The sequence below is a fragment of the Anaerotruncus sp. 1XD42-93 genome (genome assembly GCF_009917605.1).
Classification (GTDB): Bacteria; Bacillota; Clostridia; order Oscillospirales; family Ruminococcaceae; genus Anaerotruncus.
This window is the reverse complement of the sequence record NZ_QZEG01000008.1, coordinates 57,672-98,208: the sequence shown is the minus strand read 5'-3', so window position 1 is coordinate 98,208 and position 40,537 is coordinate 57,672. Positions and strand designations below refer to the sequence as shown.

The window sequence follows — 40,537 nt, the reverse complement described above, 5'->3', positions numbered from 1 at the left end:
GAACCCAAACTTCCGTTGCCTCACTGCCCTTGGAAACCGCAATTTTTTGAAAAAATTGAGTAAAACTTTAGTTTTGGGAAAAAGCGGCACCCGGCTCGGAAGGGAGGGGCCTACGGGGAGGGGGCACCGACCCCTCGCCCGTAAGGCAAACTGAGGGGGCGTCGCGCGAAGCGCGCTTCGGGCTGAAAGCCCGAGAAGTCCCCCGAAGAAGGGCGCTTGCGCCCCGGAAGTTTGGTCTGGAACCCAAACTTCCGTTGCCTCTCGCCCTCTGGCGGCGGAGAAAACCGGACAAAATTCCAATGCGAGATGGGGCTTACAGGAGGTCCTCTTTTTTAATCAGGTACCAGACCGCACCGCTTGCTGCCGCAACCAGCGCAATTATGACTGTCGCGATCACCCCATATTTGATGGTGGAGGAGCCCACCAACGGCAGGGGTTCCGGCTCGGGTTCCTCCCGCGGCTCCATGAGGGTCACTGCCGCGGGCTGTGCATCCGGTGGGGTGTTATCCCCTGCCGCCGCAGAAGCAGAGGCCTGGTTCGGGTCACCTTCTGCGCCGGATGCACCATCTGTTGGTTCCGGTTCCTCCGGGGCGGACGCAATCGGGTCCACCGGCTCGACCGCCGTCGGTGCAATAACCTCCCAGATATCCCCGCTTTCGGGGCTGAACGAGATCTTTTCTCCGTTCTCCTTCATCAGCCGGGCAAGCATACTGAACGGCCAGCTCACCCGCCCGGGCTCATAATCGGGCGCCCGACCCGCCGGAATGCTGATTGGATCTCCACCATCCCAGTTGATGACCAGCGCCACATCCCCGCGGTCGCGCAGCTCTGCCATCACTGTCTCGGGCATGTCGGTGTACGCTTTTGCGTTGATCCGGACAATATCCCCTGCGTTCGCACGCTTGATCTGGTTTCTGACCTTCTCCCAGAATGCCGCGCGGACATCCCCCTCATCCTCGAAATCCTCATTGGAACGATTTTTGCTCGTATTACTCGAAGAGGAACTGTTCTCTTTTTCCTTATCTTTGTCCTTTGCGTTGTCTTTTGCAGCGGTGCCCTTGGTATAGACCACTGCATAGGTCGAAAAACGGTCGGTTCCAAACTCGATCCGGCCGGAAACCGCATCCGCATCCAGCCGCTCGGCTTTTCCGTCGTGCACCCGGATCACATCGATCTCTTTGCCGTTGTCCGCCTCGGTCGGGATTTTGATGCTCAAAGTCAGTTCGGCAGGGGTCCGGGTGATCTCCTGTGTCTCGCCGTTGCTCATGCTCAGGTCATAATAAGCCGCGATCTTCTGACCATCTGCCTCCTGCTCGATCAGCTGCTTGTCGTTTGCGGTGATTGCCCCGCCATCCCGAATCAGCATCATGCTGACCGTATTGGCCTTTTTGCCCTCCCGGATCGCTTTGGGGCTTGCAAGCAGCCCTTTATAGGTTTCGGACAGGACCCGAACAAATCCATCCGAGCTGGAGTTGGTCCAGAAGTTGACCTGGATTACCCCCTGCACCAGGCCATCCAAGCGTTTCAGGCGGCTTGTGCTCACCTTCCCCATCTCCTGCTCGGAGAGACTCTGATACCGCTTGAGCGCATCCGCAATCTGCTCGCGGGTCGCGTCATCGGTCAGGGCATCAATCATCGCGCCCACTGTCTGTGCCGTATCCGAATCCGCCGGGTCTTCCGGTTCTGTCGGGTTGTTGGGGTTATCCGGATTGTCTGGGTTATCCGGGTTATCCGGATTGTCTGGGTCATCTGGGTGATTCGGATCATCCGGATCGCTGCCCTGCTCCACAAGGACGATCGCATCCCCGGTTTCGTTCAGTCCCAGCGAGAACCGTATATCCCGGCAGGTGAATTTCCCCAGGTCGCTTTCCGAAAGGGGAGCACCCTCCACTGCACCTGCCACCTCTCTGCCGGGTTCTGCATTTTCAACCGAAAGCGGGATCGGTATGCCCGGCTCGAGCCCGCCGTCGAACAGGACGATGCATCCGTCGCCCAGCCAGATCCCGTCGATCAGAGGGGAGCCGGTCAGGAACAGCCTGCCATCCTCCATCCGGACCGCATAACCGTCGTCGCCCGCCTCAAACGAGCCACCGCTGAGGACGGCTCGTGTATCCGGACCGGAAATTTCCAGTGCGGGCCGCTCTCCGCCGGCGAAGCGTCCCGCTTCGACCAGCAGGCTGCCGCCTTTGGCCTCGAGAGAACCACTGACCGGTCCGGAATGATCCCCACTGTCCTTGATGGCCAGGCTGCCGCCTTTTACCGTGACCGCAGGAAGCGCTTCGTCCGAAGCCGCAACCGAACGGCCCCCCAGCTCGAACCGATAATCGCCCGAGGTGACCGTAAGCCGCCGCTCGAACGATACATTCTGTGCGAGGCCGACTGCGGTTTCGCTGCCCACACGAATGACATCTGCATTCCGTGGTCCAAACGCCTCCCGCACCTCATCAAGGGTGGAATCTGCATTCAGCTCCCCGCCCTTGGCCGTGTAGCTGGCTTCCTCACCCGACTCGAAAAACAGAAGCAATGCCTGTAGCCGGCTCGCGTCCACCTCGTCCTTCTGGTCGCCCAGTGCGTCATAAAGCATCGCTGCGGCGGTGCATCTGCTGAAAATCTCCTTGTAGTTGCCCGCGTTGACTTCGGAGGGCGCAGGCAGTTCCGCAATCAGCATCCTGACCGCCTCGATCCGGTTGAGCAGAGGTCCGGTATCCCGTGTCCCATCCGCATAAGCCAGCGGAGCAGCGCCGAAAACCAGCCCCGCCGACAGGATAAATGCCATCAGCCGGCGGTAAGCACTGTTTTTGATCCCTTGCATTCTCATCGCAATCCTCCCGGAAATCCCTGTATATTCCAAATAAAACCGTTCGGCAGTTACAGCCGACACCAACCCATTCTTATTCTCTTCCATTATACGATCTTCCGCCGGATTTCACAAGCCCCTTTCCGCACCCCCGGCTGCATTTTTGGTCAGTTTTCATAGAATCCAGCCTGAAAGCGTGCTGTGCGTCTAACAGTTTATCCGGTTTTTCTTCAGCCGAAAAAGTTCCGCTTTACAGTGGCGTGTATGGCAGGGCGTATATCTGTCGGTTCTGTATGGGGAAGCAGGGCTGCCTTTGGCGGCTCCATGAGGCCCAAAAGGCCACAGGTTTTAAAAGGATGCGCGAAGGGTTCCGATGATACCAAAAAGCCCGCCTTTGGAGCAGGCGGGCTTTCTATGAAGATCGTTCGAGAAGGGCGGCAGGTTTTGTCACCCAAGGGAAGGATCCTCTAAAGCTTCCTCCGGCACTTGGGGAATCACCTCGGACTCCTCCGGAATTGCCTCGATTTCCAGATGCATCCCCTCGGTACTCTCTTCAAAGACGGCTTCACCGGTATCTGCCGACACAAAGTACTGTTCGGACATGACCTGTTTCGAGATTGCATCAAGCGAGAGGTTCCGGATGGACGGGCGGTTTATGTGCAGCTCGTAGGACTGGACGCGGACTGTACCGTTCTGGGCCGGCTGTTCGTCACGCCAGTTGATACTGAGATTACTGATCCGGTAGGGATAGCCTTCGAGCGCCTCGAGTACCCGCAGGCAGTCCTGCGCGAACGACTCCTTGCTGTCGTACGGGCCGATCAGGTCCACATTGCCCCAGTAAACCTGAATCAGGCTGGCGGTATCCGGATCGTTGATGCTGCCTGTCAGAACCGCATAGGGAGGGAGGTTGACCGAAAAGCCCGCGTCGGAAACTGCATCCACCGCACAGACAGCGGAAACCAGCTCGTCCGACGTATTGTACTCGATCCGGTCGCGTGCAATCCAGATCTGCGGGTTGAGGTAGGGCATAAACGCACCGGCAAGGGCGAGGACACCGGCGCCGCAGACCAGGCAGAAGCAGATGAACCCGCTGAGGAAATCGAACCGGATGCGTTCTCCCTTGTGGCGGATGGAGCCGATCAGAATTTCTGTGCCGAGCAGAATAAAGATGACAGGGGAGAGCTTAAAGGCGAGGGAGAGGTTGAAATCCGGGTTGAAGATGGTAATCAGGGCGACCACGCCCGCCGCGATCAGAGAGAAGCCCATGGTCAGGGTCCCGACCCGCCGCACCGGAGGGGTTGGCTTCCACTCGACTTTACAGTCGGAGCCGGGAGCGGCTTTCGATTTTTTATAGGAGAAGCGCGGCGCCTTCTCCGCGGAAGATGCGCCCTCCTGCCCGGAGGACGCATCTTCCGGAATGGCTGCTGTTTGCGATAGGACAAAGTCATTTTGATTTTCCATGTTGAAATTCTGTTCGTTATTCATGTTGTTTTACTCTCCTTTATATTCGACAAAATCCTGCTGTTCCGGTTTCCTTCCGCCCTTTACCAGATGGATGCCGAGTGCGATAATCGCAATCGAGATCACCAACGACGGGAGGGCGCGGACAATCTGGGTGAGCACCCAGTAGTCGATCCCCAGCCGTTCGAACAGGAACCGGAGCATGGGATGGAAGATATTGCGGAAGATCAGATAGAGTCCGAACAGGATCAGGCCGATCCCGAAATACCGGTGAAATTTGGCGCCAAATTTATCCCACTGGATCGAAAAGTTCGGCGCGAGATCGTTGAAAAACTGGGTGGTATTGTCGTCAATCTCTCTGATCTGCTCCGGGGAAAGACAACGGGAATTGAGGGTATCGAAAAACGAATAAAACCAGATGACAGGCAGCAGGCAGCCGAGGAAATCCAGATATAAGGTCATCATTGCAAAGCTGATTGCAGAGAAGAGGCCCATCAGCAGGAGTCCCTTTTTCATCATGCCCAGATACATCTGCCCTCCGCCGGGAATGAAGGCAAAACAAAAAGCAAGAAAACCGTTTTTTCTCATTTTAATTGTTGCTCCTCTCAAATGTGATATGTTCAAAGAAAGCGTCTACCGATTCGGAGATCTGGTTGGCCAGCTCGTTGGCACGCTCCCTGAGATTGACCTGTTCCAGTGTTTGATTCATCGTATTGAGCACCTTGCTTTCGCCGGACATATCAATGTTAAAAACCCCGATATGCCAGAACACGATTGCGAAGGAGGCCGCTGCCACGACGGTCGTATACTTATTGAAAAAGACCTTGATCGCACGCTGCCTGAGCCTTTGCATGACACTTGGCGCCACCGGCTGTTCCGGAGTAAGCAGCAGGCAGTTTTCCAAGGCCTGAGAATACCTGTCTACGCACGCATCGCAGAATGAAAGATGTTCGGCGATTTCCAGCCGGGAGAGTTCATCCAGCGGAAGGTCCTGCACCAACGCATCAAGAGCATACTGGGTCAAATGTCCATCCTCCTGAAACAGTTCCATCATACCTGCACCCCCTCCTCCTTTAAGATTTTTTGCAGCATCTGCCGCGCGCGGTAGAGCTGGGTCTGAACCGTCTTTTTCGGGCGGTTCAGAAGTTCTGAAATTTCATCCAGGCTGCGCTCCTCCAGAAAAAACAGGACCGAAACCTTGTGGTAAGGCTCTTTTAGATTCAAAATCATCTGCCGGATATGCCCTTCCCCTTCCTCGGAGATATAGAGGCGTTCAGGGCTGCTCTCGCTTCGGAGCAGGTCCAGCTCGCTCATATCCTCCGAGAGGGTGACGCGCTTGTTATACGCGCTCTTGAGAAAGTCCTTTGCTTTGTTGGTCGCGATACGCGCCAGCCACGCCCGCAGATTTTGTTCGCTCACGCTGTCGATGTGGGTGAATGCAGAAACAAAAGTCTCCTGCGCGAGGTTCTGGGCTTCATGGTAGTCCTGCACCAGCTGATAGCAGATGGTGAACACCAGGCGTTCATGCTGCTCGACCAGGGCCTTGAATTTTTCGTTTGTCATTTTTGTCCTGCACTCACCACCCTTAAAAGCCTTACACCCATAAAACGATCGGCTTTTCGATTTGACTTCAAAAAGGATACAATATTTTTGAAAAAATGTCGAATGTCAAAAAATACAGGGTTTGACTGCCGGTCCCCACTGCGGTATACTGGAACCAAAGCGCTGAAAACAACCGGAAGCACGCGGTTCAAGACCGCTGCGGGAGCTTTGCTTCCTACGATTCAGTATGCGGAGTGTGCTTGTGGACGGTTGTCCGCCTCTTCCAAACCACTGCTGGTCTGGAAGGGATCGAAAAAACGGGGGGTGGCAGGATGCGGATGGGGCTGATCGCGTGTGAGGTGCTCCGCCAGGAGCTTTCTGCGGCAATGGAGCCCTGCGGGCATACCTTTTTTCCGGTCTGGATGCGGCAGGGGCTGCACGACACGCCTGATCTTCTGCGGGCACAGGTGCAGACGGAGATTGCACGCCTGGAGCAGGCCGAACCTCCGCTCGACGCGATCCTGTTGGGATACGGCCTGTGCGGCGGCGGGACCGCCGGCCTGTGCGCAGGCAATGTTCCGCTGGTGCTCCCGCGCACCGACGACTGCATCGGAATCCTGCTCGGGTCGCAGGAGCGTTACCTGTCATTTTTTTACAGCCGAAGCGGGATTTACTGGTTTTCAACCGGTTGGCTCACCTTTGCGGACACCCCATCGGAGTCCTACTACGCGGAGAAGCTGCGGGATTATGCCGCCCGGTTTGGAGAGGAGGACGCCCGCTGGCTTCTTGCGGAGGAAAACCGATGGATTTCCCAGTATCAGAGCGGAATCTATATCCGGTCGCCGGTGGGGGAAGATACGGATTTCGAACAGCAGGCACAGGAAGCGTGCGCCTTCTGCGGATGGGCGTTCGAAACGACACAGGGGGACAACCGTCTGGCCGGGCGGCTCCTGTCCGGCAGATGGGACGGACGTTTTTTGGTCTGCCCGCCGGGATGCCGGGTCGAGCGGGACTGGGACGGCGGGATTTTCCGCGCCGGGGGAAGACAGGAAAACGAGGGGGACAGCAAACCGGAAGTTGTGGAGGTAGGTCAATGAGAACGGTTTATGAAAAGTATATGGCATCACCCATAGATAAAGGACTTTTCTGCTTGGAGCATGGGGATATTACAGTCCCGTACTTTTGCTACCCTGTCAATGCAGAGCCGATAGGATTTGAAGGGTGTATTCTGTATTGTTTTTTGCCGGAGTATGGGGAGATGGTATTTGCTTGCAACCCCGAAAGTTGCGCAGGCCAAAACGTATATCCGTTGGCGGCAAATTTTGGGGATTTTATCCGCTTGATCCTGGCTTGTGGTACCGCTAATCCGGTGGAGCAAATCGTTTGGATGGATAAGAGAAAATTTGAAGAACACATGGCAAGCGAAGAAAAAATTTTGACAGATAAGCAAAAAGCGGCAGTACAACAGCTTCAGCGTGAATTAGGGCTGTTGCCAATGGAAAATCCGTTTGAATATGTTAAGGCGATTCAAAAAGGCTTTGACGGGAGTAAAATACGATATAGTGATGAATACTTTGAGGTGACTGGTAGAGAAAAACCTTCCTGAAGTTTACAAAAAATACAGATTTCTGTAACTTCCGGTTTTCTGCCTGTCATCGCCTCGAGGATGAAAAGAAGATGCTTTTCCCGTCCCCTTCCATAGCCGGGACCATGTCGTGAATGATACAGGATAAAAAGAACCCCGCAGGCCATTTTGACCGGTGGGGTTCTTCCGTTTCTGCCGGAAATTCCATACAATGGGGGATTCCGCCTTTGAAAAGGCGGGCGAAACTTTTAGAACTGGGGCGGTTTGGGGTCCGGATTTGGCTCGACATGGATCGGCGTATCCATCTCCTCACCGGGGCGCACCAGCCGACCGGTAACAACAAACCGCTGGTCCTCGCGGGAACCGTAGATATAGGTACAGGTGGAGAGCGAGAGGATTTTGTCGGTGATGTTGACATCTACGTCAATATCGAACTGCGAACGCTCCCGCATCTCCTTCACCAGCGCAAGGAACTGTGCATTTTTCATCTCGGGGTGCAGGTAGGCGAGGTTGTCATCGGTATACATGACCGAAAATACCTTGAACGCCATGGTATCCTCTGGCGTTGAAAAATACAGGTAGGGGTGGGCCTTCAAAAATTCGGGGTCCAGATATTTTTTCAGCTGGGAGAACCGGTCGCCATCCGGATTGTCGTCCATGCTATGCCCGTAGATAATGGTATTCTGCGAAATGCCGTTGCGGTCCCCGAATGAACATTCGTAATCCGCGTAGTAACAGCCGTTGAAATCATACGCCTTGGTGATATTTTTGCGCAGATAGTAGTCGTTGTCCGTCCCTTGGAGCACTGCCTCGTCGATCGTTGTACCCGGCAGATACAGCCATCCGACCACATCATTGTTCTGGCCGTAGGCGGCATTCATCTTGTTGAGGGTGTCCTCACTCGGCTTTTCAGCGGTCGAGAGGCGGCTGAGGTCGACGTCACCCAGCGGGTTGATAAAGGCGGGGATGCCCGCCGGCTGGGAGACACTCGAAGAGGATTCCCCGGGGGCCGGTTCAACGGTATTCTGGCTGCACGCCGCAGTAGTCAGGGCGATGGCCCCCGAGAACAGCAGGGCGAGCAGACGGATGGAAAAGCGTGACTGCTTCATAAACAGGCTCCTTTGCATAAAGACTGTGGGTGGAAGGGAAGCTGGTCAGCTTCCTCTGCTTTTGTTGCTGACAGTGCCCGCTGCCGCGTCGATTTCCACCACGGTTGAGGATTTGAGGATTGAGGTTGCGTTCTCGGCAAAGACAATCACAGGGATGTCAAGCGCCATACCGACGATCGCGGCATGGGAGTTCTGCCCGCCCGCTTCGGTGACGATGCCCGAAGCCTTTTTCAGGAGCGGGAGCAGCTCGTTGGTGGTGTAGGGGATGACGAGAATATCTCCGTCCTCAAAGCCGGCGAACGCTTCCGCTTCGTTGCGGGCAACGCAAACTTTACCAAAGGCCGAACGGTTGTTGATCCCCTGCCCACTGACCAGAATATCGCCCACCACATGCACCTTGAGCAGGTTGGTGGTGCCGTTGACCCCAAGCGGGACCCCGGCGGTAATCACAGCAAGATTGCCGTTCTCGAGGAAACCGGCCTGCTGTGCCGCGTCGACCGCATGGGAGAACAGTTCGTCGGTATTTTCCTTGACATCAACCAGCAGCGGATAGGTCCCCCACGCGAGGGCGAGCTGGTAATAGGTGGATTTCAGGTGGGTGCAGGCCACGACCGGAATGGTCGGACGGTATTTGGAGAGCATCCGTGCGGTGGTGCCCGACCAGGTGACCGTCACGATCGCCGAAGCGCCGAGGTCGTTGGCGGTGGTAACAGTTGCATGGGAGATCGCGTTGGTGATGTCGGGGATGTCCCCGCCGTCCATCCCGCGCATCTGGAACCGCTTGTCATAGTCGATATCCCGCTCCGCCCGCTCGGCGATCGAAGCCATCGTCCGGACCGCCTCAACCGGAAACTCCCCTGCGGCGGTCTCACCCGAGAGCATGACCGCGCTGGTGCCGTCGTAGATCGCGTTAGCGACGTCCGCCGCTTCCGCGCGGGTCGGGCGCGGGTTGTGCATCATGCTTTCGAGCATCTGGGTTGCGGTAATGACCATCCTGCCGATGTTATAGCATTTTTTAATCAGCAGCTTCTGAAAGACCGGGACATCCTCGAAAGGCACCTCGACACCCATGTCCCCGCGCGCGATCATGATACCGTCGGCGACCCGCAGGATCTCGTCGATGTTCGCGACCCCTTCGGCGTTTTCAATCTTTGCGATGATCCGGATGGTGTGGTTGCCCTCCCGTTCAAGCAGCCGGCGGATCTCGAGGATGTCGGCGGCGCAGCGGGTGAATGAAGCGGCGATAAAGTCGAAGCCGGTATGGACACCGAAGATGATGTCCGCGCGGTCTTTTTCGCTTATGTAGGGAAGCGACAGCCGGACCCCAGGCACATTGACCCCCTTGCGGTCGGAGATCACGCCGTTGTTGTCCACCTCGCAGACGATCTCGGGCGGCCGGACCTCGAGGACGGTCAGCTTGATGGCGCCGTCATTGAGCAGGATGGTGGAGCCGGGCTTTACATCGTTGACCAGGCCGGGGAAGTTGATATAGGAGCGCGTCTCGTCCCCCTCACATTCCTCGCCGGTCAGCACAAACCGGGAACCTGCGGCCAGCTCGGCCTTGCCGCCCTGGAAGGTGCCAAGACGGATTTCCGGACCTCTGGTATCGAGCAGGGTGGCAACCGGAAGCCCCATTTGGGTGCGCAGGCGGTCTACCGTTTCAAATGTCTTGAGATGGCTCTCATGGGTTCCATGGGAAAAATTGAAGCGGGCGACATCCATGCCCCCTTCGATCAGGCTGCGGATGCGTTCTTCGCTGTTGGAAGCGGGCCCAAGCGTGCATACGATTTTTGTCCTTCTCATAAATCAGGTCAATCCCCCTGCAAATCAATCAAAATTCTCTCCTAACTATAATCCAAACTGCCAATCGAAGTCAATGGTTGTCACCAATTTGTAACTTTTCATGTATGATGTGCCTGTTTTACTCGGATTTATTGCATGTGCGAAAAAAGAAAGGAAAATTTCTGCTTGCATTTTGGAAGATCGTGTGGTATAGTTGATCTGTACTAATCAAACTAGTACAGATAGCACGATTGATACAGCAGGTATTGACTACATTTTAAGAAAAGGGGTGGGGTTTGTGCTGCAACTGGACCTGCAAAGCCGGCAGCCAATCTACGAACAACTAATCCTGCGACTGACAGAACTGATTTTCCTGGGGGTGTTGGAAGCGGACACGCAGCTTCCTTCGGTGCGGACGCTGGCGCGGGACCTCGGAGTCAACCCGAACACGGTGCAGAAAGCCTACCAGGAGCTGGAGCGCCGGGGGATCACCTATTCGGTATCGGGCAGAGGGAGTTTTGTTGCACCGGGAGAAGGAGCACGCGAGATCCTCAGCAGACAGAGTGTTGAAAAGATTCGGGATGCCGTTTCGGAGGGGAAGCGGACTGGTCTGACCCGTCCGCAGGTGGATGAAGTGGTCTCATCGGTATACAGCGAGGAGGTATCAGTATGATTCAGGCAACCGGTCTGGTGAAATGCTTTGGAGATTTTACAGCGCTCTCCGAGCTGACCACCCAGATACAGAAGGGTTCGATCTATGGTCTGGTCGGTTCCAACGGCTCAGGGAAGAGCACCTTCCTGCGGCTGATCGCGGGGGTCTATATCCCGGATGGGGGGACGCTCCAGATCGATGGGCAGGCCGTTTATGAGAATATCGCGGTCAAACAGCGGATTTTTTTCGTGGCGGACGACCTATACTTCCTGCCGCAGAGCAGTATGAACGACATGGCGGGGTTTTACCGCGGCATCTACCACAACTTTTCAGACGAGCGGTACCAGAAGCTGTGTGATATCTTCCCGCTCGACCCCAAAAAGAAGATCACGACCTTCTCAAAAGGGATGAAGCGTCAGGCGGCGCTGCTGCTGGGACTGGCCTGCCAGCCCGACCTGCTGCTGCTCGACGAGGCGTTCGACGGGCTGGACCCGGTGATGCGGGGCGCGGTGCGCAAGCTGCTTTTGGATGAGATCGCTTCCCGGGAAATGACGGTGCTCATCACCAGCCATAACCTGCGCGAACTGGAAGACCTCTGCGACCATGTGGGCCTGCTGCACAAAGGGCGCATCCTGTTTGAGCGGGAGATTGACGAACTCAAGCTTGGATTCTGCAAGGTGCACGCGGCCTTCCCGGAAGGGATCGGGGACGAGATGCTCTCCGGCCTGGACCTGATGCAGGTTTCCCGGAACGGCAGCCTGCTCAACCTGATCGTGCGGGGCAGGTCGGCAGATGCCTCGGAATATCTGCTTTCCAAGGGGGCAGTATTCGCGGAGGGCGTGCCGTTGACGCTCGAAGAAGTATTTGTACATGAAATGGAGGCGGTCGGCTATGACTACAACAACATCATTTTCTAATCAGGGACAATTCGTCGGCCTCTATAAAAGCACGCTCCGCAGGAACTTCGGCTATTTCGGCCTGATCTCGGCCCTGCTTCTGGTCTTTTATCCATTGCAGTACGCGATGGAGGTGTTTGGGCACCACGATTGGCGAGGGGAGCTGCAAATGCTGATAGGAGACTACTCCCTGCTCGGGCTGGGGCGGAACTTTACCCCGACCTCCGCGTTCTTTTATACTGCAATCCTTCTGATCGTGCCGCTGGTGCTCGCGCTGCATCTGAACAGCTATATGCACAGCAAGAAGGCGTCCGATGTCTACCACGCGGTCCCGGTCAGCCGCGGGACGCTGCTTACCGTCAATATGGCGGCGGCCATGACCATCCTTGCGGTCCCGGTGGTCGTTTCCAACCTGCTGGTTGCCGTTTTTCAGGTCTGCAAATTCGGGTTCTTCCCGGCGCTGCTCGGTTACCAGCTTCTCGATATGGTGGGCTGGCTGATCTGCGCATTCGCGATCTATGCGGTTGCCACCTTTGCCTGTGTGTTGGTGGGCACCGTGTTCGACAGTTTTGTTTACACCATGATCATGCTCGGCATTGTGCCGCTGCTGGGCCTGCTCTGTTTCATGATGGAGATGCTGTTCCTCTGTGGCTTTGTCCCCGACGAGCGGGCGATGCTCAACCTTCTGAACCTCTCGCCGATGCTGCTCATGCCCACCCGGTTCGCGCTGCACAGCATCCACGACGGATACGGAAACCTTCTCCCGAAGGATTCGGACCCGATCTTTTTCCAGTTCCAGATGTTTTCGGACAGCAACCTCGCGATGGTCTGCTGGCTGTTCCTTTCGGCAGCCCTCTTTGTTCTGACGGTCCGGCTCTACCGGCGGCGCAGCAGTGAAAAAGCCGAGATCACAACCACGCAGGGCGCGCTGCCGACCTTTGTCAAGCTGGCTGTGACCCTATGCGCGGGGTTGGTCATCGGTACGATCTTTTCACAGGCGACAGTATTCATCCAGAGCGAGAATGCCTCGTTCCTGATCTGGGCGGCGATCGGGGGCATCCTCACCTATGTGATCCTGGAAGCGGTGTTCAACCGCGGGTTCAAGACCGTCCTGCGCAGCCTGCCGCTCGGCGTGGGAATGACGGTATTTACCCTCGCATTTTCGGCGATCTTCATGACCGGCGGGCTGGGCTATGAAAAGCGCGTCCCAAACATCTCGGACATCGAGTCGGTCGAGATCAATTATACCGGCACATACGGCGGCGGTATGCCGCAAAAGTTTGGTGAGGAGCAGATTTTGCCGGACGGAACCTCCAACTGGAAAATCCTCGCGTTCTATCAAACGGTTGAGCTGCGCGAACCGCAGAACATCCAGGCGGTGCAGGCACTCCACCAGGCGGTCGCCGGACAGAAATACGACGATTACTGGCATTCGTTGTCGCTGACCTACCGCCTGAAAAACGGGAAAACCCTTTCACGCTCGTATAGCGGGATACCGTCTGAGGAAATCGAGCGGCTGCTCCCGATCGAAATAAGCGGGGAATTCCTTGCCCAGACCAACCCGGCCTATTTTGTAAAAGGGCAGCAGGTCACCTCGTGGGAGCTTCAGGACCCGTTCGGCTTCCGGCATGAGGAGATCGGCGAGGATTGGACAGCGGAAGAATCGCAGGAGCTGCTGGATGCAATCGCGGCTGATGCGGCGTCTATGACGCTGGAAGACCTGAAGAACCCGCAGTCCGAACCGGTCGCAATCCTGAACTGCTTCGCGAACCCTCCCAAGGAGGGGAGCGAACGGTTCTGCCGCTGGGGCATCTTCCCGGTCACCGACCGCACAACCCATACCTATGCGTTCCTTGCCAAAAAGAATCTGCTGGAAGGGCTTGAGGTCGATTGGGATGACTGCTACGCAGTAACCGCCGAAGTGTTTGACCGCGGCAGGAGCAACCATATCTTCGTCAATGACAGCATCGTTCTGTCCTCACTGTCCGGGCATATGTCCAGGGTGGAGGATCTGGAATATGTCACCGAACGGATCAACGAACTCCGCTTTGCGGATAACCTGGGCGAGAGGGAGGACGGAGTGTATCTGTTCCTGAGCGAGGATGCTTCCGACATCCGGACCCTTTCGGAGCACGCCTCGTTCTATTGCAGGGAAGAGGAGCCTGTCGCGATTGTAAGCTTCTATTTTAAAGGAAGGGAGAACGGCAAAAAGGTTCTCGTGCCGCTGGCTAACCTGCCCGCATCCCTGCAGGAGCGGATGACTGCCTATTGTGCGAACAGCTACGGCTATAGCTACTCGGACTATGAAACGGTTACCTCTACGGGTATGGAAGGTGCGGTGGTGATTGCCGGATAACACAGGATAAAAGCGAAGGAGGACGCTGCATTTGCAGCGTCCTCTTCTCTTTTTCTGTTTTCAACAAAGCCCGAGGCTTTGGTTGATTTTTTGCTGCCGCAGCAGCACACGCAGCCCAAAAACCCCATACAGTGAGACAGCGTAAGTTTGGTTCCAGACCAAACACAGGCGATCGCACTTTGGAAAGCTGGTCTTTTCTTCCTTTAAAAGTTTACTCAATTTTTGGGGAAAAGCCTTACATCATGGGGGAGAACAGCCGTAGCAGCGACCGCACCACCCGCCGCAGGAAAAAGACCGAACGGTTATAATCCAGCGGAATCTGCTGGGAAAGCGTGAGTGTCTGGAGGAAATCCTGTTTCACATCCTGGATCAGGCTGCTCTGGTAGAAGCAGACGCCGCATTCGAAATGCAGGTAAAAGCTGCGGTAATCCATGTTAGCGGTGCCGACGACCGCGACCTCGTCATCACTGACGTACATTTTGGCATGGATGAACCCAGGCGTATATTCGTAAATTTTAACCCCGGCGTCAAGCAGCGGCTGGTAGAACGAGCGGGTGACCTCATGGACATACCACTTGTCCGGAACATGCGGGGTGAGGATGCGCACATCGACCCCGCTGCGCGCAGCGATCGAAAGGGCGGTTGTCATCTCGTTGTCGAGGATCAGATAAGGGGTTGTGATGTAGACATATCTGGTTGCCCGGCTGATGATCTGCATATAGGTTTCTTCCGAAACATTGAGCCGGTCGAGCGGGCTGTCCCCGAACGGCTGGACGAAGCCGTCGCTCTCGCAGGAGATGGTCGGCTTGAACTGGTCAAATTCCTCGTCGGTCGGCTTGCTGAAGTTCCAGAGAGAAAGGAACAGGGCGGTCAGATTCCAGACCCCATCCCCGCGCAGAAGGACGGCGGTATCCTTCCAATGGCCGTGTTTCTCATACCGGTTGATATACTCGTCCGCGATGTTGATCCCGCCGCAAAACCCCACATTTCCGTCCACGACGGTAATCTTGCGGTGGTCGCGGTAGTTCATCATCGAGTTCAGATGGGGCTGGAACGGGTTGAACACCACGCATTTGATCCCCGCAGCCCGCAGGCGGCTGGCGTAGTTGTGGGGCAGGGTCTGGATCGAACCGATGTCGTCGAACATGAACCGTACGTCCAGCCCCGCCGCCGCTTTCTTTTTGAGGATCGCAAAGATTGGGTCCCACATCTCGCCCTCTTCCAAAATAAAATATTCCATGAAGATATACCGTTCCGCCTTTTCCAGCTCTTCCAGCATCCGTTCCCAGGCGGCCTCCCCCAGCGGGAAATATTCAGCCTGGGTGTGTTCCCAGACCGGGGTTCCGGTGGTGAGCGTGATATAGTCGGACAGCACGCTGTATTGCGGGCACTGTGCGCTGAGCTGCGGATGGGATGGCAGGTCATATTGCAGGTGGTGGCGGGCATAGTCCTCCGCACCCTGAATTTTCAGCAGCAGGCTTTTGGGCAGTCCCTTGTTGCCAAATGTCAGGTAGAACAGCCCGCCGAAGATCGGGAACGCCATAATGATAACCACCCAGGCCAGCTTGTAGGACGGGTTTTCGTCCTTACTGACGAGAAAGATCACCAAACAGAGGCTCAAAATCTCAAACAGCATATAGAGGACGGTAAAATGCTCGACCAGACGCAGAATAAAGACCACCAGCACCGCGATCTGGACAAGGATCAGGAGGGAGACGATTCCCACCTTGCCGAGCAGGAGATTGAGAACCGATTTGATGTGCAGCTTTCTCTTATGCATAAAAATACCTCGAAAAATGGAAGGATGGATTTGCGTACCCGAATACAGATTCCACCGCAGCGCTTGTCGTGCTGCGGTGGAAAGGCAGGTATCCTTCAGGACATTATAACATGGCTGCGGACAATCTGCAACCAAAGATCAGGCATTATGGCTGCTGAAATTCCAGTTATCGGCGCACATATCGTCGATCGTGCGGGTCGCTTCCCAACCAAACAGACGCTTGGCTTTCGAGCTGTCCGCATAGGAGGTTGCGATGTCGCCAGGGCGGCGGGGCGCGATGCGATAGGGCACCTTCCGCCCGCTCGCCTTTTCAAACGCCCGGACGATCTCCAATACCGAATAGCCATGCCCGGTGCCGAGGTTGACCGCTTCGACGCCGGTTTTGTCCATGATATAGTCGAGCGCGTTCAGATGGCCGACCGCGAGGTCCACCACATGGATATAGTCCCGTACGCCGGTCCCATCCGGCGTGTCGTAGTCGTCCCCAAACACCGAAAGTTCCGCCAGTTTGCCGGTTGCGACCTGTGCAATATACGGAAGCAGGTTGTTTGGGATCCCGTTGGGGTCCTCACCGAGCAGGCCGCTTTTGTGTGCGCCGATCGGGTTGAAATACCGCAGCAGGGCAACGCTCCATTCGGGGTCGGCCGCGTGCAGGTCGGTCAGAATCTGCTCGATGAACAGTTTGGTTGCGCCATAAGGATTGGTGGTCGAGAGGGGCATATCCTCCCGGAACGGGACCTGGTTGTGCATCCCATAGACGGTAGCTGAGGAGGAAAAGACGATCTTTTTGCAGCCATGCGCCGCCATCACTTCGCAGAGCAGGAAGGTGCCGGTCAGGTTGTTGTGGTAGTACCGCAGGGGGATTTTGCAGGATTCGCCGACCGCTTTCAATCCGGCAAAATGGATCACCGCGTCGATCTGGTTTTCGGAGAAGACCCGGTCGATCCCTTCCCGGTCGAGCAGGTCGACCTCATAGAACCGGAAATCCTTCCCGGTGATTTTGCGGATACGGTCGAGCACTTCCGGCTTGGAGTTGACAAAATTGTCGAGGATGACAACCTCTTTCCCCGCGTTCAGCAGTTCAACGCAGGTGTGGGAACCGATATAACCGGCGCCGCCAGTGACCAGAATAGACATAAAAAATCATCCTTTCTCTAAGGTTGGGGCAGGCCGCCCCTCTGTTGATTTTAGTATAAAAGATCGCTGTGGGGATGTCAATGCGGAGTGCCGGACAGGAACGATCTGTCCATAAATACGCATCAATTTTCTGCGCCCCGTTCGCAGATGATTTGTAACGTTTCACGATCGCTACCAAACACGCTGGTTCCGTTCGCAGGTGACCTGGAGCGTTTCACCATTGCTCCCGAACACGATGGTTCCGTTCAGGTCGGTGCGGTAGAGGAGGATGTCCCGCTCCTCCAGAAGGCGGACAACCTCAGTATGCGGATGACCGTAGGTATTGTCCTTGCCAAGCTCCGCGACCGCCACCCGCGGATCGACCGCATCCACCCATTTTTCCTGATTGGAGGTGCTGCTTCCGTGGTGCCCCAGCTTGAGGACGTCGGCGCGCAGCAGGCTGGAATCGTAGGCTTTGAGCAGGGCGTTTTCATTTGGCTTCTCCGCGTCCCCGGTGAAAAGGAACGAGGTGGACCCGAAGTCCAGCCGGCAGATAACCGAGGTATCGTTCAGGCCCTCGGGTTCCTCAACCAGAGGGCCGAGGATGGTCATGGCCGCGCCGCCGCCCAGGTCATACCGGGAGCGCGGTTCAGCGAGGGTGATTTTGAGATTCTTGCGCTCGATCGCATCCAGCAGGCGCTCATAGGTGCGTGTGGTGGGGATCAGGTTGTCCGGCACGTCTGAAAAAAGCACTGTGCCGATTTCGAATGCGTCGATGACCTCCGCCATGCTGCCGATGTGGTCGGCGTGCGGATGGGTGGCGATCACCATGTCGAGCCGGGAGACCCCCTGCGCCTTGAGATAGTCGATGATGGCAGGGCCTTCCCCGATTTCTCCTGCGTCGATCAGCACATTCTGTTCAGGGGTCTGGATCAGCTCACAGTCCGCCTGCCCCACGTCGATGAAATGGACCAGCAGGTCGCCCTCCGCCTCGGTTGGAACGGAGGAAAGGCCAGCCTGATCGTATAGCTCATCGAGCGCGGAATTGATGCTGGTTTCGAGCGTCTCGGCAGACGGGAGCGGGAGCCGGCCGCCCATCGCCTGGTTGAGCAGGACGAGGACGAAAAGCACCGCTGCGCTGATCAGGGAGACAAGCCCGGCGCGTTTGGGGTTGGATGCGGATTTCTTTTTGCGTTGTGCCAATGGAATTCCTCCGTTCTTTGAATCTGTTTTCTGACTGGCTGTAAACTGTTTCTGAGGGAGCTTTTTTCATCTGCCAAAGCCCCCTCTTGGTTCTGATAGGAAGTCAGAGATCATTTATCCCCAAAAGGTGATTCTCAGGATAAAGCGTTCTCCTTCCGGCAGAGCGCAGCCAAGGGCAGCGTCTTTGGAACAGGCGGGCGAATCTTATGTCGCACCGGGCAGGCGGGGCGCCCTGCGCCGGCGGAGAAACCGGTCGATATTGATGACGATCTGCTTGAGGTTGAGCAGGATCACAAGCAGGCAGAGCAGAATCTCGGGCAGAATCCAGTCCTCTTGGAAGGAAAGCAGGATCCATGTTTGGAAAAGCAGCAGAAAGAGGTTCACCAACAGTTTGAACGGCCTCCATCGCAGGCGGACGATCCGACGGGTGTCAGCGATCCGCACCAGAAAGACCACTAGATAGCTCATAAACGTTGCAAAAGCCGCCCCGTTTACCCCGAATTTCGGATCGGGGATGAGCAGCAGGTTCAGCCCGACATTCACCGCAGCCCCAAGGATGGTGGTCAGCAGGGTGGCGATACTCTTTCTCCCGACCATATAGATGCTGCCCAGAAAGGTGACAAAACAGGAAAAGACCGTTGCGATCACCAGAAGCGGGATATACTGCCAGGCGGGATAAAACGCGTTTTTGGGGCCAAGGACCAGCATAGCGGTGATCGGTTTGCAGAAGAGGATCAATCCGGAGGCAGCGGTAAAGATCAGCGCCTGGTAAGCGTTAAAGATATTGCTGAAAAACCGGTCGCGCCCCGGCCCCTTTTCGGTGAATGCGGACATCTGCCATGCGTCGGAGAAGATGCCCGAAACAACGGTGATCATCGTCGGCACCTTATAGGCCAGATCATACAGCCCGTTGGCATCCGCGCTGATGAAATAGCTGACCATATACCGGTCGGACACGTTGGTAATCCACCAGAAAAGGGTGGTTGGGATCAGCGGGAGTGAAAACCGGAGCATCGAGCCGGCCACCGACCAGTCCATCCTCCGGAACCGGATGTACCGGTGCAGGCTGGCGATGGTAAACAGGAAGAGCGCGGAGAGCGCATCCGAAATAATGGTCGCAAGCACATAACCGGTAATCCCCAGCTTGAGGACCGAAAGGAAAAGGATGTTGCAGGTGATCACGGTGATGATGCTGAGCACCCCGTCGAACGCATAGAGCCGCACCAGCTCCCGCGCGCGGATGAACTGGGAACAGAGGGAGCGTAAGCAGGAGGTCAGCACATAGAGGTAAATCAGGCTGGTGTAGTCGTGGATCAGCGGGATCTTGGCGATCAATGGACGGAACAGAAAAAACAACAGATAGCCAGCCGCCACCATCGTGACCCCTCCGGTAAAGACATCCCGCTTGCGGAAGGTCCTGTCCAGCCCATACCGGATGATCGAGTTTGCGACCCCACAGGAGACCACCGGAATCAGCAGGTTGGCCGCCTGCACGACCAGCCCGGCGGTGCCCAGCTCGTTCTCGGTGAGAACGTTGGTGTAAAACGGCACCATGAAAAAGGTCAGCAGTTTTGAACTGAACATGCCGATTGCAAAGATCAGTGTATTAGAAAGCAGTTTTTTGTATTTGTCCAAGAGGCCATATCCTTTCGGTCAGTTGATCCGGCATCGTTTCCGATGGACTGGGGGAATCAGAGCATCCCGAGGAATCCTACCACACCGTACGCGCCGAGCGTCATCAATACACCGGCAGCCAGTACCCCGCAGGCAATGGCAGGCAGGGCATGTTTCATCCGCATATTGAGCAGGACAGCCAGCAGAGCGCCCGACCATGCGCCGGTCCCGGGCACTGGGATGCCGACAAACATGCACAGCCCGATGGTTTCGTATCGGGTGACCTTGTCCGCCTTGGACATCAGCCGTTTTTCATAGCGGGCGGCAAATCCCGAAAGCAGCCGGGTCGTTTTAAGCCACTGGAAGATTGGGCGTCCCAGCAGCAGGATGAACGGGACCGGCAGCAGGTTTCCGACAATCGAAATGAGAAAGACCGTGTACCAAGGCATACCGAGCGCTGCACCAAGTGGGATCGAGCCGCGCAGCTCGATCAGCGGCACCATCGAGACGATGAAGAGGGCGACCTCCCGCCCAGCGGCCGATAGAAAGTCAAAGAGCTGCTGCATCAGATGTTCCATTATTATGTCCTCCGGGTCTGGGAAACTTCCCATTATTTTTACATATCCATTCGCATATACCTAACCATTATAATAGAATTATGTGCATATTACAATCAAAACATGTAAACTTTTCCTCGCTTGCCGCCTGTTCTGTATAAAGGCCATTGCCAGTATAGGCAATTATATGGTATAATAGCTGCAAAACAGCTATTATACCCGAGTTATGGCCAGGACGATGCGCAGGCAGAGCCTGCTCCCGTCCCGATGGCCAATTATACCATATCGCTCCGCGATTATGGTATAATAATTGTAAAACAGCTATGATACCAGAGCTATGGCCAGGGCGGTGCGCGGGCGGAGCCTGCTTCCCTCCCGATGGCCAATGATACCGCATCGTTTCGCGGTGGCGGCATCATATTTCGGAATCGACTGGAAGGATGGTTACTGATGAAGAAAATAGGTTTCCTCTTGCTGTGTTTTTTTCTGCTTCTGATTTCATTGACAGCCTGTGGCAGCAGCCAGGAAGCAGCTCCTTCCCTGGAACACGAAGCAGAATCAAAGACGGTTGAATTAACAGTGTGGGGCGCGGAGGAAGACGAGGCGCTGCTCCAGGAAATTTTTACTTCATTCCAATCCCATTATGCCGGTCAGGCAAACTTCCAAATTACCTTTCAACCTCAGAGCGAATCCAGCTGCAAAGATGTGCTGTTGGGTGATCTGGAGGGAGGGGCAGATGTATTTGCCTTTGCCGACGATCAGGTAGCCGCTCTGGCCGCCGCCGGAGGGCTGGACCCTATTGCGGACAGTACAGAAATTCGGAACGCCAGTCTCCCCGCCGCGGTAGAGGCGGCCAGCGTGGAAGGAACGCTCTACGCCTACCCGTTGACTGCGGACAACGGGTATTTTCTATACTATAATAAAGCATATTTTTCGGATGAGGACATCCAAAGCCTGGAGCGGATGCTGGAGCAGGCCGAGCAGGCCGAACGGCTGGTAGCGATGGACTGGTCCTCCGCATGGTATGTCTACGCTTTTTTCGGCAACACCGGTTTGACGGTCGGCCTGAACGAAGACGGCCTGACCAACTATTGCACTTGGAACAGTACCGAAGGGGATATACATGGTGTGGACGTGGCTAAGGCTATGCTGGCCATTGCCAGCAGCCCCGGTTTTGCCAATATGACGGATCAGGAATTTTTGGCTGGTGTACAGGATGGAACCGTAATTGCTGGGGTAAGCGGCGTCTGGAATGCGGTAGCGGTTCAGGAGGCCTGGGGAAAAAATACCGGAGCGGCCAAACTGCCCTCTTACACCTGCGCAGGGAGACAGGTGCAGATGGCTTCCTTCTCCGGGTGTAAGCTGATCGGCGTGAACGCCTATTCCGGATATCCGGAGTGGGCGGTGCGGCTGGCCGAGTGGATCACGAACGAGGAAAACCAGCGCCTGCGTTTTGAGCGGCGGGGGCAGGGACCAGCCAATATCAACGTGGCAAATTCCTCGCAGGTCCAGGCCTCGCAGGCGATCGCGGCCCTGCTTGCCCAGTCGGAGTTTTCCCAGATTCAGCGGATAGGAGGAAAGTTCTGGGACCCGGTGTCCGAATTTGCCTTAAATATGGCGGCGGGGAATCCCTCCGGTGCCTCCCTTCAGGCCCAGTTAGACAGACTGGCAGAAGGAGTCACCGCACGATAGGCACAGATACGATACTTGGGAGGAGATCGCATGAGAGGCAAACTGACATTGCAGCAGCGCTTAATTTTACCCATTGCACTGCTTGGGTTGGTGACATTACTGTCCAATGTCCTGGCAGTATTCAGTATCAATAACGTCCATTCCAATGCGAGCACCATTGTGGACGAGTATATGGTCAGCGAAGGAAAGCTGGAGGAAATCAGGCGCTCTATCACAGACATCCACCTGCTGGCTCTGTCCCATATCGTGGCCGCAGACCACGCTACCATGATTCAGCTTGTTCAGGAAATCAAGGCGGAAGAGGCCGCTCTGGACGAGATGCTGGTCAGCTATGAGGGCTTTGTTGCGGAGGGGGATGGAGAGATATACCAGTCCCTTTTGGAGGATTATGATGCTTTTAAACATGCCTTGGTGCATCTGGTGTGTGCCAGCGCCGACAGTAAAACTCAGGAGGCCTATGCAACGGCCAACGGAGATGTAGCCCACTGGAGCGAGGCCGCAGATCAAGATGTTGCTGCTCTTTACACCGCGGTCAGCGGGCGGGCGGAAGCCGCAAGGAACCATTTGTCCTTCGTCTACATAAGCGCACTGATAATCAGTGCGGCTACGCTGATTGCCGGCGTTCTTCTGGTGGCGGCGGCCTTCCGGATCATCCGGAAATACGTCATTTCCCCAATCCACGACGCGATGGGCACCCTTCAGGACAGCTCTGAGCGCATCAGCGGTGTGGTAAACAATGTGCGGCAGCGGACACAAACCTCCAGCGGCAGCGTCCGGGACCTGTCCGGCCTAGCGGAGCAGCTCTCCGCTGCCTTGGAGGAAATCGCCGCCAGCACCTCAGCCATCAGCAGCAGCGCGTCCAACACCCAGGGAGACGCCCGGAATATGGCGGAGGAATGTTCTGCCATTACAGCTTACTCCGCGGAAATGAGGGAGCGGGCCGAAGAGATGGAACGCTCCGCCCTGATGGAGATGGAGGAGGTACGAAAGAAAACGGCGGAAACAATGTCCCTTTTGGATCAGGCCATTGAAAAAAGCCAGAATGTCAACCAGATTGGCGTTTTGACCCAGGCAATCCTCAAGATATCCGCCTCTACCAATCTGATTGCCATCAATGCCTCTATCGAGGCTGCACAGGCCGGCGCAGCGGGGACTGGCTTTTCCATTGTGGCGCAGGAGGTTCGCCAGTTGGCCGATTCCTGCGCTGAAACGGCTAACAATATTCAACAGGTCAGTGGAGAGGTTACAGGTGCGGTGGATTATCTCTCGGAAAGTGCCCGGGAGCTGTCTGGTTATCTGAGTCAGGCGATTATAGCGCAGTTGGAGCGGTCTGTGCAGGCTGGACAGCAGTACCGGGTGGATTCCGACTATGTAGGTCATGTCATGGAAGCGTTTAACGACAGGACGTCTCGCCTGAAGGCAGCGATGGATGATATTGCTGGTTCTATCTCCAACATTTCCGACGCGATCGACGGTGCGGTATCTGATGTGACCGGTGTTGCCAACAGTACCCGTGTCTTGGAGGATGATATGTCGGGCATTACTGCTGGTATGGGGACCAATCAGGAAATTGTGAGGGAGCTGCAAAAACAAATGGATGTGTTTTCTAATTTGTAAATGGATATGAAGCTTCGGACAGAAGTTTTGCGAGATGCTCTATATTGATAACGGCCCCTCCTCCATCCGGAGAAGGGGCCGCACAATATCCCCCAGGGGGATATCAGAACCTCTTTCAAGTCAGTCAGGAATTTATCTGCTGTTATGCCGCCCGGAAGGGTCGTAAAAGCCATTTCCCGATCCAGACGGATGGAAGATAAGCCAGTACAGGTTTACGTCTTTTTTGGTGACAAGCGGGTCTACACTCCCCGTTATGGTCTTTCGCATCTGCTTTCCCATATGCTTCCACAATCAAATGTCGGGCTTCGTTGTGCAGTATCTTTCCCACCCCGCTGCTATTCTACGGCTCACCAGTTGCTTTCCTGCGGTTAATGGTCTGCCCAATCCAGGGACCGGCCGACCGCTTTTTTCCAGCCGCGCACCAATGTTTCGCGTGTTTCGGAATGCATGTTGGGCAGGAAACGCACCGTATTGCCACGCATCCGTCTGATTTCCTCCTGATCTTTCCAGACTCCCGTTGCCAGACCGGCCAGATAGGCGGCCCCCAGCGCTGTTGTTTCCTGAATCTGCGGGCGGCACACCGGCTTATTCAGGATATCCGACTGGAACTGCATCAAAAAGGTGTCCCGGCTCGCGCCGCCATCCACGTTCAGCTCAGACATCGGTGTGCCGGTATCCTTTTCCATTGCCTCGACCAGTTCCATGCTCTGATAGGCGATGGACTCCTGTGCGGCGCGGATCAGATGTTCCCGTTTGGTGCCGCGAGTCAGCCCGACGATACAGCCCCGCGCATACATGTCCCAGTAGGGCGCACCCAACCCGGTAAAGGCGGGCACGATATAGACTCCGCCGGTGCTGTCGACTTTACGCGCATAATACTCCGCATCCCTGCTTTCGGTGATGAATCGCAGCTCATCCCGCAGCCACTGGATCACCGCACCACCCACAAAAACACTGCCCTCAAGCGCATATTGTACCTTTCCGTCCAGCCCGATTGCGATTGTAGTAAGCAGTCCGTTTTTGCTGTCACAGGGGGTTGTACCGGTGTTCATCAGCAGGAAGCAGCCGGTGCCATAGGTGTTTTTTGCTTCTCCCTTTCCAAAACAGGTTTGTCCAAACAATGCAGCCTGCTGGTCGCCTGCGATCCCTGCGAGCGGAATTTGCTCGTCTTGAATTGCTGTATATCCATAAATTTCACTTGAATTGTGTACTTCTGGTAATATCTCGAACGGAATATCCAAAATGTCGAGCAATTTTTGGTCCCATTCGAGCGTTTTGATGTTATAGAGCATCGTGCGGGAAGCATTGGTATAATCTGTCACATGGACCGCCCCGCCGGTCAGCTTCCAGATCAGCCAGCTATCCACCGTCCCGAACAGAATCTCCCCCCGGCGTGCGCGCTCCCGCGCCCCCTCGACATGGTCAAGAATCCATTTGACCTTGGTAGCGGAAAAATAGGCATCGGGGATCAGGCCTGTGGCCTGCCGGATAGATTCGGTATGCCCATCTGCCTTGAGCTGGTCGACGATCCCGGCAGTGCGCCGGCACTGCCACACGATTGCATGATGGATCGGCCGGCCGGTTTTGCGATCCCAGAGGATGGTGGTTTCCCGCTGGTTGGTGATCCCAATCCCCGCAATCTCGGAAACATTCACCCCGCTTTTGGCGATCACCTCCATCATTACCGCATACTGAGAAGAGTAGATTTCCATTGGGTCATGTTCCACCCATCCCTCCCGGGGATATAACTGGGTGAACTCCTTTTGCGCCATCTCAACGATCTTCTGTTCCTGATCGAACAGGATCGCTCGGGAACTGGTTGTCCCCTGGTCGAGCGCAAGGACATAGCGCTTCATCTCTCCACTTCCTTTCGGATTCTCTTATTCTCAGCGGCTTTCAACCGCTTTTTCATCAAAAAACAGGCGCCTCGTCAAACGCTTGACAGCCGTAGTTTTGTGCGATATAGTCAGGGTGTCCAGGGTCTGTTTGAAAAATAGGAATCACCATTTTTTCAAACAGCAGCGCGTACGGCAGCAGTCCTGCTGCGGGCTTAAAAGGAGTTTTTCAAATACGTTATTTATCAAATTTGATCGGGGGGATATCCTGTGGAGGAACAGATTTTATATTTGAGCCGTTTCTGTGGGATAGAAACCTATCCTGTAAAGCAGGCGGTATGGGAGCTGATCGAAGGGGACGGGACCGAGGAAGACCCGGATATGCTCTGTCTTGGAATGCGATTTGCCCAAGGGAACCATCTGCACGAAGACACACGATCTTTGCAGGCAGAACCTTTTTGGGAGATCAATTTTTACAAAACTAAAATTCCAATGAATATATTACAAATTGGATTTGATCTGGAGCAGCCAAACGAAGCAAACGAAGCCGACGGAAGCTTTTACTATCTTGAACATCAGCCGGCCAGAAACAATCGGATGGAGATTCTTGCAAGGGACGGGAATCGTCTCAAAATCCGGGTGAGCGGAAGCACTGAGGATGTCAACTATTACGATGGCTCAAAACCTGAAAACAGGTTGCAGCTGACCGCATGGTTCGAAAAAGAACATCCATAGCCCGACCTCGCATCCCGCTGCCGGACCATCTTTTTTCCAACTGTAACCGCTCTCTTGCGGACAACTGCGGTTTATGTTAAACTATGGATGATACTTTTGGAAACAGGAGGGTGCCCCATGCACGAATCAGGAGAAAACTATCTGGAAACCATCCTTGTCCTGGAAAACCGCAATGGGTCAGTCCGGTCGATTGATATTGCAAACGAGCTGGACTACACAAAACCCAGTGTGAGCCGGGCGATGTCGATCCTGCGGCGGGACGGGCTGATTGTCATGGAGGGCACAGGGCATATCCTGCTCACCGAAGCCGGACGCGCCAAGGCCGAGGCGATCTATGAGCGGCATCTGCTGCTCTCCCGTTTTCTGGAATCCGTTCTGGGCATCAGTCCGGAAACCGCCAGCCAGGATGCCTGCCGGATCGAGCATATCATAAGCGATGAGACGTTCGATGGGGTAAAGGCATATCTGAAAGCGCATGGGAAGGAGTGTGAGAACGATGGGACTGAACAGTGAACCGCTGCCTGAAAATGAAGCGCTGCTTCGGCTGATTGACGCCGGAATCCATGCGCTGGAACAGGGGGAGGATACCCCGTTCGAGCTGGACGCTGACCAGTTGATGGAACGGAAAGAATCTGAAAGATAATCTTGGGGCCGGGGCTGGGATAGCTTCGGCTCTGTTGTTTTTACCGCTGTATGTATCGGCGGGCTGATCGGGTTCAGGTGTCAGACGAACGCCTGCTCGACCTTGACCACTGCAAAATATTGCCCGTCCTCCATCTGACGTACCCGTTCCTGTACCAGCTTGGAGACCTCCGCGTTGGTCATCGAAAACTGATAGGGAACCAGCAGATCAAAGATCAGGTTGGTATGGCTTTTTCCCCAGACCATCCGAAAATCATGGATCGAGAGGACGGGGTCTATCCCCTGAACCAGTTCAATCAGACGTTTGCGCATCTCGGTTATCGCCTGGTTGTTCACCTCGATCGGGTCCATATGGATGGTCACTTCACAGTTAAATTTATGGCGCAGCTCCAGCTCGAGCAGATCGGTCGCATCGTGCATCACCAGCACATCCATTGTACAGGGCATCTCCGCATGCAGCGAGATCATCCGCCGTCCCGGCCCATAATCGTGCACGATCAGGTCGTGCATCCCGATCACCTCGTCATGCTTCATCACGGTCTGGGCGATCTGCTCCACAAATTCCGGGTCGGGCGTCTGGCCGAGCAGCGGGGAGAGGCTGTCCTTTGCGGTGTGATACCCGGTATACAGGATAAAGGCCGCCACCAGCAGTCCGATCCAACCATCGAGCAGCAGCCCTGACAGATGCCCGATCACCGTACCGGCTGCGACCGCCGCCGTTGCCACCGCATCGGTCAGGCTGTCCATTGCGGTGGCACGCATTGCGGTCGATCCGATCCGGTTGCCAAGCGACCGGTTGAACCAGCACATCCAGAGCTTGACCGCCACCGAAACGGCCAGAATTCCCATGGAAAGTGTGCTGAACTGAATCGCTTCGGGGTGCAGGATTTTTTCTATCGAGCTTTTTCCCAGCTCAACGCCGACCAGCAGAATCGCCACCGAGACAGCCAGCCCTGAGACATACTCGATCCGCCCATGGCCGAAAGGGTGCTCACTGTCGGCAGGGGCGCACGCCATCCGGAACCCGACCAGCGTGACAACCGAGCTGCCCGCATCCGAAAGGTTGTTGAATGCATCGGCCGTAATCGCAATCGAGGAAGCGAGCAGCCCCGCAAGGAATTTTGCAGCAAACAGGCAGAGGTTGAGGGCGATCCCCACCCCGCCGCTCAACACCCCATACCGGCTGCGCACCTCGGGCAGATGCGTCTGTTCACTGTTTTTGACAAACAGGCGCACCAGAAAATTCACCATAAGATTCCACGATCCCTCCTGAAAAGATTCCGCCCCCCGGCGGATAAAAAACGGGACGGCGCGCTTTGCGCTGCCGTCCCGGTGTGCGGTTCACTCCTCTGTGCCTTTGGTCAGGCGGCGCAGCCTTTCACGCATCCGCGCACGCCTCGCCTCGGTCTCTTCGACGTCCACGCTCCACTCCCCTATATGATGGACCACTACGCTTCCTTCGGAAATCCCCTGCGGCAGCCGGGCCAGTTCCACCCCGCTTATCTCGCCGTTTTCGCCTTCAATCACAGCGAATCTTCCTTCAATCCTGTCGACGATATATCTATACATTGCATTTCGTTCTTCCTTTCCATTCTGGTGGGGCAGGTCTCAAAACCTGTAGGGTATCTTTGATACAGGGCGAAAATCCCAGCCCGCTTCCCCGCAGCTTTTGAAACCGGCAGGCCGGTCAAAAAATCGCCGGGACGGTGTGATAAGCGGGTCCTCAGATACCGAACAGGCGCTTAACTGTCAAACAGATTTTATAACCGCGACTGCACAAACTGCCGAATCAATGCGACCGAACTTTCTACCCCGAGCAGGCTGCTGTCAAACGAGAGATGGTAGCTTTGCAGGCTCCCCCACTTACGGTCAGAGTAGGAGTTATAGTAGGAAGCCCGCTTTTTGTCGGTCTTGAGGATGCGCTCCTTTGCCTCGGATGTATCCAGTCCATTGCGTTTGCAGACCCGCTCGATCCGGTAGGGGAGCGGCGCGTGAATGAACACGTTCAGGCAGTCGGGATAACTGCGCAGCGCATAATCGGCGCACCGCCCGACAATAACGCAGTCCTCCTGCCGGGCAATCTTCTGGATCACTTCAAAGAGCGCCAGGAACATCTTCTGGGTGAGCGGCATATTCTGCATCCCGGCCAGACTTCCCGCTGAATACGGATGGACCGACAGGGAATAGAGCAGGCTGTTGACCGGCATCTCGTCGTTGTGCTCGAAAAGCTCCTGCGCAATCCCGCTTTCTTTGGCTGCAAGCACCAGCAGTTCCTTGTCGTAATAGGCCAGCCCCATCTCCTGCGCCAGCCTGCTGCCGATCTCTCTGCCACCACTGCCATACTCTCTGCCGATCGTGATAATCGTACGTTTTGCCATCAGTCCCGCCCCTTTCTTCTGTAAGGTTTCTCCTAAGCATAATCTGTAGGTTTTGTATCTAGTATACTCCTTTTTTGGGGGTTTGTACAGTGGTTCGTCCAAAAATTATAGCAGACCGGGAAAGCGAATCATGTCGTTATAAGGCGAAAAAATATGCGGCAGACGCTTCTGCTATCCAGAAACCGTTGGAAAAACTGGAGCCTCTGTGATTTTCTCTGCTTCCAAACAAGCGCTAAAAATCTCTTCTTTCACATACATATAAGATAAGGCTCTTCTGCCGCGGGGGCAGAGAAGCCTGGTTCCAATCCATAACAACGGGGGTGATCCTATGGCATCCGCTGCCTATCTGCGCAAAAGCCGTTCGGATGATCCGAACGAACCGCTCGAAGAGACCCTTTCCCGCCACAAACTACAGCTGCAGGCGGCTGCGCATCGGTATCGGCTTTCGATTGTCAGATATTATGAGGAGGTCGTGACCGGAGACAGCCTGTATCTGCGTCCCCAGATGATGCAGCTCCTCGAGGATGTGGAACGCGGAATCTATGACTCGGTGCTCTGCGTAGACATCGACCGCCTTGGCCGCGGCGGGATGCGGGACCAGGGGGTGATCCTAGAAACGTTCAAATACTCCGGAACCAGGATTGTAACCCTAGAAAAGATTTATGATCTCAATGACGATCTGGACGAAGAGCTGACCGAATTCAAAACCTTTCTTTCCCGCCGGGAGTACAAGATGATTACCAAACGCCTGCATCGCGGCATCCTTCAGACGGTGAAGGAGGGCGGGCACGTCTCCAGCATCCCCTATGGCTACGCGCGCGACCACATCGGGAAACGGCCAACCCTCCGGATTGTTGAGGAGGAAGCCTTTTTTGTACGGATGATTTATGATCTATATGTCAATCAGGGGATCGGCTGTCACGCGATCGCCGACCAGATCAACGCGTTGGGAGCACATCCGAGACGGTCCGACCGTTTTGCGGCTGTCTCGGTCCGGCATATCCTGAAAAACCCGGTCTATGCAGGGAAGATCCTCTACAACCGCACCACAGAGCTCCACGACAGGACGTGCGGGAACGGAAGGCATATCATCGTCAATCGACCGGAGGACGACTGGATTGCTGTGGATGGGATGCATCCCCCCATCATCGACGAGGCAGTCTGGCAGCAGGCCGGCAGGATCCTCCATGAACGTTGGCACCCACCCTGTTATACCGGCGTGGTCAGAAACCCGCTTGCGGGCATCTGTGTCTGCAAGAAATGTGGTTCCAAAATGGTCGTACAGACGTCCAAAGGCCGCTGGAGCTACCTCAAATGCCCGAACAGGCAATGCGACTGTAAGTCCGCCAATCTTACCTATGTGGAAGCTGAACTGCTCGGCCTGCTTGAAGACATGCTGTCGGGCATTCAGGTGCAGGCGCCAGACGGCCCTGCCGGCAGCACTGAAATTGTTCAGGCCCTGGAGCAGGTTCGCCGCAGCATTTCCAACACCGAACGTCAGCGCGACAGGCTCTGCGACCTCCTGGAACAGGGGATCTACACACCGGAGCTATTCCGGCAGAGGTCTGATGCGGTCGACCGGAAGCTGACATCCCTGCATGATGTGGCAGACAGCCTGGAAGGGCAACTGGCAGAGGCCCGGCAGAATGACCCTGCGCAGAGGATTCAAATCGTCCAGACTGCTTTGTCCCTCTATTTCCATGCGGATGCTGCCGAAAAAAACCGTCTGCTGAAAAGCAGCCTTAGAAGGGTTCTTTACTGTAAGGATCGGCAGCAAGGCCCACGGGAGTTCACTTTGGAAGCACAGCTAAAATAGGAGAAGCCATCTTTCTGGCTCAACAAGTCCCTGTCTTTTGCTGCTTTTTGTATCTCTACTGATTCTGTATTTTACAGGCAAACCGCTTGTCCGCGTTTCATAAATATGCTATAATTCCTAAAAAGTGAGAAAAACAGAGCCGATAGAGAACGGCGCTGCATCTCAATGGGTAGGAAGCGCCTGGAAAGCCGAATGGCCGTCGGTTTCCGCAAATGTGTGCTTCATCACCAACAGGGGCGCTTCTGGCGTACATACACTGCATTTGAGCCAAGTGGGAGTTTTTGTTTTTCAGGATGATTGAAAAGTCCTGGGTTATCCATTATAATAGAACAATATCTGTTCCCCTAACATCCGGGGGATAGCGGACGTCGAAAAGCTTGCAGCTTTTCCCCATATACATTACAATAGGAACAAAGATTGGAAAGCGGCCTGACCTTTTGCGTAATGCCGGGGCGGATGGTTGCCGAATGGAGGATAGCTATGCAGAGGCGGCAGGGGAGGTTCTCCCGGACCCGGTTGATTTTGCTGACCAGTTCGGTCATCACACTGATCTCGCAGGTTTATTTCAATGCGTTCTCCGACCAGTTCCGGCTTTCGCTCTCGGTGGTGCTCTTCCCGCTCCTGCTGCTTGCCGCAGGACGGGGGAAACTATTTATCGCGCCGAGCCTCACAACAGCGGGGATGGTCTTCGGATTCCGGATGGCACTCTGGGTGCTCGGCGGGAACGGAGAACTCAGCGAAGGCATCCGGCAGGTGGCCCCTGGCGCGCTTTTCTACCTCGCATATGGGCTGCTTTTCTCGGTCCTGATCCGGAACAAGCATACGGTGCGCATCCCGCGGTTGGCCGTGAGCATCTTTTTCTGCGATTTCATATCCAATCTGTTTGAAGTCTGGATGCGCGGCGAGCTGCATCTGAGCAGCTTTGACCGCACCTGCGCCTATCTGATGCTGGTCGCGCTGGCACGTACCCTGCTGGCAGGCGCGTTGCTCGCGATGGGGGAACAATACCGTTCCCTGCTCACCCGGGAGGAGCATGAGAACCGCTACCAGCGCCTGTTCCTGATGACCACTGGGCTGAAAAACGAGGTCTACTTTATGCGCAAGAACTCGGAAGAGATCGAAGCGATCATGAAAAATGCCTACCAGCTTTTTGAACGGTGCGCCGAACTGGGGCTGCCGGAGGAAACCCGGAGCCTGGCTTTGGCGATTGCGCGGGATGTGCACGAGATCAAAAAGGACTATATCCGGATCATACAGGGGATCGAAAAGGAGATCGACGAGCAGTATGACAATGAAACCATGCGGTTCTGTGACCTTTTGCAGATTCTCAAGGATGCGACCTACCGCCATCTCGATATGAAAGGGCTGGACATCTATCTTGACTTCCAGTGCGGGCAGGATTTCGTCCTGAAGGAGCATTATTCCCTGATGGTTGTCTTGAAAAACCTTGTCAACAACGCATGTGAGGCGATCGAATCGGCCCACAGGAAGGGGAGCATCCATGTTTCGGAGTGGAAAGAGGGTCCGGATTTTCTTTTCCGGATCGAGGACAACGGGATCGGCATTGCGGAAAAAAATCTGCGGCGGATTTTCCAGATGGGGTTTTCCACAAAATTTGATGAAAAGACCGGCAACATCTACCGCGGCGTCGGTCTTTCAGGGGTAAAAATTGTTGTCGAAGAGCAGTTTGGCGGAAGTTTGGAGGTAGAATCCACGCAGGGGGCCGGGACCGCATTCATCGTCCGGATTCCTGCGGACCGATTGGAGGGAGAATAAAAGACGATGGAAATCTATATCGTAGAGGATGACCTTTCGGTTATCAACAACCTTGAGGAAATTATGGAACAGCATCAGCTCGGGAATATCTGCGGGGATTCGGGAGAGGAGGCACCGGATGTCTCCAGAATCATGGCGCAGAACCCGGATATTATCCTGGTTGACCTCCTGATGCCCCAGAAGGACGGGATTCAGGTGGTCCGCGAGCTGCGGGAGCAGGGCTGCAAGGCAAAGTGCATCATGCTTTCCCAGGTCTCGGACAAGGAGCTGGTTGGGAAGGCCTACGATGCGGGGGTGGATTTCTTTATCAGCAAGCCGATCAACCTTATTGAGGTCAAATCGGTCATCAGCAATGTATCCCAGCAGATTCAGAACGAGAGGACCCTTTCCAACATCCGCAAGATGTTTCTTTCGGAGAAAACCGACGTAAAGGACCTGCGTCAGGAGATCGAAAGCCAGCATCTGCGTAAATTGCAGGGGATCCTGAACCAGCTCGGGATGTCGGGAGAAAAGGGGTGTGGGGATATCCTCCAGGTCTGTCAGTATCTTTACGAGAACCAGCTCCCGATTTCGCAGACCAGTGTCGGCCAGCTCTGCGAAACCCTCAGCGCCAGCCCCAAGAATATGGAGCAGCGGATCCGGCGCGCGATCGCGCAGGGGATGTCCAACCTCGCCCACCTCGGGATAGAGGATTTCATGAACGACACCTTTACCCGATATTCGGGGAGCCTGTTCCCGTTTGAGGAAATCAAGGCGGAAATGGACTTTGTACGGGGCAAACGCACCCGTGGAGGCAAGGTGAGTGTCAAAAAGTTTATTGATGGTTTGTTGATTTTTACCGAATGATAGGATTCCTGCATTTTGAAAAAATATTTTCCAAAAACATTGCAAACTGATGTAGTATTTTGTAGGAATCTGTAGATGTTCCTGCATAATAGGAACAACACCTGAAGATTCAGAGGTTCCACCCTTTTCGGAGCCCGCTGAAATCAGGTTGAATTATGTAATTTGTGCAATTCTCTATACAGAACGCACAAAGAATATTTGGGAGGCTGATTATCGTGAGCAAGTATGTTGAAAGAGTTCTCGAAGAAGTCAAGAAGAACCATCCGTCTGAGCCCGAATTCCAGCAGACCGTAGAGGAAGTTCTCTCCTCTCTGGCCCCGGTTATCGACAAACATCCGGAGTATGAGAAGGCTGGCCTGCTCGAGCGCATGGTCGAGCCGGAGCGGATCATTTCGTTCCGTGTCACCTGGACCGACGACGCGGGCAAAGTCCAGGTCAACCGTGGATATCGCGTCCAGTTCAACGGCGCAATCGGTCCCTTCAAGGGCGGCCTGCGGTTCCATCCCTCTGTAAACCTCTCGGTTATGAAATTCCTTGCTTTCGAGCAGTCCTTCAAAGACAGCCTGACCACCCTGCCGATGGGCGGCGCAAAGGGCGGTTCCGACTTCGACCCCCGCGGCAAGAGCGATGCGGAAGTCATGCGCTTCTGCCAGGCGTTCATGACCGAGCTGTATCGCCACATCGGTCCGGACGTTGACGTCCCGGCGGGCGACATGGGCGTTGGTGCTCGCGAGATCGGCTATCTGTATGGTCAGTACCGCAGAATCCGCGGCGCATTCGAGAATGGTGTACTTACCGGTAAGGGCCTGTCCTTCGGCGGCAGCTTGGTCCGTCCGGAAGCGACCGGTTACGGCGCTGTCTATTATACCGCTGAGGTCTTCAAGCACGAGGGCGATACCTTCGAGGGCAAAACCTTTGCACTGGCCGGCTTCGGCAACGTTGCATGGGGCGCTGCGAAGAAGATCGCAGAGCTGGGCGGCAAAGCAGTCACCCTGTCCGGCCCGGATGGCTACATCTATGATCCCGACGGCATCACCACCGAGGAGAAGTTCAATTACATGCTCGAGATGCGTGCAAGCGGCCGCGACAAGGTCCAGGATTATGCGGACAAATTCGGCTGCCAGTTCTTCCCGGGCGAGAAGCCTTGGGGCCAGAAGGTTGACGTTATCATGCCCTGCGCAACCCAGAACGACGTCAACATGGAGCAGGCAGAGAAGATCGTTGCCAACGGCATCAAATACTACATCGAAGTTGCCAACATGCCCACCACCAATGATGCTCTGGTCTATCTGATGAGCCAGAAGAACATGATTGTTGCTCCGTCCAAAGCGGTCAACGCAGGCGGTGTTGCGGTTTCCGGTCTCGAGATGTCCCAGAACAGCGGCAGACTTGCATGGGCAGCAGAAGAGGTTGATGAGAAGCTCAAGAGCATCATGAAGAACATCCACGATTCTTCGGTTGCTGCTGCTGAGGAGTTCGGCCTGGGCTATAACCTGGTTGCAGGTGCAAATATTGCCGGCTTCAAGAAGGTTGCTGATGCGATGCTCGCTCAGGGTATCTTCTAAACCAAAACAGATGTAGAATGCCCGATTCAGGGCGGTTGGGGGGATCTGCTCTGGCAGATCCCCTCGCTTGTTTTTTCAGTTTTTTGTAGAAATCTGTAGAAAATGCAGGATTTTTTTCAACTCCTGCATCTGCTTTTCTGAAAATATGAAAAAACTTTTAAAAAGTTATGGAATTAACACAAATTTTGATTGCTATTTTTCCGGTTATCATGTATAATATGATCTGGTGATTCTTACGACAAGAATCATTGAAAAACGCAACTTGATAGGAGGAAATTGAAATGAACAAGAAACTGCTTGGCATCATTGCGATGCTGATGGTGGTGGCGCTGGCGCTGACAGCGTGTGGCGGCTCGTCCGCTCCGGCTTCGTCTGCGGCCCCTGCTGCTTCCAGTGAGGCTCCGGCTTCGTCCGCAGCACCCGCACCCGCACCCTCTGCACCGGCTGCTGGCTCGGTCTCGATGGTTATGGGTACCGGCGGTACAACGGGTACATACTACGCTTACGGCGGTGTGCTCGCAAACATCCTGAACGGCAAGATGTCTACCGCGCAGATCAACGTCCAGTCGACCGGCGCATCCAAGGCAAACATCTTCCTGATCGACGACAAAGAGGCTGACCTCGCGATCGTCCAGAACGACGTTATGGACTATGCGTTCAACGGTTCTGACCTTTTCGCAGAGGATGGCGCTGTCACCAGCTTCTCGAGCGTTGCAGGCCTGTATGCTGAGGTTTGCCAGATCGTTGCAAGCGGCGACATCAAGTCGATTGCAGACCTGAAGGGCAAGAGAGTTTCCGTTGGCGACGCTGGTTCGGGCGTTGAGTTCAACGCACGTCAGATCCTTGAGGCTTATGACATCTCCTTCGACGACATCGAGGTCAACAACCTTGGTTTCGGTGATTCGGCGGATGCGATCAAAGACGGCAAGATCGACGCGTTCTTCTGCACCGCGGGTGCTCCGACCACTGCAATCGTTGAGCTGGCAACCACCAAGGCGATCAACCTGCTTGAGGTTGACGACGAGCATGCTGCCAAGCTGATCGAGTCCTATCCGTTCTACACCAAGTACAGCATTCCCGGCGGCTCCTACGGCGGCGTTGATGCTGATGTCCAGACTGTCGCGGTCAAAGCGACCCTGATCGTTTCCAACGATGCTTCCGAAGATGCGATCTACGAGCTGACCAAAGCGATCTTTGAGAACAAAGACGCGATCACCGAGAGCCACGCGAAGGGCGCAGAGCTTGACACCGCTTATGCGGTTGAGGGCATCTCCGTACCGTTCCACCCCGGCGCTGAGAAGTACTTCAAAGAGGTAGGCGCGCTGTAATCTTTCGGCTCGTTCAAAAAAATAGGAAGGTGACAGCGGCAATAATGCTCATCGTTATTGCCGCTGTCTTTCTTTCAATCTGCCGTAGCGGGTATTATCTGACACTGCGGGACGGGAAAACGGGTGGAATCTATTCCCGATACCGGGTATCGGATGGCGACAGATTTTCGGTGGGTTTCGTCCATTCGGTCAATAAAAGCCCGCTGACCGATGTGTATGAAATCCGTGGTCACAAAATCTATGTGGTGGAAACGATTTATTATGGGTTTGGCGCTGGCGTCCAGACCGAAATTTTAGAAGGACAGACCCTGACTTATGGCGAACATGGGGAGATGATCGTCTCGGGTTTTAACCTTGAGATGCCGCATCTTTCCTACATTGTGGGGACGGTATCCGATCACGTCCTCACGCTGAACGGGCAGGAAATCAGCCTGCGGGAGCTATGCGGCAAAAACAGCACCGTAGCATTTTCCTGCGAATGGAATTTATTTTAGATGCGCAAAGGAGGGACCGGCTTTGTTTGATTCTGATAAGAAAAAAAACGAGATGGAAACCAACGCTGCAGCGCCGGACACTTCGCCTCAGGCGGAGGATGCTTCCACCGGAACGGCGGAAGATGTAGACGCGATTATGAAAAAGTTTGACCGCGAGTCAAACGTGCGTTTTTATGAGGGCGTCCCCAAAAAGATTGTCCGTTATGCGCTTGCTGGCTTTTCACTTTTGATGGTTTATATGAACCTGTTTGCCAACTGGGATGAACGTGTACGCCGTTCTCTGTTTGTGGGAATTGTCATCCTGTTGGTATTCACAGTTTTCCCGATGAAAAAGGGCAACCTCAGACGCAACTATATTCCTTGGTATGATATTCTTCTTGCGGTGCTCGGTGGTGGAAGCTTTTTCTACTATGTCTTTAACTTTGACACCATCATCAAACACGCCACCCGTATCTCTCAAATGGAGATTCTAATTGGTGTGATTGGTATTCTGGTGCTGGTGGAAGCCTGCCGCCGTGTTGTCGGTATCCCGATTTTGATTGTTGCAAGCTGCTTTGTAATCTACGCGTTTGCGTCAGGTAAAACACTCAAAACCGTTATCTACAATCTCTATTATACCACCGGTGGTGTCATCGGTACTCCGATCGGCGTCTGCTCGACTTATATCGTTCTGTTCATCATCTTTGGTGCATTCCTCGAGGCCACCGGTATTTCCGAGTTCTTCATTCAGGCGGCAAACTCGATCGCAGGCGCTTCGACTGGCGGCCCGGCAAAGGTTGCGGTTATCTCGAGCGCCCTCTGCGGCATGGTTTCCGGCAGCTCGGTTGCGAACACGGTTACGACCGGTAGCGTGACCATCCCGCTGATGAAAAAGACCGGTTACCGCGGGGAATTCGCGGGTGCTGTTGAAGCGGCTTCCTCAACGGGAGGACAGATCATGCCGCCGATCATGGGCGCGGCAGCGTTCCTGATGGCGGAAATGGTTGGTGTTCAGTACGGTACGATCGCGGTCAAGGCGATCCTCCCTGCGTTCCTTTACTTTGCGGGTATCTTTATGATGGTTCACCTCGAGGCGAAAAAGCTCGGCCTGAAGGGTCTGGATAAGGAAACCCTGCCGAAGTTCGGCAAGCTGTTCCTCCAGAAGGGGTATCTGCTGCTTCCGCTGATTATCCTCATCGGGATGGTTATGAAGGGATTCACCATGTCCCGCGCAGCGGTCATCGCGACGCTGGTTGCAATCGCGGTCAGCATGATTAACAAGGATACCCGTATGACCCCGTCCGGTTTTGTGGATGCGTTGGAGAGCGGCGGCAAGAGCACCCTTTCGGTTGCGGTTGCGTGCGGCATCGCGGGCATTATCGCGGGCGTCGTCACGATGACTGGTCTGGGCCAGATCCTGATTACAGCGATCGTTTCGGTCGCAGGCGATGTGAAGATCATTGCGCTCTTCCTGACGATGCTCACCTGTATTGTTCTGGGCATGGGTGTTCCGACTACCGCAAACTATATCATCATGGCGACCACCTGCGCACCGATCCTTGTCACCGGTATGGGCATCAACCCGATCTCGGCACATATGTTTGTGTTCTACTTCGGTATCGTTGCAGATATCACCCCGCCGGTTGCGTTGGCAGCTTATGCTGGTTCCGCAATCGCACGCTCCAATCCGATGAAAACCGGTATCAATGCTTCCCGACTGGCGATTGCAGCGTTTATCGTCCCGTACATCTTCGCGCTCAATCCGGCGATGCTGTTCATTGATACCAACGCGATTGGTGTTATCCAGATCATTGTTACTTCGTTGATCGGTATCTTTGCAGTTGCTGCTGGCCTGGAAGGTTTCGTCTTTAAGGATATGCCGATGTGGCAGCGGTTGATTTCCGCGGCCGGCGGACTTTGCCTGATCTATCCGGGTCTTGCTACCGACATCATCGGTCTTGCGGTCATCGCACTGATTTTGGTCCCTCAATATCTCGCTTCTAAAAAAATGACATCTGCGGCTTAATCGCAGCAGTCAAAAAGGCGCGTCCCTGCTCAAAGTCAGGGACGCGCCTCTTTTGTTTTTGCAATAAGGATGCCCAGAGGAAGCCAGATTCGGCGGGACATGTGGCAGAGCCTTTGCTGCGCATATAATGCGGAACGATTCGGTCATTGATCGCAAAATGCAGCAAGCTGCTGGGAAAAACATGCGATCCGCTGGTCGATGCCGGGAAGTTTACAGGCATCCCCGGCATTGTTGGCAGTTTCCAGCATCGAAAAACGGGCAGGCAGATAGAAGGTCTTGTTCATGTTAAGCGCACAGATCAACTGCTTGGCAATGATATCGTTGCCCGAATACCCGGAAACTGCGATCGCAAAAAGCGCTTTGTCGTAGAACCGCACCTGACGGAACAAAGCTGTCAGCCGGTTGATAAATGCGGTGAGGTTGGCGGAAAGCGCGTCGTTATAGTTAGGACAGAGCATGACCAATGCATTGGCCTGCCGGATGGCGGGAAAGACCTCATCCACCATCACGCCGCCGTAAAAACATCCACCCTGCTCGCCAAAATGCAGGCACATGGTATAGGGGCAACCGGAGCAGTCGGAAATTTCCCCGTTACGCAGGTTGAACTCGCTGATTTCGCACCGGTCACCAATCTGTTCCCGAACCCGGCGCCAGAGCGCGAGGGTATTGGATGTCTTGTGACTAGAGGCGTGTACTGCAAGCAGCTTTGGACGTTCAAACCGCGGCTGGCTGAAGCCGCAGACCCGCTCGACCAGCTCCCGCGCCGACCGCAGATAGGCACCAAACCGGTCGGTTTCCATCGTGCGGGCAAGGATGGTGAAATTGCCAAGCGAGCCGGTCCCTTCGACCAGCGGCCGTCCCGGGAAGGTACAGCCCGCAAGGTTGGCGGTAAATACCAGCTCGCTCCCGATGGATTTGGTGTAAAGCTCGCTTGCGCCGTCCACCAGGACGCCGCCAACCGACCCCTCCAGACATCCGGGATGCTCCCGCATCCATTGCAGCATGGCAAAGTATTCGAGATTGATGCCGGTTTCCCCCACCATAACCGCAAACAGAATCTTTTTCCCCTTCAGTGGATGAAGCGCAGCGGCTGTCTCGATCGTCGATACGGCAGACCCTTCGAGCGCATAAGCCAACACTTCGGAAAGGCGGCGGGCGGTTTCCGGATGTTCGCATCTCGGGCGGATCAGCACCAGAGGCTGGTTCATTCCGAAACGCCTCCCCGTTAAATCACCGTTGCAAGATGGTCCGCCGCATACTGAATCCGCGCGAACAGTGGGTCAGGAATCGAAGGAAGCAGCTCGGTTTCCAGACCTGTGGCCGTATAGCGGTTTTTGACGCCCATAAAAATGCCGCCC

Annotated in this window: 35 protein-coding genes (1 of these 35 running past the window's edge); 17 read left to right on the top strand and 18 right to left on the bottom strand. The window is 55.1% G+C overall.

The genetic code is table 11. The annotated features are described in order from the left end of the window. Positions 1-313 precede the first annotated feature (313 nt). From D5269_RS05265 to D5269_RS05245, 5 genes are all read right to left on the bottom strand, one after another. Positions 314-2,818, bottom strand: coding sequence for a hypothetical protein (locus D5269_RS05265; protein WP_016316717.1), 2,505 nt, complete (start codon positions 2,816-2,818; stop codon positions 314-316). Positions 2,819-3,244: 426 nt separating this feature from the next. Continuing rightward, positions 3,245-4,282 (bottom strand): hypothetical protein, encoded by a 1,038-nt coding sequence (locus D5269_RS05260; RefSeq protein WP_120484080.1) that lies wholly within the window; start codon positions 4,280-4,282, stop codon positions 3,245-3,247. A gap of 6 nt (positions 4,283-4,288) precedes the next feature. Continuing rightward, positions 4,289-4,846 (bottom strand): hypothetical protein, encoded by a 558-nt coding sequence (locus D5269_RS05255; protein ID WP_120484079.1) that lies wholly within the window; start codon positions 4,844-4,846, stop codon positions 4,289-4,291. Between the two features lies 1 nt (position 4,847). Then, complete coding sequence (locus D5269_RS05250) at positions 4,848-5,312, bottom strand: hypothetical protein (protein ID WP_016316720.1); 465 nt, start codon at positions 5,310-5,312, stop codon at positions 4,848-4,850. Continuing rightward, positions 5,309-5,821 carry a sigma-70 family RNA polymerase sigma factor gene (locus tag D5269_RS05245; RefSeq protein ID WP_016316721.1) on the bottom strand — a complete coding sequence of 171 codons (513 nt, stop codon included), beginning with the start codon at positions 5,819-5,821 and terminating at the stop codon, positions 5,309-5,311. Before D5269_RS05245 ends, D5269_RS05250 begins: the two co-directional genes overlap by 4 nt. 311 nt (positions 5,822-6,132) lie before the next feature. Between D5269_RS05245 and D5269_RS05240 the strand changes: the two genes are divergently transcribed. Further along, positions 6,133-6,897, top strand: coding sequence for a DUF1638 domain-containing protein (locus D5269_RS05240; RefSeq protein WP_120484077.1), 765 nt, complete (start codon positions 6,133-6,135; stop codon positions 6,895-6,897). Continuing rightward, on the top strand, positions 6,894-7,406 hold the full coding sequence (locus D5269_RS05235; protein WP_016316723.1) for a hypothetical protein: 513 nt from the start codon (positions 6,894-6,896) through the stop codon (positions 7,404-7,406). Before D5269_RS05240 ends, D5269_RS05235 begins: the two co-directional genes overlap by 4 nt. Positions 7,407-7,633: 227 nt before the next feature. Here the strand turns inward: D5269_RS05235 and D5269_RS05230 are convergent, their stop codons facing one another. Next, positions 7,634-8,494, bottom strand: a complete 861-nt coding sequence (locus D5269_RS05230) for a class B sortase (RefSeq protein ID WP_158604869.1) — start codon at positions 8,492-8,494, stop codon at positions 7,634-7,636. 45 nt (positions 8,495-8,539) lie between these two features. Next, complete coding sequence (pyk, locus tag D5269_RS05225) at positions 8,540-10,297, bottom strand: pyruvate kinase (protein ID WP_016316725.1); 1,758 nt, start codon at positions 10,295-10,297, stop codon at positions 8,540-8,542. Positions 10,298-10,574: 277 nt separating this feature from the next. Between pyk and D5269_RS05220 the strand changes: the two genes are divergently transcribed. Genes D5269_RS05220 through D5269_RS05210 form a run of 3 tightly spaced genes read left to right on the top strand, consistent with a single transcriptional unit; the run spans position 10,575 to position 14,180 of the window. Further along, positions 10,575-10,949, top strand: a complete 375-nt coding sequence (locus D5269_RS05220; RefSeq protein WP_120484075.1) for a GntR family transcriptional regulator — start codon at positions 10,575-10,577, stop codon at positions 10,947-10,949. After that, positions 10,946-11,845: an ABC transporter ATP-binding protein gene (locus tag D5269_RS05215; protein WP_120484074.1), complete on the top strand. Its 900-nt coding sequence runs from the start codon at positions 10,946-10,948 to the stop codon at positions 11,843-11,845. Before D5269_RS05220 ends, D5269_RS05215 begins: the two co-directional genes overlap by 4 nt. After that, complete coding sequence (locus D5269_RS05210) at positions 11,820-14,180, top strand: hypothetical protein (protein WP_120484073.1); 2,361 nt, start codon at positions 11,820-11,822, stop codon at positions 14,178-14,180. Before D5269_RS05215 ends, D5269_RS05210 begins: the two co-directional genes overlap by 26 nt. A gap of 235 nt (positions 14,181-14,415) precedes the next feature. Here the strand turns inward: D5269_RS05210 and cls are convergent, their stop codons facing one another. From cls to D5269_RS05185, 5 genes are all read right to left on the bottom strand, one after another. Further along, the gene (gene cls, locus D5269_RS05205; RefSeq protein WP_016316729.1) at positions 14,416-15,960 is read right to left on the bottom strand and encodes a cardiolipin synthase; all 1,545 of its coding nucleotides are present in this window, start codon (positions 15,958-15,960) and stop codon (positions 14,416-14,418) included. A gap of 138 nt (positions 15,961-16,098) precedes the next feature. Continuing rightward, positions 16,099-17,097 (bottom strand): UDP-glucose 4-epimerase GalE, encoded by a 999-nt coding sequence (gene galE, locus D5269_RS05200; protein WP_016316730.1) that lies wholly within the window; start codon positions 17,095-17,097, stop codon positions 16,099-16,101. A gap of 171 nt (positions 17,098-17,268) precedes the next feature. Continuing rightward, positions 17,269-18,279 (bottom strand): ComEC/Rec2 family competence protein, encoded by a 1,011-nt coding sequence (locus D5269_RS05195; RefSeq protein WP_120484072.1) that lies wholly within the window; start codon positions 18,277-18,279, stop codon positions 17,269-17,271. A gap of 204 nt (positions 18,280-18,483) precedes the next feature. Next, positions 18,484-19,914, bottom strand: a complete 1,431-nt coding sequence (locus tag D5269_RS05190) for a polysaccharide biosynthesis C-terminal domain-containing protein (RefSeq protein WP_016316732.1) — start codon at positions 19,912-19,914, stop codon at positions 18,484-18,486. Between the two features lie 56 nt (positions 19,915-19,970). Beyond that, on the bottom strand, positions 19,971-20,471 hold the full coding sequence (locus D5269_RS05185; protein ID WP_016316733.1) for a small multi-drug export protein: 501 nt from the start codon (positions 20,469-20,471) through the stop codon (positions 19,971-19,973). Between the two features lie 429 nt (positions 20,472-20,900). On the opposite strand from D5269_RS05185, the gene D5269_RS05180 reads away from it, so the two are divergent. Next, positions 20,901-22,142 carry an extracellular solute-binding protein gene (locus tag D5269_RS05180; protein WP_016316734.1) on the top strand — a complete coding sequence of 414 codons (1,242 nt, stop codon included), beginning with the start codon at positions 20,901-20,903 and terminating at the stop codon, positions 22,140-22,142. 30 nt (positions 22,143-22,172) lie between these two features. Further along, complete coding sequence (locus tag D5269_RS05175) at positions 22,173-23,759, top strand: methyl-accepting chemotaxis protein (RefSeq protein WP_120484071.1); 1,587 nt, start codon at positions 22,173-22,175, stop codon at positions 23,757-23,759. Between the two features lie 368 nt (positions 23,760-24,127). Here the strand turns inward: D5269_RS05175 and glpK are convergent, their stop codons facing one another. Then, a complete protein-coding gene (glpK, locus tag D5269_RS05170) occupies positions 24,128-25,615 on the bottom strand; it encodes a glycerol kinase GlpK (RefSeq protein ID WP_016316736.1) in 1,488 nt (495 codons plus the stop codon). Positions 25,616-25,864: 249 nt separating this feature from the next. Between glpK and D5269_RS05165 the strand changes: the two genes are divergently transcribed. From D5269_RS05165 to D5269_RS05155, 3 genes are all read left to right on the top strand, one after another. Continuing rightward, a complete protein-coding gene (locus D5269_RS05165) occupies positions 25,865-26,329 on the top strand; it encodes a hypothetical protein (RefSeq protein WP_120484070.1) in 465 nt (154 codons plus the stop codon). 117 nt (positions 26,330-26,446) lie between these two features. Further along, on the top strand, positions 26,447-26,842 hold the full coding sequence (locus D5269_RS05160) for a metal-dependent transcriptional regulator (protein ID WP_016316738.1): 396 nt from the start codon (positions 26,447-26,449) through the stop codon (positions 26,840-26,842). Further along, positions 26,826-26,972 (top strand): hypothetical protein, encoded by a 147-nt coding sequence (locus D5269_RS05155; protein WP_016316739.1) that lies wholly within the window; start codon positions 26,826-26,828, stop codon positions 26,970-26,972. The genes D5269_RS05160 and D5269_RS05155 overlap by 17 nt, the downstream gene beginning before the upstream one ends. An 80-nt stretch (positions 26,973-27,052) precedes the next feature. On the opposite strand, the gene D5269_RS05150 is transcribed toward D5269_RS05155, so the two are convergent. The 3 genes from D5269_RS05150 to D5269_RS05140 all read right to left on the bottom strand — a co-directional run bounded on the left by D5269_RS05150 (position 27,053) and on the right by D5269_RS05140 (position 29,349). Continuing rightward, entirely contained in the window at positions 27,053-28,222 is a 1,170-nt protein-coding gene (locus tag D5269_RS05150; RefSeq protein ID WP_120484069.1) for a cation diffusion facilitator family transporter, read from the bottom strand. A 90-nt stretch (positions 28,223-28,312) separates the two neighbouring features. Next, positions 28,313-28,540: a DUF3006 domain-containing protein gene (locus D5269_RS05145; RefSeq protein ID WP_016316741.1), complete on the bottom strand. Its 228-nt coding sequence runs from the start codon at positions 28,538-28,540 to the stop codon at positions 28,313-28,315. Positions 28,541-28,731: 191 nt separating this feature from the next. Continuing rightward, a complete protein-coding gene (locus tag D5269_RS05140; protein WP_016316742.1) occupies positions 28,732-29,349 on the bottom strand; it encodes a cytidylate kinase-like family protein in 618 nt (205 codons plus the stop codon). 328 nt (positions 29,350-29,677) lie between these two features. Between D5269_RS05140 and D5269_RS05135 the strand changes: the two genes are divergently transcribed. The 7 genes from D5269_RS05135 (at position 29,678) to D5269_RS05105 (ending at position 39,179) form a co-directional block, all read left to right on the top strand. Beyond that, positions 29,678-31,165, top strand: coding sequence for a recombinase family protein (locus D5269_RS05135; RefSeq protein ID WP_016316743.1), 1,488 nt, complete (start codon positions 29,678-29,680; stop codon positions 31,163-31,165). Between the two features lie 480 nt (positions 31,166-31,645). Then, complete coding sequence (locus D5269_RS05130; protein ID WP_016316744.1) at positions 31,646-32,941, top strand: sensor histidine kinase; 1,296 nt, start codon at positions 31,646-31,648, stop codon at positions 32,939-32,941. A 6-nt stretch (positions 32,942-32,947) separates the two neighbouring features. Next, positions 32,948-33,787, top strand: a complete 840-nt coding sequence (locus tag D5269_RS05125) for a response regulator (protein ID WP_016316745.1) — start codon at positions 32,948-32,950, stop codon at positions 33,785-33,787. A 215-nt stretch (positions 33,788-34,002) separates the two neighbouring features. Beyond that, positions 34,003-35,352, top strand: coding sequence for an NADP-specific glutamate dehydrogenase (gdhA, locus tag D5269_RS05120; protein ID WP_016316746.1), 1,350 nt, complete (start codon positions 34,003-34,005; stop codon positions 35,350-35,352). A gap of 281 nt (positions 35,353-35,633) precedes the next feature. Next, complete coding sequence (locus D5269_RS05115) at positions 35,634-36,680, top strand: TAXI family TRAP transporter solute-binding subunit (RefSeq protein ID WP_120484068.1); 1,047 nt, start codon at positions 35,634-35,636, stop codon at positions 36,678-36,680. A 29-nt stretch (positions 36,681-36,709) separates the two neighbouring features. Beyond that, positions 36,710-37,174: a DUF1850 domain-containing protein gene (locus tag D5269_RS05110; RefSeq protein ID WP_147407926.1), complete on the top strand. Its 465-nt coding sequence runs from the start codon at positions 36,710-36,712 to the stop codon at positions 37,172-37,174. Between the two features lie 22 nt (positions 37,175-37,196). After that, positions 37,197-39,179, top strand: coding sequence for a TRAP transporter permease (locus D5269_RS05105; protein ID WP_016316749.1), 1,983 nt, complete (start codon positions 37,197-37,199; stop codon positions 39,177-39,179). Between the two features lie 143 nt (positions 39,180-39,322). Here D5269_RS05105 and D5269_RS05100 read toward each other — a convergent pair whose 3' ends face one another. Further along, positions 39,323-40,387 carry an NAD(P)H-dependent oxidoreductase gene (locus D5269_RS05100; RefSeq protein WP_120484066.1) on the bottom strand — a complete coding sequence of 355 codons (1,065 nt, stop codon included), beginning with the start codon at positions 40,385-40,387 and terminating at the stop codon, positions 39,323-39,325. A gap of 17 nt (positions 40,388-40,404) precedes the next feature. Then, positions 40,405-40,537, bottom strand: partial view of a lactate dehydrogenase gene (locus tag D5269_RS05095; RefSeq protein WP_120484065.1) — the final stretch only. 1,106 nt of this gene lie beyond the right edge of the window; 133 of the gene's 1,239 nt are visible here — the last part of the coding sequence; its start codon lies off the right edge, out of view; it ends in the stop codon at positions 40,405-40,407.

Bases quoted from the DNA above. Each gene is read 5' to 3' on its own strand.
- D5269_RS05145 (WP_016316741.1), bottom strand. From the start codon at position 28,540: ATGTATAGATATATCGTCGACAGGATTGAAGGAAGATTCGCTGTGATT.
- D5269_RS05140 (WP_016316742.1), bottom strand. From the start codon at position 29,349: ATGGCAAAACGTACGATTATCACGATCGGCAGAGAGTATGGCAGTGGT.
- D5269_RS05265 (WP_016316717.1), bottom strand. From the start codon at position 2,818: ATGAGAATGCAAGGGATCAAAAACAGTGCTTACCGCCGGCTGATGGCA.
- D5269_RS05210 (WP_120484073.1), top strand. From the start codon at position 11,820: ATGACTACAACAACATCATTTTCTAATCAGGGACAATTCGTCGGCCTC.
- cls (WP_016316729.1), bottom strand. From the start codon at position 15,960: ATGCATAAGAGAAAGCTGCACATCAAATCGGTTCTCAATCTCCTGCTC.
- D5269_RS05175 (WP_120484071.1), top strand. From the start codon at position 22,173: ATGAGAGGCAAACTGACATTGCAGCAGCGCTTAATTTTACCCATTGCA.
- D5269_RS05230 (WP_158604869.1), bottom strand. From the start codon at position 8,494: ATGAAGCAGTCACGCTTTTCCATCCGTCTGCTCGCCCTGCTGTTCTCG.
- pyk (WP_016316725.1), bottom strand. From the start codon at position 10,297: ATGAGAAGGACAAAAATCGTATGCACGCTTGGGCCCGCTTCCAACAGC.
- D5269_RS05150 (WP_120484069.1), bottom strand. From the start codon at position 28,222: ATGGTGAATTTTCTGGTGCGCCTGTTTGTCAAAAACAGTGAACAGACG.
- D5269_RS05235 (WP_016316723.1), top strand. From the start codon at position 6,894: ATGAGAACGGTTTATGAAAAGTATATGGCATCACCCATAGATAAAGGA.
- D5269_RS05135 (WP_016316743.1), top strand. From the start codon at position 29,678: ATGGCATCCGCTGCCTATCTGCGCAAAAGCCGTTCGGATGATCCGAAC.
- D5269_RS05160 (WP_016316738.1), top strand. From the start codon at position 26,447: ATGCACGAATCAGGAGAAAACTATCTGGAAACCATCCTTGTCCTGGAA.
- D5269_RS05180 (WP_016316734.1), top strand. From the start codon at position 20,901: ATGAAGAAAATAGGTTTCCTCTTGCTGTGTTTTTTTCTGCTTCTGATT.
- D5269_RS05185 (WP_016316733.1), bottom strand. From the start codon at position 20,471: ATGGAACATCTGATGCAGCAGCTCTTTGACTTTCTATCGGCCGCTGGG.
- galE (WP_016316730.1), bottom strand. From the start codon at position 17,097: ATGTCTATTCTGGTCACTGGCGGCGCCGGTTATATCGGTTCCCACACC.
- D5269_RS05240 (WP_120484077.1), top strand. From the start codon at position 6,133: ATGCGGATGGGGCTGATCGCGTGTGAGGTGCTCCGCCAGGAGCTTTCT.
- D5269_RS05255 (WP_120484079.1), bottom strand. From the start codon at position 4,846: ATGAGAAAAAACGGTTTTCTTGCTTTTTGTTTTGCCTTCATTCCCGGC.
- D5269_RS05155 (WP_016316739.1), top strand. From the start codon at position 26,826: ATGGGACTGAACAGTGAACCGCTGCCTGAAAATGAAGCGCTGCTTCGG.
- D5269_RS05100 (WP_120484066.1), bottom strand. From the start codon at position 40,387: ATGAACCAGCCTCTGGTGCTGATCCGCCCGAGATGCGAACATCCGGAA.
- D5269_RS05115 (WP_120484068.1), top strand. From the start codon at position 35,634: ATGAACAAGAAACTGCTTGGCATCATTGCGATGCTGATGGTGGTGGCG.
- D5269_RS05245 (WP_016316721.1), bottom strand. From the start codon at position 5,821: ATGACAAACGAAAAATTCAAGGCCCTGGTCGAGCAGCATGAACGCCTG.
- glpK (WP_016316736.1), bottom strand. From the start codon at position 25,615: ATGAAGCGCTATGTCCTTGCGCTCGACCAGGGGACAACCAGTTCCCGA.
- D5269_RS05260 (WP_120484080.1), bottom strand. From the start codon at position 4,282: ATGAATAACGAACAGAATTTCAACATGGAAAATCAAAATGACTTTGTC.
- D5269_RS05250 (WP_016316720.1), bottom strand. From the start codon at position 5,312: ATGATGGAACTGTTTCAGGAGGATGGACATTTGACCCAGTATGCTCTT.
- D5269_RS05215 (WP_120484074.1), top strand. From the start codon at position 10,946: ATGATTCAGGCAACCGGTCTGGTGAAATGCTTTGGAGATTTTACAGCG.
- D5269_RS05125 (WP_016316745.1), top strand. From the start codon at position 32,948: ATGGAAATCTATATCGTAGAGGATGACCTTTCGGTTATCAACAACCTT.
- D5269_RS05130 (WP_016316744.1), top strand. From the start codon at position 31,646: ATGCAGAGGCGGCAGGGGAGGTTCTCCCGGACCCGGTTGATTTTGCTG.